We start from the raw sequence: 57,056 nt of genomic DNA, 5'->3' as shown, positions 1-57,056 counted from the left end.
GGGTCCGCAAGTTCCTCCATGGCGGAGCCGCTGCAGTTGGTGGCTGAGGCTGGCGAGGGGGGCGAGTACCCAGCGCAGTTGGACGGCGAGAAACAGCAGTAAAACGATGGCTAGGCCGGCTAAAGCAAGCCACAACACTTGGTTAAAGGCGGCAACTTCGCGGTCTATTTCGGCCACAGGGCCGCCCACCATCACATGAATCGGCTGTTCTAGCTGGGCGAGCAAATAATCTCGTTCAGACACGCGTAAGGCTTGCTGCTGTGGGCCAATGCCGGGGCGCAAGATCAAGTTATTCACAACGCCATCAACGCTCGGTTGCAAGCGTTGGTCCCACAGCGATCGCGACAGCGCGAGGGTTTGTTCGGCACTGCTGATCTGCCAATACCACCCCGAATAAATCTCATGAAAACGATGGTCACCTAACTTATCTTGAACTTCTAATTCGCCCATGGGGTTCACTTCTAAGGCAGCCACCAGCACGTTCTGCCAAGCGGTGAGGCGAGCATCAAACGAGGCGGTAACGGAGCGTTCGAAGGCATGACTGAGGGCCCATCCTGCGCTAGGCAGAGCTACCAAGAGCAACACCAGGCCAGCAATGATCGTGCGCTGACGTATGCTGATAGGTGGTACCGTGCGAGTCGCTTTTGCCATGTTAATCAACCGTCATGGCTTGCACCCGATAGCCTTGGCCACGAATGGTTTCGATAAAATCGCGGCCGAGTTTTTTGCGCAGCCGGGCAACTTGAACATCGATAACATTGGAGTCCGGCTCTTCGTCGCGGTCGTACACGTGGTCGTGTAACTCGGTGCGACTTACGATACGACCGCTGGCATGCATTAAGTAGCTGATCAGCTTGGTTTCTTGTGCGGTAAGCTTAACCGGCATGCCCTGTTTGCTGAGCTGATTGGTGAGGGTGTCGAAGACCACCTCGCCGACGGTTAAATGCGGGTGGGCTTGGCCGTAACTGCGGCGGATAAGCGCCTTAACGCGCATTAATAATTCAGCCACCGCAAAAGGTTTTACCAAGTAGTCATCAGCGCCAGCATTAAAACCGCTAGCCTTATCAGCCCACGTGCCGCGCGCGGTTAAAATAAGCGTGACGATACCAATGCCTGCTTGACGCCAGCGCTGCAACCAATCGCTGCCTTGGCCGTCGGGGAGGCCCAAATCTAAGATCAGCAAATCAAACACTTCGGTGCTTAACAAATAGTCAGCCGCGGCGCCGGTACCGGCATGGTCGACGTTATAGCCGGCCTCGGTCAGCACCTTGGTGAGGTTTTGCGCCAATTTGATATCGTCTTCAACAATCAAAATTTTCATGCAAGTTACTCATAACCGATGGTTCCGAGCCCATCATTCATGGCCGATAACTCATGGCTGTTTGCTCATGGCTTTTAACTGACGCCCTTCTACGCTCATTAGCTCGCCGGTACGGGCGGCAAATTCAAACTCGGCCCGTTGCCCTTGGGGGCCGATCATCTCTATTTCGTAGACGAGCATACCATCATCGTCTTCTAATTCTATCTCCACAATTTCGCCGTAATAGCGCTCGCGTAAATACGCCAAGATCACTTCTAACGACACCACCTCGCCCGCTTGCACTTGTTGGTACAAACGTTGCTGTTGCTTGTTGTCGGACCAGACGCCGGCGGGCGCAGCCAGAGCCGCTTGCAGGCCCCAACTAAGACTGGTGACAAAGATGAGATAAGATAACTTGTTCATGGTGTTAAGCTTACCCGAAAAACGGTTCACGAACATGAACCAAACATGAACGAGTGGTTCATACTAGGCTCATTGATAGGCTGATAAGATAGCTGCAACATCAACAAAGGAGTACCGACTATGTCAAACAAAAGCTTGGTAGTAAGTTTAGCAGCCGTATTACTAATGGGCACAACTGCCGTAGTTGCAGCTAACTCAGCGGTTACCGCCAACAGCCAAATGGAGCAGTTGCAAGCGCTTAAGAATTACGGCTATACCCATGTTAATGAGCTGGAGTGGGATGATCATCGCCCGCAACTGGAAGTGGAAGGTTGGCTAGCCGATAACTGGTTTGCCGAAGTGACGTTTCAGGGCGCAGGGGCCGCAGCTGAAGTGAAGCACGAGCGCAAAGAAAGCAAGATCGTACAGCCGTGGGGCCTGACCTTGACACAAGTTGAACAAGTGATGCAACAGGCGAATAGTCAAGGCATGGCGGTGTTTGAAGAGATCTCAATTGATGATAGCGGTCGTATTGAGATTGAAGGTGACAACGCCAACGGTCGTGAACTAGAGCTGCGTTTTCATATCCGCGAGCTGTAACTAACGCCCCCCCTCTGCAACGATAACAGCAACGATAACAAACGGGTGGCCACGTGCGTGTGGTCGCTCGTTTTTGTTGCAGTGGCTTGATCAGAGGCTTTACAAACTATGGCTGCAGGCGTAAAGTAACACCATCCAATACAGGCATCTAGACGTCTATTCGCAGGATGTCTTTTCGTTCTTTTGCGACGGAGTTTACAAGTTATGACGCAACAAATTACGTTAGGCGGCGGTTGTTTTTGGTGCCTTGAAGGCGCCTTCAAGCAAGTACGTGGGGTATTAAAAGTGCAATCGGGTTATGCCGGCGGCCATAAAGCCGAACCTACCTACGAAGAAGTCTGCAAGGGCGATACCGGCCACGCTGAGGTGGTGCAAATCACTTTTGAGCCGACCTCGCTAAGCGTGCGCGAGATTTTTGAGATCTTTTTTGCACTGCATGACCCCACTCAGGTCAACCGTCAAGGTAACGATATTGGCAGCCAGTATCGCACCTCGATTTTCTATCAAACCGATGAGCAGCAGCGTTTGGCGCAAGAAATCATTACGGAAATGGAGCGCGAGCAAACCTGGGATGCGCCTATTGTGACCACCGTTGAGCCACTGGAAAAATTCTGGTCGGCCGAAGAATATCACGACAACTACGTGGAGCGTAATCCTGAAAATGCCTACTGCCAAGCAGTGGTACATCCTAAGTTGGCGAAGTTTAAGCGGACTTTTGCTGAGAAACTTGACGGCTAATATTTGCGGTTAATATTTGCAGTTAATAAAAAAGGGCTTATCCGATGGGTAAGCCCTTTTTGCTTTCCAACCTATCTTCCTAGTTGTTTTCCAAGCCTTTATTTCTCAGTTACTTCAGCAAACGGCTTGGTTAAGCGCAACGGGTCTGGCGTCCAGCTTGAGCTGCGCTGATAGGCTGCGGTTGGCACATCAATCAAGCTAGCTGCATCAACCGGTACCGGCTCTTCACCGGTTTCGCTGGCTTTGTAATAAGTCATTCCACCTGCCATAAAGTACATTTTGCCTGGCTCAACGTAAATATTGTAAGGACCAGTACCGTACGGGAACTTGCTACTCGATAGCAGCGCCATCACACCATTATCGTAGCTCGCCACAAATCGACGGAAGCTACCACCACATTGGTCTTGATAGCAGCTCTTACCAACTAAAATACTATTGCCATCAACATCTTCCCAGTTCCCAGATGGTAAGCTACGTGGCTCGATGCTAGCCGAGAGGCAGTCGTCCCACATATCACCACCCGGTGCGACTTCATCACAATCAATATCGACGATATAATAGTTACCATCGCTGCTGTATCGATAGCCACCACCACCAATACGAGCGGTTAATGGCGTTAACTTACCCTCGCCATTAACGCCATCCCAGATGGTCTTATCGGCAATCACGTTGGCGGTATCCAAGCTGTGATCGATATTAGGCATATTGTTTGTATTCCAATTCTCGCCGCCGTTTTTAAGATGACGCTTGGTAAGCACAATTTGCGCATGCTCTTGGTCGTCTAACAGATACAAATCTTCAGCGTAGTAATTCATGTTCGGATCGTTATAGGTGAGCGTTAACTTCGTTTTGTCTGGGCTTAACTCGTAGCTACCACCTTCGATCACGTCGCGATCAAAAGTACCGCTAAATTCAGACGTGGGGTAAAAACTATAAGCCATGCGGGTAAAGTAATACACATCGTCGGGCAAACCATCAAACGTCAAGTTATTGTAAGCGTAAAACTCACCGTAGTAGGCATATTCCGTTGGCGCTGATAGATCAAACGTGAGATCTTTAATCAAACTTTCAGCTCGCGTGTAGGTGTTGGTGTATGCACTCCCTTCGGGTGATACCGCAGGTAGTTCTAATTGCTCACCTTCGTATTCAAACGGAATAGGTGCCAACTCGAGTTCATACGATTCATAGATAGTCAGACTCGCACCCACCACACTTAACGGCATCGCTTCTAGATAACTACTCACAGTTAATGGCACACTGCCAGCGGTGGTTGAGCCTTCTTGGCTGGCTACAAATTTTGCCAGTAAATCAGCATCATAAAGATGGCCATAATTATTCACAAAGGAGTTTAATGGGATGAATCGGGCTGTTGTTTGCAACGGACCAAGCCACTTACCATCAACAAAAGGCACATGCTCTGACTCACCATCATAAAAGCCCTGTCTAAAGAGCGCGCCGTCTTCATCGATAGAGTAGCTGACATAGTTTTGGTGAGCATTGTAACGGTGATAATCATAGAACAGCATGTAAGCACCAGCGAGCTCGGTTGGATCAATGGCAGGTACTAATTCACTATCGGCTGCGGTGGCAGCAATCATGGCTTGTAAATCACCAGCGGCATCGGCCTGTGCCAACAACGTATTGTAGGCATCGGCATCGTTTAAAAAGTCAGCGATGCTCGTGAAACCTTCCGGCAAACTATAATTTTCGTCATCGACTAACAGCTTAATCAGTGCTGCCATCTCCATGGTTAAGTAACCATCAAGTTGCATCAGCAACTCATTGAAATTAGCCGCTGTGATCGGAGCATCCTGCGCCAATACTTCTAATTGCTGGTTGATGGCAGTAGTGACGTGGGTGATCACCACGTTGCTTGATTCTTCCGCCGACAACACGCGGTCATCTCCCGCGAGCGCTAGGAGTTCAGCCACTGTGGTTAACCGCGAGTTCAAAGTGACGTACTCTTGCTCACCGGCGCCGGTGGCAGTGATTTTGAGGACGGCATCGCTGCTTAAATCCAATAGTTCTAAATCTAAGCTGAAATAACCATCGGCATCGGCGGTGGTGGTGAACGTTTGCTCACCCACGGTTAAGGTGATGGTGGCATTGGCAATCGGCGAGTCAATAGCGCGACCTGCAATGGCAACCGTTTGCGCAACAGTCACAGTAACGCTGCCGGTGCCTTCGGCCTCACCGTCGGTACCTGTGTAGGTGAAGGTATCGGTGCCAGCAAAACCTGCATCTGGGGTATAGACGATTTTGTTGTCGACAATTTCAGCGGTGCCATGCTCAGGCTCGGTCACGCTGGTGATTGCTAACGCCACGTCCAGTTCGCTGCTATCGTTTGCTAACACATCGATGGTAACGGCCGTATCGTTACTGGTGCTGGCACTATCATCGGCCGGGGTGTACAGCTCAAGATCTCGGCATTCGATGGTTAAGTCATCAATATCAGCGTTGGCGAAAGTAAAGCTGCTAGCTGAGGTAATGCTGCACGATTGCAAGGTAGGAATGGCGCTTAGCTCGACCGCTACTGTGTCACCACTATCGAATTCGTTGGTGAATTCGAAGCTTCCGTCGGCGCTTATGGTCAGGGTCTCATCAGCGGCGGTAACGCCTAGTTCGCCGTTAAGTCCACTCACGCTGCCGGCCAGAGTAAAGGGGCCTTGCTCTTCAAGAATGGGTGGATCGACATCATCGCTACTACTGCCGCCACAGGCGGTAAGCAGTGAGATACAGATAAGCGATAGTGCGAATTGATTGGTTTTTTTCATTTTGCATTCCTATTGCTGGATTAATAACTGTTGTTCGTTGCTTACTATGTAGCCATGTTAACAAGCTGTCAACTAATTAATTACAAATAATTATATACCGCGTAGTAAATCCAGTTTTGCTGCTAGTTATAGCGACATTTGCCATCTTCACTAAGTGATTGATTTTATCGAAGCTGATTAAAAAACAAGCAAACCTGTCGGTTTTCTCGAACTCTTCAATCGATCTTTTCATGAGCTTGAACACTTACATACATACACGAATGTATGTAAAATAGAGGCATTCTTAGTCCTTGCTGTCATTGTCTGTTATGAAGAATTTAACCTCATGAATAAAACAAGAAAAATTCTATATAGTCTACTTTTGTTGGCGGTCTTTGCCAGTACTATGATCCTTCCCAAAAGTTATGCCGATGAGCTACATGCGGCAGTCAGTTATTCAGCCAGCGATATTGATGGCTTACGTCTCGGTTACCGCTGGACTGATGCTTGGCAGCCGTTGCCAGCCAGCTGGTTAGCTGCGATAGGGTCGCCTCGGGTTCACTATGAGGCAGCCATCAACAGTTGGAAAAACACGCAAGAATCAAGCGAGCGCATCAATGCCCTCACCTTCAGCCCGGTATTGCAATGGCGATTAACCGATTGGAAACAGCCACTGTATCTAGAAGCTGGCATTGGCGTGTCGCTATTTGATGAGCAGCAGTTGGCGGGCCGTGAGCTTTCAATTTCATTCCAATTTGAAGATCGGATTGGTTTAAGTTGGGAATACAACCAAGAATCTAAAGCCCGGGTAAGTTTGGGCTACTCTCATTATTCGCAAGCGGATTTGGCGAAACCCAATGATGGCTTAGACTTATGGGTGTTCAGCTGGCACGTGCCGTTTTAGCTTGCTGGTGCTTGCAGCCCTACAAAGATAACGCCGCCCATGGTATCGAACCTATTCAAGCATACTATGAGCGGCGCTAGTGCCGTTACAGCCCATACTCCGCTGGGTCGACATACTTAAACAAGTGCAAACCAAAGGAATCATTCACCCGGGTGCCGAACGGCCGCACCGCAGGGCCATACGCCTCGGTACCAGCTGGGCTTTCGTCATGAAGATAGACCGCCACCAATTGTCGTTCGGGACTTACTCCGACTACTTGCCACAACCCACCACCGCAGCGGCCGTTAACACAATCGCCATTAAATAGCACCCGTGGCTGCAGTTCGGGTAACTCAGGATCTTGATAACTGTGCCAGGTATCGCCCATGTCACTTGGAACTAGCTCGGCTTTAGTACAGGTAAGATCGTCTGTTGCTTCGGCGCACATCACACTAATAGATGGCGCATGATTATCTGCTCCCAATAAATAGACCTCAAGAAAACTGGCTTGCTGCTCTAGAGGGGCTATATTTCCATCCTCATCTGTAACTAAAAAAGTATGTTTAAAGAGTAACTTGCCTTGCAGGGCTGCCACGCTATCAAGATTTTGCACCGCAGGCCAATAAACATCTACCGTAGGTTGCCAGATGGTGCCATCAGCCAGTTGCTGGGTTTCAGTAATAAAAACTTTCGGTAAGCTTGGGTCATCACTGATATACCTTAATTGGTAGCTCACCGCAGACACGCTTGGGTCATCAAATTGTAGCGAGAGGATGGTTTTATCGGCATTCAGTTGATAGGTCCCCGAGTCTAAATGGCGACGGGTAAAGCTACCTGCGAACTCTGTTTGTGGATGGAAGGTTGCCAATAATGGGGAATACAGCAGCTCGCCAGCATCTGCAAGGGGGTCTTCGTTATTGTTGTACTCCCAAAACACACCTGGTATGACAAACTGACTCCCCTCGCTGATGTCGAAAGTTCGCGCTGATGCAAACATCGCCGTTGCTACGCCGTGCTCGATATAGGTGGTAGGGGGATTTACGGTTAATCGTGGTAGTTCGTAAGACACCCCCTGATAAGTGAACGGAATAGGTTTGAATTCACTCAGTACCTCGAACACCGCATAGATATGCCCGTTCTGGTATGACACAGGGCGGATTTCAACTCGGTCATCATCGATATCCTCAAGTGGTGTTTGCGGATCTAAGCTTGCTACGCTCTGCACAAACAAGTCGAACAAGGCCGGATCGTACTGATGAGCATGGTCGTTGATAAAGTTGGCAATGGTTCGGCTTACGTCAAAGCCAGCATACCTGAGCGTCCAGCCATTGCTCGTCCAATCAGCAAACCAGCCATCTGTGGGGAAATAGGTAAGGCGCTGGTGTTCATCGATGAAATAATAGAAGCCATTAAAATCAAAACCTTCATCTTGGCTACTTGCCATACGTACGTAGGTATCAGCCAAGTGGTTGATCTTATCCATCGGGATGGTGGGTGCAGTCATTAAAGATGCAGTGAGGGCAGGACCAAAGTCATTGTATTGTTTCGCCTGGGTCAATACTTCCGTTAACGCCTCAGAATCCGTGAAATACATGTACCAGGATGAATATTCGGGTGGCAGCGGGTAGTCTGGATGGGTACATAATAAATAAATTAACCCGGCTAGCTCGCTTAGTTGAGTGATATCAGAGTTATTCAAGGCATTGGTGAGTTGCTGTAATGTATAGCTGCTAGAGAAATCACTGGCCTGATAATACTGCTTAACCTGCATGCTTAGTGCGGTGCTCAACGGCGTGATAGCGAGCCCCGGCAATAGCTCTTGATTCAAGGTCGCGCCGGTAATGCTAGCGGCAGAATCGGCAAGCGTAACCTTGCCGGTGACGGCTTGTTGAAAGAGTTCGCTGATGGGAGCCAGCCCGGAGGCTAACTGTAAGGTCTGTCCCGCTTGCTGGTCTGTGGCGAAGCTGGCAACCACTTCAACTATTTGTGTGGTCGCCAACTCGTGCGGCATCCCGCCGTCATTGGCATCTGCCGTGCTTGGCAGGTAACCAATCGATAACTGATAATTACCCTGGGCATCGGCATAGCTACTAAAGCGACGACCATCGATTATGCTGCTGACTTCAACCGATGCAGACCCAGCCGTAGCCAAATTAGCTGGGCTAACAGTACCGCTCAATTGCAGGCTATCGAGCAAGGTTAAGGTGACTTTGGCGCTTACTTGTTCAGTGCCATCGCTCACTTGGTACCAGATTTCTTCAACGCCAACAAAGTCGGCAGCTGGCGTGTAGTGTAACTGGCCATCGATAATCGCCACGGCACCCTGCAGCTGTTGCTCTGGTGCTGGGCCCGCTGCGACAAGGGTTAACTCGGCATCGCGTTTACTGCTGTCGTTAGCAAGCACATCTAACGATAACGGCTGTTGAAATAAAATGTCAGCGCTATCGCTGCTGGCATGGATAAGTTCACCACTGCCATCGCCGCTGTTACCGCTGCTGGTTTCATCTTCTGCACTACTGCAACCTGTCAAAATACCGACCCCGATTAAAATCGCCAGCAAGAATGTTGCTTTGTTCATTCGCCACTCCGTTTGTTTTAGTCTCTACTAGCTGAGCTAACTGCCGCTCCAACGGCGTTTGCGCTAAACCAGGCAAGCCCAAGGTTATGCTTAACTGAGATGGCAAGGTGCCAGCATCCTTGCTAGCTAGTGATTCTCGTCCTTGCTCTGCAGTTACCGCAACAGAAGCTGTACTTTTACTAACTTTGCTAAGGGGGTCAAAAGGATGTAAGCCATGCCGCGGTGCACCCATGAGTGCAGCGGCAATTGTTTAGGAGAGGTTCAGCAAGCTCATGGCAGCTGCCCATAAATAGCAGGTAGAGCTAGGCTTGGCTGAGGTTTGGCTACGACAGGTGCGGGATGAAGCGGCTGGCTAACGGACAAACGACGGGGACAAAAAAAAGCGCCATAACCAGCCGATAACGACCACCTATGTGCGCTTTTTCAGCAGCTGCTATCAGCCGCCAGTTCTTTGCAGCCAGCTATCCGCCGTCAGTTAATGATCTTCTTTGGCGTGGTTGATGCTGTATTTGGGGATCTCGACCACTAAGTCTTCGCCGTGCACTCGTGCTTGGCAGCTTAACCGCGACTCTGGCTCTAGGCCCCAGGCTTTGTCGAGCATGTCATCTTCGTTTTCTTCGATGTCATCTAACGAGTCGTAGCCTTCGCGCACGTACACGTGGCAGGTGGTGCAAGCACCGACTTTTTCGCAGGCATGTTCTATGCCGATACCATTGCGCAGCGCTACGTCTAACACGCTTTCGCCTTCGCTAGCTTCAACTGCAGCGCCTTCTGGACACAGCTCGTGGTGCGGTAAAAAAATAATTTTCGGCATACTGGTTAAACCTCAATTTCGTTATTAACTACTAGCTATTAGATATTAGCTATTAGAGACTCACAGCTCGGTGGCCTTTTTGCCCGAGAGCGCTTTGCGAATACTAGCATCCATACGACGGGCAGCAAATTCATCACTGGCTTTGTCGACCGCAGCAATGGCTTGTTCAATGGCCGCAGTGTCGGTGCCGTGGCGGGCTTCTCGTAAGACGGCCATGGCGCTATCCAAGGTGGCGCGTTCGCTAGCTTGGAGTAACTCGGCATCGGCGGCTAGCGCACTGCTAAGTGCTTCTAACACGCGGTCTGCTTCTACTTGTTGCTCGCGCAACATGCGCGCGGCCATGTCTTCTTTGGCGTTGCTCATCGAAGCCTGAATCATTTTAGTGATATCGTCATCGCCTAAACCGTACGAAGGTTTCACCTGAATCGATGCGCTGACGCCCGTGGATTTTTCCATTGCAGTAACGTTCAACAAACCATCAGCGTCCACTTGGAAAGTTACGCGTATGTGCGCAGCACCAGCGGCCATCGGCGGGATGTCGGTGAGCACAAAGCGGGCCAGGCTGCGACAATCATCAACCAGCTCGCGTTCGCCTTGCACCACATGAATCATCATCGCGGTTTGGCCGTCTTTAAAGGTGGTAAATTCTTGTGCTTTAGCGACCGGGATGGTGGTGTTACGGCTGATGACCTTCTCGACCAAGCCTCCCATGGTTTCTAGGCCAAGAGATAACGGAATCACATCCAACAGCAACATGTCAGAATCGGGCTTATTGCCGGCTAAAATATCTGCTTGAATAGCCGCACCGATAGCCACCACTTGGTCAGGATCGATGGAGGTGAGCGGCTCGCGGGCAAAATACTCACCTACGGCTGTGCGTATTCGTGGTACGCGGGTTGAACCACCTACCATCACCACTTCTTGGATCTCATCTGCACTTACGCCAGCGTCTTTCAGAGCGCGGCGACAGGTGGTCAAAGTTCGCCGCACCAGCGGCTCAATCAATTCGTTAAATTGGTCACGGGTTAGCGTTAGCTGTTGGCTCGCAGCGGCGCTGCCGGTGTCAGTTTCAGCTTGTACCTGCACGGTGCCGGCGGCTGGCGAATCGGCTTCGGCCTGCCACGTGAGCGTCACTTGTTGGTGCTCGGTAAGCTGTTCTTTCGCGGCTTTGGCGGCATTGATCAGCTCGCGCTCCGTGCGCGCATCTACCGCACTCGGCAATTGCCATTGCTGTTTTAACCACTGCACTAGCAACTGATCAAAATCATCGCCGCCTAAGGCGCTGTCACCATGGGTGGCCAACACTTCAAAGACGCCGCCTTGCAGACGTAAAATCGATAAATCGAAGGTACCACCGCCTAAATCGTACACAGCGATCAGGCCTTCGCGACCGGTATCTAAGCCATAAGCGACTGCGGCAGCGGTGGGTTCATTAAGCAAACGTAGCACGTTTAAGCCAGCCAGTTGCGCAGCATCTTTGGTGCTCTGGCGCTGGGCATCATCAAAGTAGGCTGGCACGGTAATCACCACACCGGTTAACTCTCCGCCAAGAGAAGCTTCAGCACGCGCAGCTAAGCTGCGTAAGATATCCGCTGATACCTCTACGGCGTTTTTCTCACCGGCGGCGGTGTGGAAAACCGGGACACCGTTGTCCGTTTCGCTCATGCGATAGGGTAAGTTACTGAAATTTTTCTGAACATCAGCGATGGTACGACCAATAAAGCGCTTCACCGAGACGATGGTGTTTTCAGTAGCGATGGCCTTGTCTTGGTGCTTGGCTATAGCGTCATAACCGGTAGCAATGGTGTCGGCGCCGTAATACACCACCGATGGTAAAATCGCACGCCCGTGCTCGTCGGTTAATACTTTAGCGGTGCCACTACGGACACTAGCCACCAATGAATTGGTGGTACCTAAATCGATACCAGCGGCGAGCCGATGCTGATGTGGCGCCGTGCTTTGGCCGGGTTCCGCAATTTGTAATAATGCCATGGGGCAACCTCAAATTCGTTTATCGTTATTCGCTTTTTTCTTCTAGCTCGTGTTCTAATTTTAACATGAACTTAAGCTTGCGAATGCTGTTGGCAGCGGCCTCATTCTCTTCGGCGTTAATCTGCTGCTCTAGCTCGGATTGTAAATCTCGACTTTCTACTGCTAAGTCGCGCAGGGCCGCGTCAATTTCTTCCCAATCGTTAAGCTCAGCGATACGCTCGCGCCATTCCATTTGCGCCATTAAAAACTCAGGATCTTGTAGGGTCGTTTGCTCGTGCGCTAGATCTAGCCCGCGCAGTTGCAGGATATACTCGGCCCGTAGCAGCGGGTTACGCAGGGTTTGATAGGCATCATTTAATTGTGCCGTGCGCTGCACCGCTAGCAATTTGTCACGTTGACTGCCATTGGCAAAGCGATCTGGATGCAGTGTTTGTTGCAACTTACGATAGCGCTGTTGCAAATCCGCCGCATCAAGATTGAATGCGGCGGGTAAATCAAATAGCTCAAAATGGTTCATGGTTACGCTTAACCTTTTACCGAACATGGGGGCAGCCACTAGCGGCTACCCGGCACTAAGGTGGGTTAGACGTTGAAGCTTTCGCCGCAACCACACTCACCTTTAGCATTGGGATTACGGAACTCGAAGCCTTCGTTGAGGCCTTCTTTAACGAAGTCGATTTCAGTGCCATCTAAGTACACTAAACTCTTGCCGTCAATAATGATATTCACGCCTTTATCTTCGATAACTGTGTCGCTGTCTTCTATCGAGTCAACGAATTCCATCACGTACGCGAGGCCAGAGCAGCCGGTGGTTTTAACGCCTAACCGGATGCCTACGCCTTTACCACGTTGTTCCAGAAACGCACGGGCGCGTTGCGCCGCCGCTTCGCTCATGCTAATTGCCATGCTTGAACCTACTTATTAATTTGCGTGTTTCTTTTTGTAATCTTCGATTGCCGCTTTAATGGCGTCTTCAGCCAAAATAGAACAATGGATTTTTACCGGTGGCAACGCTAACTCTTCAGCAATTTGGGTGTTCTTTAACTGGGCTGCTTCTTCAATTGATTTGCCTTTCACCCACTCAGTGACGAGCGAGCTAGAGGCAATGGCTGAGCCACAACCGTAGGTTTTGAACTTAGCATCTTCGATGATGCCGCTGTCGTTAATTTTTAACTGCAACTTCATCACGTCACCACACGCCGGAGCGCCGACCATGCCGGTCGCAATAGAGGGATCGTTTTTGTCAAACGCACCTACGTTGCGCGGATTTTCATAATGGTCGATTACTTTTTCACTGTATGCCATAACTTGTTACCTCTGTTAGTGTGCCGCCCATTCAACCGAGTTCAAATCAACTCCGTCTTTAAACATTTCCCAAAGGGGCGACATGTCGCGCAAGCGACCAATTGATTTACTAATTTGCTCAATGGCGTGGTCAACTTCTTCTTCAGTGGTAAAACGACCGAAGCTGAAACGAATTGAGCTGTGCGCTAATTCATCGTTACGACCTAACGCACGTAATACATACGACGGCTCTAAGCTGGCTGAGGTACAAGCTGAACCTGATGATACGGCCAGATCTTTGAGCGCCATGATCAAGCTTTCGCCTTCAACAAAGTTAAAGCTGATGTTGAAGATGTGTGGCACGCCCTGTTCTTGGCTACCGTTGATGTACACTTCTTCGATATCTTTCACGCCGTTCCATAACCGCTCGTGCAGTTGTTGGAAACGCTTATACTCAGCTGCCATTTCTTCTTTGGCAATGCGAGCTGCTTCACCAAAACCTACGATTTGGTGCGTTGGCAAGGTGCCTGAACGCATGCCGCGCTCGTGGCCGCCACCATGCATTTGTGCATTTAAACGAACCCGTGGCTTACGGCGCACATACAAGGCACCGATACCTTTCGGACCGTACATTTTGTGGGCCGAGAAGCTCATTAAATCGACCGGCAGACGCTCTAAATCGATATCGATTTTGCCAGCACTTTGGGCAGCATCGACATGGAAAATAGTTTTGTTCGCGCGGCACAAGTTACCGATGGTTTCGATGTCTTGAATTACGCCGGTTTCGTTGTTCACGTGCATCACGCTGACCAACACTGTGTCTTCGCGTAAGGCTGCTTTGAACACATCAAGGTCTAGCAATCCGTCTTCTTTAACGTCTAAATAGGTGACTTCAAAGCCTTCGCGCTCCATCTGACGCGCAGTGTCTAGCACAGCTTTATGTTCGGTTTTCACGGTGATGATGTGCTTACCTTTTTTGCTGTAGAACTCAGCAGCACCTTTAATGGCCAGGTTATCTGATTCAGTTGCACCTGAGGTGAACACGATCTCTCGTGGATCTGCGTTGACTAATTCAGCAATCTGATTACGCGCAATATCTACCGCTTCTTCAGCTTGCCAGCCGAACCGGTGCGAACGTGATGCAGGGTTACCAAACTGCCCGTCTGGCGTTAAAAACTGCATCATTTTCTCGGCTACCCGAGGGTCGACCGGGGTGGTTGCTGCGTAATCGAAATAAATCGGTAATCTCATCAGTGCTACTCCTTGGTTGCCATACAGCAAGCCGTTAAGGCTTATTGGCTTTGCAATGCAATGTTGTATTCGCGCTTTTTCTGCTCGCTCACCATCGCTGTTTGACGCTGAGCAACGCGGTTAATATCTTCTTGGGTGACCAGCTCGGCTAAGGTGATGTTGGTTAGAAAGTCTTCTATCCGTTCACTTAAGCCTGTCCAGAGCGAGTGGGTTAAGCAACGACTACCACTTTGGCAGCCCCCTTTCCCCTGACAGCGCGTGGCATCGATGCTTTCATCAACGGCTTGAATCACCGCACTGATGGAAATATTGCACGGCTCTTGGCCCAATCGATAGCCACCACCAGGCCCACGCACACTGCTGACTAAGCCTTGTTTACGCAAGCGCGAGAATAATTGTTCAAGATAGCTCAGAGAAATGCCTTGGCGCTCAGAAATATCTGCCAAAGACACAGGTCCGTGAGCTGTATGCAAAGCTACGTCGAGCATTGCGGTGACCGCGTAGCGGCCTTTTGAGGTTAAGCGCATAGCCTTTCTGCCTCCTGTTAATTCTGGAAGCAATTTTGTCATACCCGAGTATTTTAGTCAAGTATTCAACAGGCCATTATCGGCACCGCCAGCAGGGCCCCAATAACAGCCGTGGCGTTACTTCATCTTCTTGTCTACTGAGGTTAAAATGCCGCGCAAAATGTTTAGTTCGGCTGCCTCAGGACGAGCACGGGTAAACAGCCGCCGCAATTTGGCCATCACTTGGCCGGGATGCTGCTTAATGATAAAGCCGGTGGCTGAAAGGGTCTGTTCTAGGTGCGTATAAAAGCGATCTAGATCCTCAGCTAGCGGATATTCTGCAGCTTCTGCGGCAGGGTCCGTTGCTGCTTGCTGGCCTTCTAAAAACTGCATGCGAATTTCGTAGGCCAGGGTTTGCACGGCCATGGCCAAATTCAGTGAGCTGTAATCCGGATTAGAAGGAATATGCACATGGTGAGTACACTGCTGCAGCTCTTCGTTAGTTAAACCACTACTCTCGCGCCCAAACACCAGCGCAACAGGGTAGTTAGGCACTTCTTGCAGCACTTGCGTGGCAGTTTGGCGCGGGCCTAACAACGGCCAGTCGAGCGTACGGTTACGTGCGCTGGTACCTACCACTAGCCCACAATCGCTAATGGCTTCAGCTAAGCTGCCAACAATCTTGGCGTTAAACAGCACATCGGTAGCACCAGCGGCTAGCGCCGATGCTTGGCTATCCGGCGCTTGCACCGGATCAACCAACGTCAGCTGCGTAAGCCCCATAGTCTTCATGGCACGAGCAACCGAGCCGATGTTACCGGTGTGGCTGGTGTTGACTAACACAATCCGAATGTTATTTAGCATGGTTTTAAACCCCAACTTCGATATTAGCTATTAGCTGTTAGCTATTGGATATTAGCTCGCGCCGGAGTGGCGCTAATATCTAATGTCTAACAGCTAATATCGTCTTTGCTCTTCTTCCGAAGTGACTCAGGTAAATGCGGACGCGCTTTGGTCAGGAGGTGCTGCACCACTTTCGGGTTGCCAGCAACGGTATGACCGCTGGTCATAAAGCTATGGCCACCAGCAAAGTCGGCCACAAGACCACCCGCTTCACGCACAATCAGTTGTCCGGCGGCGATGTCCCATGGCTTCAAACTGAACTCCCAGAAGCCATCGATGCGGCCTGCGGCAACATAAGCCAAATCAAGGGCGGCGGCCCCATTGCGACGCATATCACCCACGTGCTCAAACAAGGCTGCGAATACCGCTAAGTATTCTTTGGTCATGTCTTTGCGTTTGAATGGGAAGCCGGTAGCTAACAAGGCACCGTTAAGGTCGCGCTGAGCTTTAACGCGTAACCGTTTGCCGTTTAGCTGTGCACCCGCACCTTTGGTGGCGGTAAAGAGTTCTTCGCGCAGCGGATCGTAAACCACGGCAACTTGTACCTGGCCTTTGTAGCTGTATGCGATAGAAATAGCGAAGTGAGGGATACCGCGCAAGTAATTGGTGGTGCCATCTAATGGATCAATAATCCATTGATGATCAGCATCTTTACCCATTAATTCTCCGCTTTCTTCAGCTAAGAATGAGTGATCTGGGTAGGCCTTTTGAATGGTGCGAATGATGGCACTTTCAGCGGCTTTGTCTAACTCAGTTACAAAGTCGTTCTGACTTTTAACTTCTACGTTGAGGTCAACTTCTACGCCGAAGTTTTTAACTAAGATTTTGCCGGCGGCACGCGCTGCGCGCACACCGATGTTTAACATGGGATGCATACCAAATTACCTGTGCTGTAAAAGAACGATTTGTGACCGCGGATTATACGTGGATTTGGGGTTTAAGACAAGAGCGCTGTTGGCTATTAGACGTTAGCTATTAGCTATTGGCTATTAGCTATTAGTAAAGGCGAGTGCGTGGACGCCACCAATATCTAATATCTAACAGCTAACGGCGCCTTTGCTTTTACCTGTTCACATTTCCAGCAAGTCGTGTTATAAAAATGCTGCGCTACAAGTACAAGAGTACGATTCTTGTGCAAATTATTAGAACAACAACCAACAGAAAAGCCGGAGTGTCCCATGGATCATTCACAAGAGCTACAGCAAGTTGAATCAAAGTCTAGTAAACGCAGTGCCCCTCGCAAATGGCGAGAAATTGAAATGTTGAAGGAGAAGTATCGGTTACGCGATGAGCTTCGTGACATTGATTTCGATTTCGACGCCGATCTCGATGAATTGTAAGTAAAAGCAAAGGCGCTATTGGTCATTAGTCATTGGATATTGGTGCCGCCCGTGCACCAGCCTTTGCTTTTGCCAATAGCTAATGTCTAACAGCTAATAGCGCTCTTGCCTTTGCTTTTACCAATAGCTAATGTCTAACAGCTAATAGCGCTCTTGCCTTTGCTTTTACCAATAGCTAATGTCTAACAGCTAACAGCGCTCTTGCTCTTACTCAAGCAAATAACTCGGCCCCGGAGCGGTTGAGGAGTTTTGCTGTGGTGGCAAAATGCCCTGCTGTGAAAAAACCTCGATGCGCTGATAACGGCGACGGATGAACGGTTTGCAGAATGGTGTGGCGCGAGTCATTTATGAGCGCAGCCTTCTTCTGTGCGTGGGCGCCCCACAACATGAATACTACTCCTTCGCGTTGCGCTGATACGGCCTGAATAGCGGCATCGGTGAAGTTTTCCCAGCCCCACTTGGCATGGGAGTGTGCTTTGCCATGCTCGACGGTGAGTACGGTATTTAGCAATAAGATTCCACGTTTGGCCCAGCCTTCTAAGTTGCCGCTGGTGGGTATTTGATAGTCGGCAAAATCATGTTTGATAGCTTTATAAATGTTACGTAGCGACGGTGGTATGGCGACGCCGTCGGCCACAGAAAAGGCTAAACCATGGGCTTGGCCAGGTCCGTGATACGGGTCTTGTCCGATAATGACCACTTGTACTTGGCTCAATGGCGTGAGCTCAAAAGCGCGCAACACTTGCGCTGCGGGCGGATAAACGAGGTTCTGTTGACGCGCTGCCTGTACCCGTTGTTGCAACGGAGGCCAATAGGCTTGCTGTTGTTGTTGCGCTAACCAAGGTTGCCAATCGTTGTCTAACGTAAGCTGCATAAGCCTTCCCTTTACTCTTTATTAGTAGTTATCGCACGTCATTATACGTAATTTAAATTGCAATTAACTGACTATTTTTCTTGTCTAACTGGCTATAATAAGGGCCACAGCAAGCCGAAGACTTATCGAATCACGACAACTAATGAGGACGCTATGACAGCTTCTGCACAACAGCAACCCAACTACCCGCCCTTAAGTGTCTTTGTAATAACCTTGAACGAGGCTGAACACTTAGACGAGGTTCTTAGCAGTGTGGCTGGGGCCGATGAGATTGTAGTGGTGGATTCCGGCTCGACCGATGCGACCTTAGAAATTGCCAAGCGTCACGGGGCGCGTATTGTCCACAATGATTGGCCTGGCTACTCCAAGCAAAAAGCTTTTGCTATTACCCAATGCAGCCACAACTGGATTTTGAACTTAGATGGCGATGAGGTGATGCCAGAGGGTGGCTTGCAGATGATTCGCGAACGGATTGCGCAGGGCGATATCAATGGCATTTGGATTCATCATGATGACATTTTTATGGGGCATAGTTTGAAAAAGGCGCGCCATCATAAGTATCGGCGGGTGTATCGTCGTGATAAGAGCAAGATGGATACCAGTGTGATTGTGCATGAGCACATTGAGGTAGAAGAGCCGACTGCCTATTTGCCGATTTATTTAAAGCATTACGGTTACGATACCGCGCACGGCTATATGGACAAGCTGAATAAATACTCGTTGCTAAAAGCCAAGCAACGGCTGGAGCAAGGCCGGCCCTGTAGTTTGCCGCGTTTGCTGCTGATTTTTCCGTTGATGTTTTTAAAGTTTTATCTAGGTCGACAAATGATTTGGTCGGGTTGGCGTGGCTTTATCAAAGCCAATATCGATGCCTTTCATTTTTTCTTAACCGAGGCCAAGCTCTACGAGATGGCGTACCGCGCGAAGCGTGAACAAAACCCAAAAAAGTAACAAACCGTTAGAGAAATAACCCTATGCAGCAGTCGTTATCCGCACAGATTTTAGTGATTAATCTTAAGCATTCTACCGATAGATGGTTGAACGTGAGTAAGCAACTTGACCAATTAGGCATGCCCTATACCCGCATCGATGCGGTATGGGGCAAAGAGCTTACTCAGGAGCAACTATCGGCCGTCATCGATACCTCACGTAGTCAGCGCGAGTTTCATTATCAGTTAACGGCTGGTGAAATTGCCTGTTATTTATCGCACCTCAAGGCTTGGCAATACATTGTTGACCATCAACTTGATTATGCCGTGGTGCTAGAAGACGATGTTTGTTTTAGTTCGGACTTCAAAGACATCCATGAGGCTATTGCAGCAGTGTCTGAGCCGTGGCACGTGTTAAAACTTGCCGCTCCGTTTAAGCAACAGCCCGCTATTACAACCCGTGCTATCAAGCAGTTTGATTTGGTGCGCTATCGTAAACCACCGATTGGTGCTTGTGCACAAGTCATCAGCTTGGCCGGAGCCAAACGGCTATTAGCCCAACGCCCACCTTTATTTCGCCCAATTGATGTAGATATACAGTGGCAGCATGAACTGGGGTTACAGGTTTATGGATTATTACCGTACACGGTAGACAATACTCACACCCATGGCAGCGATATTAAGTCTGTAGCCGATCGGCGTCAGGTGAAACGTCACCCATGGCGACGATTAAAACATCAGCTGCTGCTTTACTTAGATGGTCGTAAAGCAACAGCCGAGTTTGAGCACACTAATTAGCGCTTGGCTGGTGTTGCTCGAACCAATGCAGGATGTACGCTACTTTGGCCATTAGATTCGAGGGTCTGGCGTAGATGCCGTGAGGAGCATCTGGCACCCGCACCATGGCAGTTTCGACACCGGCTAATTTCAGCGCTTGGTAATATTGCTCAGATTCTGAAATCGGGGTGCGATGGTCGGCTTCACCGGTTAGCAACATGGTAGGCGTGGTCACGTTACCGACATAGCTGATAGGTGAATACTTCATGTAGTGCTCTTGGTGCTCCCAGGGCTTACCAGGGAACCAATACTTGCTGAAATAGTTATACATATCAGCAGTTAACACAAAGCTGTACCAGTTGATAACAGGTTTAGCTACTACTGCCGCAGCAAAGCGATCCGTATGCCCGACAATCCATGCGGTGAGCACTCCGCCACCGCTACCACCGGTAACGTATAAACGTTGCTCATCGATAAAGCCTTTGCTGATCAGTGCATCCACACCATCCATGAGATCGTTATAATCATGGCTTGGGTAATTGTGGTGAATTTCTTGGGCAAACTTTTCGCCATAGCTGGTGCTACCGCGCGGGTTGGTATAAAGCACCACGTAACCTTGCGCCGCCATTAACTGAATTTCTGCGGCAAAAGACCCTGCATAAGCTGTATGTGGGCCGCCATGAATTTCCAGAATCAGCGGGTATTTCTTGGTTGGGTCAAAATTTGGCGGATAGGCAATCCAACCTTGGATTTTATTATCATCGACGCTGCTGTCGTACCAAATTTCTTCGATACGCGCCAAGGTTTTATGGTTCAATAAGTCATCGTTGAGCGCCGTCAGTTTACGAGTGATTTTACTGGTTTGTAGCACTAAATCGGCAGGCCGATTGGCGCTCGCTAGGGTATAGACTAAATCACCGCTGCTGCTGACATCGAATTGACCGCCGCTATAGGGCCGTGAATAGCTTAAGCCTCCCATGCTATCACTGAGCACGCGGCGTTTGCCGTTGAGATTCTGATAGGCAATATGGCCCTTACCTTCGCGATCGTAGGCAAAATACAAGCCACGGCTATCATCGGCCCACTTCACCTGCCCTACGCTATAATCAAAATCTTGAGTTAACAGCTTAGGTGACTGGCCAGAAAGGTCCATCACGTATAGATGAGTGAGCTGATAGCTCTTGTAGGTATCATCGTAGCCTAACCAAGCTAACTTTTTGCCATCGGGGCTTATCACCGGTGAATGATCGGGCCCTTGACGATCGGTCAGTTGTTGAATATCACCGGTTGCTAGGGTGAGCTGATAGAGCTCAGAGTTATTGGGTTGCTCGAACGCATCAGCATGAGAATTAGCGGAAAAGATCAACTGCTTGGCATCGGCGCTCCACGCCAACGCGCCACCATGGTTGTAATCACCAAAGGTTAACTGTCGAGGTGACCCTCCGGTAGTAGGTACCACATAAATTTGGCTGTAACCATCTGGAGTGTAGCCAGCTCCGTCGGCGCGATAATTATCTTTATCGATGTAACGCGGTGGCTCAGCCCAATTAGCGCCTTGCGGCTTGCCCGGTAGGCTTACCGGCGCAGCTTTGTGCTGCGGCGTGAACATAGTAAAGGCCAACCATTTACCATCCGGTGACCAAGATAGGTTACTAGGGCTGCTGGTTAGGCGGGTAATAGGTGCATGCTCGCGAGTATCGGTCCAGTACAAGTGAATTTGATTGCTGCCTGAGCGATTTGACACAAACGCTAATTGCTTGCCATCGGGAGACCAAGTGGGCGAATGGTCTTGCGCATCACCACCCGTTAGTGGTCGTAATTCGCCTTTGTTGTTCACCCTCCATAGGTTTCCTTGTTTACGATCTGCCATGATATTCATGAAGTTACGCACAAAGACTGTGTAGTCGCCCGACGGATGAATAGCTGGATTGCTGGCGTATTCTAATTGAAAGACATCTTCAAGTTGGAGCAACTGCTGTTTACTCTGCGCCTCACTATTGGCGGCTTGCGCTGGTGCGTAAACCAGAGCGCTGGCAACCAGGGCAAGGGCTGTTGTCATTATCGTTTTCATTGTTCATCGACCCTAACTGTTGGACTTTTATTGAGCTAAAGACTACTTAGAAAAAAACCCGCCAAGGCGGGTTTTTGATTCATGTTGCTGTAACCCGCTTGCTTAGAAGCTGTAGCTGAAGCTAATGGCTGCGAAATCACGGTCAGAAGCTGGCTCGTAATCACCGCCGGTATTGATGTTGTAACCAATACCAATTTTATAGTCGCTTAAGTAGCTGAAATCAACACTCAAACCGATGGTTTTACGACCTTCGATAAAGTTTGAGTTAGCTGAATAGCCTTTCACGTCGTGGCCTAGCGCCAACGTTGGTTGCATGTTCCAACCCGCAAACACGTTGTTGTAGTCACCGACGATACGAGCGCGATAGCCCCACGAGGTGCTGGTGACAAAGCCTTCACAGTTGATATCGCCCGCTGGAGCCGGGTTACCCAACTGCATTTGGTCAGCTACGCTCAAGCATTTGCCGTACACTGGGTTACGGCCGTAACGCTGTTCATCTAAGCCGGCTAAACCGTGCACCTTACTGATCGCAACTTCACCGATGAAGGTAACGCGGCTGGCACCTAACACGTTGTCTAGGAAGCGAATACCTGACATCTGCCACTGCGAGACATCGTATTCATCGTAACCGTGTTGCAGTTCGCCTAGGTTAGTAATCAGACCGTTTTCATCGCGTTGAATACGGTTGCTGAAAGTACTAGGAACACCTGCACGTAAACCGGTCGACAAAATCTCAGTGGTGTTGATTTGCACTGGCATATCGATGCGATAGCTCATTTCACCACCAACAGACCAGTCGCCTACGGTAGTTGCTACGCTGGCACCGAAGATTTTGGTGTCTTCAGGGAACTCAAGCACGTAATCAGGACCAGCAATTGGAATACCATCTGGGTGACTTAGCGCCGGAGTTGGCTGCTTGGTCCAGTTGTATGCTGAGATGATTGGCGTTTGTGTATGAATGTTCATGAAGTACAAGCCAAACTCAACGTCAATGTCGGTAGCATAGTGACGCATCGCGAAACCGTACTGGCCGCCATCGTCTGGCTCGATATCTGGCGCCCGCTCTAAGTAGGTACCGTACTGTACTGACTCAAGATCGCTTAGGTTAGAGTCTGGGTCACCAGGCACTAATTGCGGGTTCAGGGTCACTTTGTTACAGCCTGGGCCACCTAAAATATCAATGGTAGAGAAGAAAGTACCACAACCATCTAGTTTGTAGTCATCCCACTCATACTGATAAAACATATCTAAGCTGGTTTCGTCAGTTAAACCTATGTTTAGGTTCACCATGCCTACTGGCAACAAGGCTTCTTTAATTTCCACTCCTGGTCGACGAATTGCGTTCACGTCTACCGGATTAATGGCGTTAATACCATTGAAGATAAAGGTACTTTCACCCCAGCTCAATACCTGACGGCCAACCCGCAAGTTAGCTGGCATATCACCGATATCAAAATAGGCGTATGCGAACGCATCTAACAACTTAAAACCGGAACCCGTTGAGTAGTCATCTAATGCATCGTTGTTCAGAGTAACATCTGGGAAATAGTTGGTACCCGTATGACCCTGAGCTACGTTATTGTTCTTGATAACATCGTCATACCAGTATTTGAAACGGAAGAAAGCGCCGTAATCGCCGCCATCAATACTTAAATCGTGAACGCCCTTGAAAACTGACGACACCATGTCGCCTTTGTCGTAGTTCAAGTTACCGTCGTCGGCGACGCCAGATTGGCCTAAACCACCGGCCATATTACCCGGGTGGATAACGCGCATATCGCGCTCTTCCATACGCCAAGCGGCGCCGTAAGAAATGATTGAATCGAATTTGACTTTAACGTCACCAACATCGAATTCTGCTGCTTGTACGCCTGCTGTTCCTGCTAGTGCGAGCGTAATTGCGGTCGCGAGAGGTAGTTTTTTTAGCATAGTTGTTCTTCTTTTCATGTTAGCCACCTAATCCTATTAGGATGTTATGCAGTCAATCATGTCCGATGAGTTAGAAATATGCAAGTGCTTCGTTAAAAAAGTAGCTGGATAAGAGCAAGGGCGCTGTTAGACATTAGCTATTGGATATTGGAGCGAGGCGCTGTTGGGTGGTGGTTATGTTTTGCAACAAAAAACCTCCGGATGGTTGCCCACCCGAAGGCCCTCTCTTTTCGTCTTTCGTCTTTCGTCTTTCGTCTTTCGTCTTTCGTCTTTCACGAAGCACGAACCACGAACCACGAAGCACGAATCACGTCTCTTCTACAACGCTTGTTCTAACTGCGGCAATACATCAAACAAATCAGCGACCAAGCCGTAATCGGCTACTTGGAAGATCGGTGCTTCTTCGTCTTTGTTGATGGCGACGATGACTTTTGAGTCTTTCATGCCTGCTAAGTGCTGGATAGCACCGCTGATACCAACAGCGATATACAGGTCTGGGGCAACGATTTTACCGGTTTGACCCACTTGCATATCGTTTGGTACGAAGCCGGCATCTACGGCTGCACGAGATGCGCCCACTGCTGCACCTAGTTTGTCTGCTACTTTTTCGAGTAACTGGAAGTTTTCGCCGTTTTGCATGCCGCGGCCACCTGAAATAACCACGCTGGCGGCGGTTAGGTCTGGGCGTTCAGATTGAGCTAGTTCTTCGCCAACAAACTCAGCTTTATCTGAGTTAAAGACGGCGTCGATGGCTTCTACGCTGGCACTGCCGCCTTCGGCTGCTACCGCATCAAAGGCAGTACCGCGCACGGTGATGACTTTGATGGCATCAGTAGCCTGTACGGTGGCGATGGCGTTACCTGCGTAGATCGGACGCTTGAAGGTATCGGCGCTTTCTACGCTAATGATGTCTGATACTTGGGCTACATCTAGCAAAGCGGCAACGCGCGGCATGAAGTTTTTGCCGGTGGTGGTTGCAGCAGCCAGAATATGGCTGTAGTTCTTACCTAAATCAGCTACTAAATCGCCTAAGTTTTCAGCTAAGAAATGACCATAAGCGGCATTATCTGCGAGCAATACTTTGCTCACGCCAGCAGCTTGTGCAGCTTGTTCTGCGACCGCTTGGCAGCCTGCGCCAGCAACTAGCACGTGAATGTCGCCACCGATTTGTTGGGCTGCGGCTAGGGTTTTTAGCGTAGCTGCGTTTAAGCTAGCGTTATCGTGTTCGGCAATGAGAAGAATGCTCATATCACTTTTGCCTCATTTTTTAATTTTTCAACTAACTCAGCAACGTCGGCCACTTTGATACCGGCACTACGTTCTGCTGGGGCTTCAACTTTTAATAAGTTTACGGTACGGGCTACGTTGACGCCTAAATCGGCGGCGCTCATCACATCTAGCGGCTTCTTCTTCGCTTTCATGATGTTTGGCAAAGATGCGTAGCGCGGCTCATTTAAACGTAGGTCGGTGGTGACGATAGCTGGCAATTGCAGCTTCACCGTTTGTAAGCCACCGTCGATTTCACGAGTGACCTGCACGCTACCTTCAGCAACGTTCACTTTTGAGGCAAAGGTACCTTGTGGCATACCGGTTAAGGCGCCAAGCATTTGCCCGGTTTGGTTGTTGTCTGAATCGATAGCTTGTTTGCCCAGAATCACCAGCTGTGGTTCTTCTTTGGCAACCACGGCTTGCAATAACTTAGCTACCGCAAGTGAGTCTGGTAGTTCATCAGTTTCAACTTGAATAGCACGGTCGGCGCCTAGCGCTAAGGCGGTACGCAGTTGCTCTTGCACTGCTTTAGGACCAATACTGACCACCACAACTTCGGTGGCATGGCCTTGCTCTTTAAGACGAACAGCTTCTTCTACCGCAATTTCACAGAACGGGTTAAGAGCCATTTTGACATTGGCTAGATCAACGTCTGATTGGTCCGCTTTGACGCGAACTTTAACGTTGTAATCAATGACGCGTTTCACCGCCACTAATACTTTCATGGTGTCGTTCCTGTTGTGTTATTTTCAGTTCAAAAATGGATTTAGACTCTGCAAGATTAACATTTTTCGCAGCAAAAATGGTACTCTTACCGCCATATTTCTTAGCAAGGTTTGTTTCATATCATGTACGGCATCCTCTCTGAATCCGATCTCAAGCAACTGGCGACGAGTTTTGTGAAGCCCGATCAGCGGCTGCGCGAATTGGTGCTGTTAGCTAAGCAGACGCCCCTTACATCGGCCTTGCAGCAACCGCAATTTGAGGTGTTTGGCTGCGAAGCTAAGGTATGGTTGCAATGCCAATGGCTGGCGAGCACCAGCGGCCCCGCCACTCCAACCGCTGCACCGCAGACTGCGTCCTTACAGCTTGAGCTTGGTAGTGAATCGCGCACCATTCATGGTCTGTTACAGCTGATCAAGCAAGCGTTGCAAGGCGCCAGCCCCACGCAACTAGAAGCGTTTGATTTGGCGGCCTATCTGCAGGCGTTACATTTAGATGACTACATCAGTGAGTCGCGACGCGATGGTTTGCAGGCTGTGGTGGCTGCAATCAAGGGTAAAGCTTAGGTAAAGTCATCATCTGTTGGTTGTATTAAAGCGTAGATCAGTTCGTAATGATTGCATTGTAAAGACCCTAGTAACTAGCTGGTTTGCTTGAAGAAGCAATTTTTTAAGAAGCAGCTAGACTGAGTTGAGCAAGTATTCTGACTCGATAACCTGATGGAGCTGATATGACCGATCAGATGTTCCAATACATTCCAACCATGCTGCTGCTGATGTTAGGGCTATGGCTGACGTTGGTAGTGCTGCTTGCCTTTGAAGCACTCAGCCACCGGTGGACGCTACGTTCTATTCCCATCCGCATTCATGTGAATGGCACCCGTGGCAAAACTTCTGTCACTCGTCTAATTGCCGCCGGTTTGCGTGGTGGTGGTATTCGTACCTGTGCCAAAACCACAGGTTCAGCCGCAGCGATGACCGACCCTGATGGCCGTGAGTTTCCGATTTATCGGATTGCTGGAGCCAATATTCTAGAGCAGATGCGCTTATTAAAGCGGATGGCGGCACTCAAGCCCCAAGCCGTGGTCATTGAGTGCATGGCCCTGCAGCCTCATTATCAATCGCTAACCGAGCTGAAAATGGTGCGCTCTAATATAGGCGTGATCACCAATGCGCGGCCGGACCATTTGGACGTGATGGGCCCGAACGAAACGGATGTTGCTTTGGCGTTAGCCGGCAGTACCAGTGTGCGCGGTGATATGTTTACTGCCGAACGCGATTTGCTCTCTATTCTTAGCGATGCCGCGGCGGATAGACGCAGCACCATGCACGCGGTGAGCTTAGCAGAGGTAGAGGCGATTGATGCCGACACCATGAGCCAATTTAAGTATCGCGAGCATGCCGAAAACGTCGCTTTGGCACTGAAGATTTGTGAGTTTGTTGGGGTCGACCGGCAACAAGCGCTGCAAGGTATGCTGGCCCTTGAGCCCGAAGCCGGCGCCATGCAAATCTTAAAAATCAACTACTTTAATCGTCACTTGATGTTCGTCAATGCCTTTGCTGCTAACGACCCGGAATCTACCGGTTCGATTTGGGAGAATATCCTGAAGCTCCATGCGCCAGCACAAACAGAAGATGGCGAACCGCGCAAACGTATCGCACTGATTAACTGTCGGGCCGATCGCCCCCATCGTAGTCAGCAAATGGCCGAAGCTGCAGCCGAATGGACGCCAGCCGATAAATACTTACTGATTGGTAGCGGTACTTTGTTGTTTGTGCGGACGGCGCTGAAGCACGGGATCCCGCCGGAGCGGTTATTGGTGTTAGAAAACGCACCTGTGACCGAAGTTATTGAACATATTTTAGAGCAATCTGGGCAGCATGCGGTGATTGTAGGCATGTGTAATATTCACGGTGGCGGCGAACAAATCGCACGCTTTTTCCATAACCGTGCAGTTGAAGAGGTTCACGTATGATAGCACTCAACATTTTGGCCGTTGCCATTGGTATCGGTTTATTCTTTGCGTTGTTTTTAAGCCAAATGCTGGGGTTAGCAGCAGGTGGCTTGGTGGTACCGGGCTATATGGCGCTGCAACTCACCAATCCGATGAGCATAGCGTTAACCTTATTTGCCGCCCTACTCACCTATTTGATTGTGCGCACCGTGGCTAGTTTTGCGGTGATTTATGGGCGTCGGCAAACCATCATCATGATTTTAACCGGTTACTTAATTGCCGGCCTGTTTGATGTGTTTTTAGCTAATTTGGTCACTTGGGTTGATCTCGACATGGTGGGCAGCACCTCAGGCGAAGGCGAAGCGCAAGTCGCGATGCTGGAATCAAATCTACTGATGTCGGTGATGGAGACTAATTTAATTGGTTACATCATTCCGGGCTTGATTGCCATTTGGTTTGACCGCCAAGGCGTACTGCAAACCCTCTGCGGTCTTGCAGTGACCGCAGTGCTGGTACGTTTAAGTTTGATTATTTTAATGCCCGATCAACTGGCCGCTTATGAAGCCAGCCAAGCCTTTCAGATGCCAGGTTGGTAAGGAGTAACAGATGGCGAAATATACGAAAATTTATTGGCGCTCGAGTGGTGTACCTACCTGGGGTTTAGTGTTTCTGACGATTGCCGCTTTGTCTGCCTTTTTGCTGGCAGAAAAGCTACAACAGCGCGACCCCGTGGTAGAAGAAAACTACACCACCATGGTTACTGCAGCTCGCATCATGCGTGATGCCATGGATACCTTGCAACCGATTCGGGCCCAGCGTGAACCGATTAATCCGGAATTTGATCCGCAGCGCTCTGGCTTGATTGGGGTATCGACCAGCCCGGTAACCACTACTCGTGGTGGCCGTGAAAGCAAACAAACCACCATTAACCCGAACTGGGCGGCAGTGGCGGTGAAGTTGATGAAGCAAGCCGGCGTTGAACCAGGCGACAAGGTGGCGGTGACCGTATCTGGCTCGTTTCCGGCCATGAACCTTGCGGTGTATTCAGCTATCGAAGCGATTGGTGCCGAGCCGGTCATCATTGCTTCGGCTTCGTCTTCACAATGGGGCGCGAACGTGCCGGGCTTGCTCTGGATTGATATGGAACGCGAGCTACGCCAACGCGGCAAGCTCTCGTTAAAACCTATTGCAGTATCTATCGGTGGCGTAGAGGACCGTGGTGTGGATCTGTCGGCAGAGGGGATTGCGCTGATCAAACAAAGTATCGATCGCGCTGATATTCCGTTATTAGAACCACAAGATTACCAAGAAGCCGTTGCTGAACGCGTTGCCCTGTTTCGTGAATACGCTGAAGGTGAGAAGTACAAAGCCTTTATTAACGTTGGTGGTGGTGCCACCATTGTGGGCCCGCCAGGGATTGATGATCAGTTTAAATCAGGGCTGATTTACGATGCTCCAGCGCGCGCTTTTGCGGTAGAAACCGTGATGGGACACTTTATTCGCGAAGGCACGCCGGGTATCCATATGATTGGTATCAAAGGCTTAGCCGAGCGCTATAACTTACCGTTGGCGCCACTCGAGCCCGTCGCTGTGGGTAATGGCGGGGTCTATAATGCCACCACTTATCGGCGTTGGTTGGCGGCTGTGTTAGGCCTTGGTTTGTTTGGCTTAACTTGGCTGATTGTCCGCAGCGCACGGATCAACAGCGTGTTCCAGCGTACCGGTGAAGATGGTAAGAGTGTGCGTCCTATGGTGTAAACTGACTGGTCTTCGTGTTAGCCGCCTTAAGCATTCGCTTTGGCGGCTAATTTATTGAGCAGTAAAGCGACTGCATGCATCGCAAAGGTGCAGGTCACTGGCATGGCGGCGCCAAAGCCGGTACTGCAATCCATGCGCATACTGCCAGCGCCAGGTTTAGCATGCGACCATTCTTGGCTGCCATCCGCAAGGATGGTGGGATAGCGTAGCTGCTCGGTGGAATAGACCGCAGTCACACCAAAACTGCGTTTAGGATTCTTCGAGAAGTTGTAATTACGGCGCAACATAGAGCGCACCTTGGCGAGCAAGGGATCTTGCGTGGCTTTCGCCACATCAGCGGACGTTACTTGGCTCGGATCCACTTGGCCACCGGCGCCACCGCAAGTCACCAGAGGCAATTTGCGCCGCTTACACCAAGCAATCATGGCCGCCTTGACGGTCACACTGTCAATAGCATCCAGCACGCCGGTCACGCTACCACCCAAGCATGTTTCAAGATTGTCAGCAGTTAAAAAATCATCGATGATATGCACTTGGCAGTCAGGATTAATCTCCCGTACCCGGGCTGCTAACACTTCCGTTTTGAGCTGCCCGACGGTACTGGTAAGCGCCGGCAATTGGCGATTGATATTGGTGATACAAACATCGTCCAAATCAATCAGGGTTAACTGCCCTACGCCACTGCGAGCTAAGGCTTCAACCGCCCACGAGCCGACTCCGCCCAGCCCAACCACAGCGATATGTTGCTCACTGAAGTGGTTAGTAGCCTGCTGGCCATACACCCGCTGAATTCCTGAAAATCGTTGCTTACTCAATGCTGATCTCCTGTGACAAGCAAATGGCGTGTTAGCTATTAGCTATTAGCCAAGACCGACGTTGCCGGCCTTAGACGCTGAATGGATACTGGATGGGGGGATGACATTGATAGCCTTCGACGGCGAAATCATCCAGGGTGACCCAGGTTTCGAGATCTTCAAGGCTTTTGATGTCTGGGTTAATGCGCAGTTGCGGCGAGGCAAAAGGTTCGCGCTTGAGTTGCACATCGCGCATCAGTTGCAGCTGGTCTTCGTAAATGTGTGCGTTCACAATTTTATGGTAAGCAATACCCGGTTTATGGCCGGTAATTTGCGCCATAAGAGCCAGCAACGTAAACACCTGTACTTGGTTAAAGTTTAGCCCCAGTGGCACATCGCACGAGCGCTGATAGCTAGTGAGATACAGGGTGTCGCCTAACAGCGAAAAATTGTGGGTGTGCATGCATGGGCGCAGGCAACCGTAGTCAAATTCACCGGGGTTATAAAAACTGATAATTTCGCCGCGATCATCTAAGCCCTTGCTGAGGTTATCCACCACTTTACGCAGTTGGTCCACCGTGCCCCCATCGGGCTTCATCCACGCTCGGCCTTGTACCCCATACACTCGCCCCATGTCGTCGGTACCACGACGATGAGGGTTGTCGAGCCACGCTTGGTTTTCATTCGCGTTGGCATCCCAAGTTGGTGCACCTAAGGCGCGAAAATCAGCGGCACTGGAATACCCGCGCAAATAGCCTAGTAGCTCCGCAATCGCCGCTTTCCAATAGCTTTTGCGGGTGGTAATTAAGGGTAACTGATTCAGATCAACGCGATAGTTTAAATCCGCATTGATGACCGTGAGGCAGCGTTTGCCGGTACGCTCGTTGGTGACCCAGACGCCCTCATCGACAATACGTTGGCACAAATCGAGGTATTGTCTCATCGGTTTGCTCCTTTGCTCTTGCTAGCACTGGCACTGGTACCTGCACCCGCACGATAGGCATAGATCATTAAGCCGACGCCGGCCAGCACCATAGGCGCGCTTAGCCATTGTCCCATCGACCAACCAAAGGCGAGGTAGCCAAGATGCTCATCGGGTTGGCGGGCATATTCCACCACGAAGCGGGCTAACCCGTACCCCACTAAAAAGAGGCCACCAATGGCACCGGTAGGGCGTGGTTTGCGGCTGAACAGCGCCAGCACCAAAAACAGCAACAGGCCTTCGAGAGCGGCTTGGTACAGCTGCGACGGATGTCGTGGTAAGTCACCGGCGCCGCGAAATACCATAGCCCAAGGCACATCACTGACGCGCCCCCAGAGCTCGCCATTAATAAAGTTACCGATGCGTCCTGCCCCCAACCCAACGGGCACCAGCGGCGCAACAAAGTCACCAATAGCCAACAGGCTCTGCTGACTGCGTTTGGCGAAAATCCACAAGACCGTAATCACCCCCAGTAAACCGCCATGGAACGACATGCCGCCACTGGTGATATCAAATAAATACAGGGGGTTATCAACAAAGTAGGCCCACTGATAGAAAATCACATAGCCCACTCGGCCACCGATAATCACGCCCATGAAGCCCCAAAACAGTAAATCACTGAAGCGCTGTTCGGTCCAACCTTGGGCGGCATAATGAGACATTCTGCATTGGCGATTGCCCCACCACCAAGCAAACAAAAAGCCCACTAAGTACATCAGCCCGTACCAACGCAAATCTAAAGGCCCAACACTAACAATGATGGGGTCGATGTAAGGGTGGTGCAAAACTTCGGATGACATGAATTATCCTATAACTAATTTTAACGAGATAATAACTAAGAAAATGGCGAACCCGCGCTGCAGATGTTTGACCGGCAGCTTTTGGGTTAGATGCGCGCCCAGCGGGGCGCACAGCATCGAGGTAATCGATATTGCCAGCCACGCCTGCACATGCACATACCCTAGCAAGCCATGGGCATTGTCTAGCTGTTGCCCCAAAATAATAAACGCTAGTGCGGCACTCACGCCGATGCTTAAACTACCCACCGATGATACAGCGATGGCTTGTCGAATAGGCACTCGTAAACGTTGTAACAGCGGCACAGTAAGCGAGCCACCGCCGATACCAACCAGCGCCGATAAGGTGCCCATTGCAGCAGCAATCACCGCCATCAAGCGCTTAGATACGTCAGTAAGAGACTCTCCGCCACGCTGTGGAATCAGCATGCGGATGGAAAGCAGCATCAGCACCACCGCAAATATACGTTGCAGCCATTCGGGTTTCAGCAAGGTGGCTAACCAAGCTCCGATCACCGCGCCTACCATCAACCCCGGAATTAAGCGCCGTACCCAAAACCAGCTAACTTGGCCATGCTTGAGATGCGAGCGGGCTGAACTGGAGGTGGTCATGACGATGGTGGCGAGCGAGGTTGCCACCGCCATTTGCACCACTAAATCAGGGGCAACGCCGAGTAACGGCAGCAAATAAATCAGTAAAGGAACTATCACCAGGCCGCCGCCAATACCCAGCATGCCGGCTAATAAGCCTGCCACCATGCCTCCGGCTAAACACCATAACCAGCCTGTTAGTAACACTCGTGCTCCTTAGTTTTCAACTTGAACTTGCGCGTTACGCACCAGCGCGAACAAAGCCGCCTAAGCCAGCATTTTCTAGGGCTAAGATAACCCGTTGCCGCACCTGTTGGGGGCTGCGAGCGGCCAGCACTTGGTGCAACAACTCGGGCAAATCGGCCGCAGCTATGTGCCTTATTATCCAGCGAATGCGATCAATGTTGTAGCTATTCATGCTTAAATTGCGATAGCCCATGGCTAATAGCAAGATGGCGCCACCTGGCTCGCCAGCAAATTCACCACACACAGATAGCGGTTTATTCAGCTCTTGGCAGCGTAGAGCAATTTGCTGCAGCGCATGCAGTACCGCCGGATGATAGGTATCGTATAAATCTGCTACCCGCGAATTATTGCGATCCACCGCCAGCATGTACTGCGTTAAATCATTGGTGCCGACCGAGAAAAAGTCCACTTTGTCAGCCACTAAATGCAACTGATAAATCATCGCTGGCACTTCTATCATTACCCCAATTTGCGGCTGATAGAGTTGTTCGTCCACACTGCATTCTAGCTCTTCTGCCACTTCGTGGTAAGCCTGATGAATCATTCGCACGGCTTCATCGACTTCGTCGGCGCTGGTGATCATCGGCAATAAAATACGTAAGTTGTTGCGCCCTACGGAGGCTCTCAGCATGGCCCTGATTTGCACCAAGAAAATATCAGGGTGGTCTAAGGTCATACGGATGCCGCGCCAGCCCAAGAACGGGTTCTCTTCGCTCATAGGCAAGTACGGCAGGGGTTTGTCGCCGCCCACATCAAGGGTGCGCATCACTACCGGGGCACCACGAAATTGTTCGAGTACCTGTCCGTACAAAGCCACTTGTTCATGTTCTGTGGGCAGGCGCTCTTGCATCATAAAAGGAATTTCCGTGCGGTACAGGCCCACCCCTTGCACGTTCAGCTCACTGAGCCAATCCCGCTCGGTGTTCAGGCCGACATTCAGTTGCAATTGTACCCGTACGCCATCGGTGGTTTCAGCCGGCAAATGGCGGCCTTGCATCACTTTTTGCCGCAACGCCAGCTCTTCGTCGGCCAGCAATTGATATTCCTGCTCCACCTGCAAAGGTGGATTAACAAATACATCGCCGTTGTAGCCATCTACGATCAGGGTTTGTCCGCCTAGCTCACTGATGTCTAAATCGGCTAAGCCTAAGACTGCCGGGATGCCCATGCTACGCGCCATGATGGCGGCATGGGAGTTGCCTGAACCGCGTACCCCAACCATGGCAATAATGTCGCTATGAGGAAGTTCGGCCAGCATAGTGGCGGTAACATCATCGGCCACCAAGATGCATTTGGCTGGGGTTTCAAGATGGCGGCGACTGCGATCTTGCAGGTGCGACAAAATACGCTGACCCAGATCACGAACATCGCTGGCTCGTTCACGAATGTAGTCGTCATCGAGGTTTTCAAACTGTTCTACGAGCTGCTCAACGACTTTTTTTAGCGCCGTTTGCGCACGCCAACCTTCGTTGATGGTTTGCTCAACTTCTTGTCCCAGCGAGGCCGAATCGAGCATGGCGTGATAGACCTCAAAAATCGCCAAAGATTCTTCGGCGACTTGATGCTTCATGCGTTCGCTGAGTTCGTTGAGCTCTTGCCGGGTACGGGCTACGGCCGAGCGAAAGCGCCGTACTTCGTGCTCCGGCATATCGGTACGCTTGGGCGTGACTTCACTTAAGCGAGCCAGCGGCGTCACCACATAGGCTTCACCCATGGCTACCCCGGGCGCGGCCGGATGGCCTTTAAAGGTTTCTAGCCAGGGCGATTGTTTAAACTGATGCAACAAACCTTTGGCTTCAGCATGGGCAATAACCGCCGCTAGCTGGGCCGCCAAGGTCACCACAAAGGCTTCTTCATCGCTGGTAAAGGCGCGCGCTTGATGTTGTTGCACCACCACCACACCTAGCACCCGACGCCGATGAATCACAGGCGCAGCCAACATGGCTTTGTATTGGGATTCAATCACTTCGGGGATGTGAATAAAAGCTGGATGGCTGCTCGCATCGGCAAAGTTGAGCGGCTCTTCGCGCCGGGCAGCCAAGCTGATCACACCTTCGCCAAAGGCAATTTTAATGGGGGTTTCGGAGCGGATTTCGAGCCCATCCGTGGCCGCCATCACAAACATTTGTTGGTCGTGATCAGCCACATAGACGGTGCAAGAATCCGTATCCAGCGCCGCTTTGATTTGGCGCACCATGGTACGTAGCGCCAGCTCAAAGTCTGGCGCTTGATTCACAGCTTCAACAATACGTTGTAAATCACGCAACATGGTTGGCATAAGCGGCCTTCATACTTGTTTCGGAGCAGCCGACGCCTACCGACGGCGGCGCGCTGGCCGAGGTTTCTTGGCTGACGGAGCCAAGGCAAATGGGGCAAACTCTTTCATCACGCGGCGGTAAACATCGCGCTTAAAAGACACCACTTGTCGCACTGGGTACCAATAACTCACCCACCGCCAACCATCAAATTCTGGATGCGACGATTGCATCACATCAACATCTTTATCCTGACATTTTAACCGCAGTAAAAACCATTTCTGCTTTTGCCCAATACAGGTTGGCCGCTGCTCTTTACGAACCAATCGTTTAGGTAAACGATAACGGAACCAATGGCGACTGGTGTAGACAATCTCTACTTGTTCGGGTTTTAATCCGACTTCTTCCCAGAGTTCACGGTACATAGCTTGTTCAGCATTTTCGCCGTCATCTATTCCACCTTGCGGAAACTGCCAACTATGCTGGCCCAACCGCCGTGCCCAAAACACCTGACCGTGCTCATTACAGATGATGATTCCCACGTTGGCGCGAAATCCTTCAGCGTCTATCACGCGAGCGCCCTCATAAATTCGACTTATGGAATAGATTTTTCCATAATCAAGCTAATATTAAAAGAAATAAGGTACCGCATACGCGCCATGGCAACAACAATGGATTTAAAACAACTCTTCGAAAAGGCCAGTGCTTTGGCCGGATATAGCTTTGCCGAAGTGGCTGCAGCGCATGGTTTGACGGTGCCGGCCGACTTACGCCGTAACAAGGGTTGGGTCGGACAATTATTAGAGGCGGCCTTAGGTGCAAGCGCCGGTTCACAGGCGTTACAAGACTTTCCGGAGCTAGGCGTGGAGCTTAAAACCATCCCGCTTAATGCTGCTGGCAAGCCACTCGAGACCACCTTTGTGTGCACCACACCGCTAACTCAGGTGACAGGATTAACTTGGGCCGACAGTAATGTGCGCAATAAATTACAATGCGTGCTGTGGATTCCGATTGATGGCCGACGCGAGATCCCGCTAGCGCAACGCTGCATTGGTACAGCTTTTTTGTGGCAGCCTACTGCTGCAGAAGAACACTTGTTGCAACAAGATTGGCAGGAACACATGGACCGCATTGCCCTAGGCCAAGTGGAAACCATTACTGCTCACCAAGGGCAAGTGCTGCAGTTACGACCGAAAGCCGCTAATAGCCGGGTGTTAACGGATGCGATTGGTCCTGGAGGCGAGCTCATTCAGACGTTACCGAGGGGCTTTTATTTAAAAACCCAATTTACTGAGCAGATCATTCAACGCACTTTTGCACTTTAATTCTATGCGTTAATTAGCAAACAATTTAGCAAACAATGATAAACTGCTGAGTATATGCAGCAGCAGAGAAGGAAATTTTCATGGATACACTCGGTTGGCGAGAGTGGGGAGCACTGCCGGAGCTGGGCATTGGTGCCATAAAAATGAAAGTAGACACAGGCGCACGGACGTCTTGTTTGCATGCGTTTAAGTTAGAGCCTTTCAGCAATCAAGGCGAAGAGTGGCTGCGAATTTGGTTGCACCCCGAGCAGCACAGCGACCGTGAATTGGTTTGTGAAGCCAAAATTCATGACCAACGCGAAGTCACAGATTCTGGTGGTCATACCGAGATGCGCTATGTTATTTTAACGCGCCTGCACGTGGGCAACTTCGATGCCCCGGTAGAATTAACCCTAACCAATCGCGACACCATGAAGTTTAGAATGCTATTAGGCCGCCAAGCCATGCGCGGCCATTTTGTTGTCGACCCTGATAAATCTTATTTACTTGGCCAGCCTGGAGCCACCGCATGAGAATTGCCATACTATCGCGTAACGCCAAATTATATTCAACGCGCCGCCTCATTGAAGCCGCCGAACTGCGCGGCCACACTGTGGATGTGCTCGACCCCCTGCGCTGTTACATGAACATCAACGCACGCGAGTCGTCAATTCACATGAAGGGTAAAGATTTACCGACCTACGATGCGGTGATTCCGCGCATCGGGGCCTCGATTACTTTCTTTGGTACTGCGGTACTGCGTCAGTTTGAAATGATTGGCACGTACCCGCTTAACGAAAGCGTGGCGATTTCTCGTAGCCGCGACAAACTGCGCTCGTTACAGCTGTTAAGCCGTAAAGGCATTGGCTTGCCAACCACCGGCTTTGCTAGTCAGCCGCAAGATATTCCTGATTTAATTGACATGGTGGGTGGCGCCCCGCTGGTGATTAAGTTACTGGAAGGCACCCAAGGTATTGGCGTGGTATTAGCTGAAACCCGGCAAGCGGCTGAGAGCGTGATTGAAGCCTTTATGGGCTTGGAATCGCACATTATGGTGCAAGAGTACATTAAAGAAGCAGGTGGTGCGGATATTCGCTGTTTTGTGATTGGCGATAAAGTAATTGCCGCCATGAAGCGCCAAGCCAAAGCCGGTGAGTTTCGTTCTAACTTACACCGAGGTGGTACCGCCAGCTTAGTTAAATTAACTCCTGCTGAACGTGCTACTGCGGTTAAAGCAGCTAAAACCATGGGCTTAAATGTCGCGGGTGTGGATATTTTACGCTCTAACCATGGTCCGTTGGTGATGGAAGTTAACTCGTCGCCTGGGCTAGAAGGGATTGAAGCGGCCACTGGCAAAGATGTTGCTGACCAGATTATTTCGTTTATTGAAAAAAACGCAGCAGTCAATAAAACTCGTACCAAGGGGCGCGGCTAAGTCCGCTCCCGCCTTTTGACTTAGGGTTTCTGCATGAAACAACGCTCGTTTGAATTAGCTGGCAAAAAAATAGCTCCAGGCTCGCGCCATAGCGTCAAAATCCCAGCCGCTCGGCTCTACAACGATACCCCGATGGATTTGCATGCTGAGGTGTTTCATGGCGTTAAGCCGGGCCCTTGTTTGTTGGTCTGTGCCGCCATTCATGGCGATGAGCTGAATGGCATTGAAGTATGCCGACGCTTGATGGGCATTTTAGATGCTAAAGAATTAGCCGGCACCGTGATTATTGTGCCGGTGGTGAATGTATTTGGTTTTATTCAGCAGTCACGTTACCTGCCTGATAGACGCGACTTGAATCGCTGTTTTCCAGGCTCTGAGCGGGGGGCTTTAGGTAGTCGGCTAGCCTTCTTGTTTAACGAAATGCTGGTACAAAACGCCACCCATATTATTGATTTGCATACCGGCGCCATTCACCGTAGCAACTTGCCACAAATTCGCGTCGATACCGATAACGCTGAAGCGCTAGATATGGCTGAGGCCTTTGGTACGCCGGTGATCTTGCACTCAAAAGAACGCGATGGTTCGTTGCGCTCTCTGGCCACAGAACTTGGTATTCCGCTGATTTTATACGAAGCCGGTGAGGCTCTGCGGTTTGACTATGCAGCCATAAAAGCCGGGGTAACCGGCGTGCAGAACGTGATGAAGTCGTTAAAGATGCTAAAAGGTCGGCGCAGTCGTAAAAAAGTGCGGCCGGTGGTGGCCCATCGCAGTGGCTGGGTGCGCAACGAATACGATGGCTTGGTGATCCCTAAAATTGAATTGGGCCAAACCATTACCAAGGGCCAAGTGATTGCGCAAACTGTAAACCCCCACGGCGAAGAGCTGCATGCGATTAAAAGCCCCTATCATGGCATCGTGATTGGTATTAGTAACATCCCGGTGGCTAATGAAGGCGAGGCGCTGTTTAATGTGGCGCAATTTGATAGTGAAGTGATTGAGCATGCCAGCGAAAACGTCGATGTTTTTGCTGAAGCCTATGCGCAGAAGCCCATTTAACCGCGAGTAAGAAACTTATGCAGGCATTGCAGCCACCCTCACAACTTGTTCTGCGCCAACAGCAGCAGTTTGGCCAGCAGCCGTTGTTACTTGTTAATGCGCCCGATGCCGGTGTGGTGAGCGAGCTTAACGTGGCAGGGGTATGGCATTTACATGCTGGTTATGCAGCGCAATGGCAGGCCCAGCAACCGCACGTGGCTCAGCATTTTGGCGCGCAACCACCGTCGTTGACGGACGTGCCAGCTGCCGCAGCTGCGTTGGTTTGGTTACCTAAAGAAAAGGCCCTAACGCTGTTTCTGCTCGATGCGCTGCGAGCTTTGTTGCCAGTCGGCACTGATATTTGGTTGGTTGGTGAAAATCGTGGTGGTATCAAGAGTATTCATAAGAATTTACCCTCCTCGGTTACAGCAGCGCATAAAGTTGCTATTGGTAACCACTCGCTGTTGCTACATTGTCAAATCAGCGAGCCTTTAGCCCAGTTTGACCTAGCTGATTATCTTGTTTACACGACTTATCAGGGCGCGGCTGAGCAAGCGCCATTAACTTTAGCTAGTTTACCTGGGGTGTTTGCGTTTCCGAGCATTGATGAAGGTAGCGCCATGCTGCTGCAGCATTTGCCCCGCATCAGTCACGGCCGGGTGCTTGACTTTGCCTGTGGTCATGGCGTGTTAGGAGCTGTGCTGCAACAAGCACAACCGCAGTTAGAGGTGAGCTATTTGGATGTCAGTGCAATGGCCTTGGCCGCCTGTGCTGAAACCCTGCGTAGCAACCAGCTGAAGGGCCATTTGATTGCCGCTGATAGCTTAATGGCAGCGAGCAAAGAGCCCAGTTTTAAGCATGGCTTTAACTACGTGGTAAGCCATCCGCCTTTTCACACGGGCACAGCCACGGATTACAGCATTGGCCAACAGTTTTTACAGCAGGTGAATCAGCATTTGTGTCAAGGCGGTGAGTTGTGGGTGGTGGCGAACCGCTTCTTACCTTGGCCGGAGCTGATAGAGCAAGCTTTTGGCCATTGCGAACGGGTTGCCCAAGATAATAAATTTGCCGTCTACAAGGCGATTAAATCGGTGCGCCGCGCCAGTCCCAGCAAGCCCAAATCAGCGCCAGCAGCTAGCCGTCAGCGCAAGCCACGCCAGCGGCAGTGGCAATAGCGGTTAGTTTATGATGGTCAATTATCAGATCGGCTCCATCAAACGCAGCGTCACGCAACTGGTGATTCTCATCACCACCTTGTTGGTGGCGGTTGCTAGTGTAACCCTTAGTTTGATGTATGTTCGTGATATTGACCAAAACCTTCGCCAAGACACGCGTAATTTGGTGGCTTATGTGGAGCGTAATGTTACCCCGGCGCTGGTTTTTGCGCAGGCGGAACAAGCCGATACTTGGCTAACCAGCCTCACCTATCTGCCTTTGGTGCAGCATGTACATGTCTATAAATTTGAGCCTATCAGCGAAAGTTTGACGTTTTTTGCGAGCTTTTACGCCGAGCAAAGCAGTCCGATCCCGGTGCGTTATGACCGCGCCCAAGAGCTGTCACAGCCGGTACGAAGCGAGCGTTATTATGAATTTGCTAAGCCCATCATGCTGGATGGCAAGTTACTCGGTTACGTTTATTTACGCAGTTCGCGCAGTGAGCTAGATCATGCCATAGCACTGAGCACCGGGCTCACTCTAGCGGCTATCTCAGCGGGCTTTGCCCTGAGCTGGACCTTAAGCCTGTGGTTGCGCCGCCGTATTACCCAGCCCTTGGATAGCATGGTAGCTGATATCAACGCCATTGCCCGTAATCGCGACTACAGCTCTAAGTTAGCCGAAGTGCAGTTGGCGGAATTAGACCAAGTGAGCCACGCTTTTAACTCGCTGTTAGAGCGCATTCAGCAGCATATCGAAAAACAAGATATTGCCGAGCAGCGCGCTAGCGAACTCAATAAAGAGCTTGAACGCCAGGTTGAGGTACGCACGCAACAGCTGCGCGCGGCCAACCAAGATCTAACCGATGTGGTAGATGAGCTGCATCAGTATCAGCATGAGATTGTTGAGGCACGCAAAATGCAATCGCTTGGTCGCCTGATTTCAGGGATCTCCCACGAGATGAACACACCGGTGGGTTTGGCGGTGACGTCTAGTTCTATTTTGCAAGACAAGCTGGAGGCCCTTGCAACTAAGTTCAACGAGAAAAAGCTGACGAGCGACGACATGCAGCACTTTTTAACCTCGTTTACGGAAAACTTAGAATTGGTAACTCGCAACCTCGGTCGTACCGCTGATATTGTGAATGCCTTCCAGCAGTTAGGGCTAGAGCAGTACAGTGATTCAGAGCGGGCGATTACCCTAGGTAGCTTCAGCCAAGACATTTTGCAGCAGTTGCATAGCCGCTATCCAGAATTAGACCGGGTGCACATTGTGATTGACGTGTCAGCGCAACTTACCGTGCGTTGTTTAGCCGGCCCGCTGGCCTCGGTGATTTCGCAGCTGTTTCAAAACTCTGCACAGCATGCTTTTCATACAGTTGAAAATCCACACATTCATCTCCATTTCAGTTTTGTATCGGATAACAGCAGCAGCAACCATAGTGGCCGGTTACTGATCCACTATCGTGATAATGGCGAGGGAATTCCTGAGTCTATTAGTGGTCATATCTTTGAGCCGTTTGTAACCAGTAAACGTGGCCAAGGTGCGACCGGCTTAGGCATGCATTTGGTGTATAATCTGGTGCATCAGGTTTTAAAAGGGACCATAGAAATCGACCCGATTGCCAATCACGGTGCGGCTTTTAGAATTTCCATACCGGTTGAGCTAGTGGCTAATTAAACACTTTTGGCTAGCGCCGACTAGGCCCGATAAAAATTTCGATTGGCATTATCGAACAGCTGTACGAAAAAAATTGGGCGATATGTTAATTTACATGCTACACTATTTTCCTATTACCAAATTTCAACACATGTTAACAGAATTCCTGGACCGACATTATGAGCGCAAGACTACTGATTGTTGAAGACGAAGTTGTCACCCGAAACACTCTTACCCGCTTGTTCCAACAAGAGGGCTACGATGTATTTGATGCTGCCGATGGCATGCAAATGCAGCGTATTATGGCGCGTCAGGCAATCGATTTGGTGATCATGGACGTGAACCTACCAGGCAAGAGCGGTATCGAGCTTGCTGAAAAGTTACGTGAAAACGATAACATCGGGTTAGTGTTCTTAACTGGCCGTGATGCTGAAGAAGATCGCCTGCTGGCGTTAGAGCTAGGTGCTGATGACTACCTCATCAAGCCATACAACCCCAAAGAATTGATTATTCGCGTACGCAACTTGTACCGTCGTATTGAAGCCTTGAAAAGCCAACAGAAAGCTGTTGGTCACGACAGTATTGTGTACGACTTTAATGGCTGGCGCCTTGAAAGCGATAGCCGCTGCTTGTTCTCACCGGATGGTAAAATGTTCCGGTTACCGAAGAGCGAGTACCGCGCGATGGAATTATTCCTGACCAACCCAGGTAAAATTTTAGACCGCGAAACCTTAGTTAAGAAGATGCTTGATCGTGAATTACGTCCGAATGACCGCACCGTTGATGTTGCCATTCGTCGTATTCGTCGTCACTTTGAAAGTGATACGACCTCGCCAAACTTAATCACCACCATTCATGGTGAGGGTTACCGTTTTGTCGGCGACGTCAATATCAAACATTTAGAACAACCGTCACTCAATTCCCCGAGCCTTTAACCAGTGACGTAGTTGATGTTGGTGCAGTGGTAATTCTAAAACCCACTGTGCCAACATGTCATCCACTTGATCCCAGTGCCACTCTTCGCGTTCCAGCCATTCCATGTGTGCCGCCAATTGGCGTAAACCAAGCGTACGACACGCGCCTTTAACTTTGTGCGCCTGCGAGCGGGTTTGCTCTTCATCACGGGCTTTGATCAGCCGGGTGAGGTAATCGACATAACCGCCAATATTGCTGGCAAAGGCTTCGTACATTTCTTGCACGCCTTCGTTGCCAAGTAGCTCGTGATACTGCGTGAGTAATTTTTCGTCTAACATCTTGTCCGCTTCCTTGTGTTATGGGATGGGATTTTCGATATCCCCAATCGATAAAGTTTAACCTAAAAAATGAACCAAGTATGGCAAACTACCGTAATCAGCTTGAATCTAGTATAATACCGACCCTTTTTGGGTACATCAGCTAATTTGTAACGTTTGGAGCCGTACAGCATGCCAACAGCAACCCCTACTATGATGCCAGATATCGCCAATCAAACCCGCGCGCAAACCGAGGGTAAGCTTGATTGGGTTGGCATGAGCAACATCGAGATGCCGCTGGTAGTCGGTGCCGCCAACGAGCCAGAGCGCCCAGTCAGCGCTCGCGTTGATGCCTTTGTGAATCTGACCGATCCGAAAGCGAAAGGCATTCACATGTCTCGTTTATACCTGTTACTGGAAGATTTATCCAATAACGATGTGTTAAGCCATCAATCGTTGCGCACATTATTGCACGATTTTATTGATAGTCACGAAGGTTTGGCCGATCAAGCCTATGTAAAATTTAGTTTTGACTATCATTTACGCCGCAAGTCGTTGATCAGCAAAAAGCAAGGTTGGAAAGCCTATCCTGTGACTGTAGTTGGTCGCTACGATAATGGCAACCTGCAGCTTGAGCTTAGCGTTGAAGTGCCCTACTCGTCTACCTGCCCATGTTCGGCAGCGTTGGCGCGGCAATTAATTCAAGAAGCTTTTGCCGAGCAGTTTGGCACCGAGCAAGAGGTTGATGCCGAGTTAGTACATCGCTGGTTAGGCACCACCCAAGGTATCGTGGCAACCCCACATAGCCAGCGCTCAATCGCCCAAGTGAAAGTAGCTTTAGCGGAGCAAGCCAACGAGTTGCCGATTATCATGTTGATCGATGCCATTGAAGATGCCTTGAAAACTCCGGTTCAAGCAGCGGTTAAACGCGAAGATGAGCAAGAGTTTGCCCGCCTCAATGGCCAAAACCTGATGTTCTGTGAAGATGCCGCACGGCGCTTACAACATGAATTGCATCAGCACGCTGGGTTTGCCGACTTCTGGATTCGGGTAAACCACTACGAATCATTGCATGCGCATGATGCGGTAAGTATTACCACCAAAGGTATCCCAGGCGGCTTTAAAGCTTAAGCCAAAATATCGACCTACCAATCCGGCTGCGGTATACTGTGCGGCCGGATTTTTTTGTTTTAGAACCTTACATGACTGCCCGATTGAGGACAAGATGGAACCTATTGATATCGTTGGTATCGGCAACGCGCTCGTCGATCAAGAATTTGAAGTAACCGATGAGTTTTTGCAGCAGCATCAGATCGAAAAAGGCATGATGACGCTGATTGAAGACGCCGACCAAGAACGTTTAATCGCTGAACTAGCTAACCGCGGCGAATTAAAGAAACAATCGGGTGGTGGCTCTGCTGCTAACTCTTTAGTGGGCTTTGCCCAATTTGGTGGCAAAGCCTTTTATTGCTGCAAAGTAGCCGACGACGAAGCCGGTAAGTTCTATTGCGAAGACTTAGAAGCCGTAGGTATCACCACCAACACCGGCAGCCAGAAGCACCAAGGCAAAACCGGTCGTTGTTTAGTGATGGTCACGCCTGATGCCGAGCGCACCATGCGTACCTACCTAGGTATCACTGCCGACTTATCCGTAGCTGAATTAGACGAAGCGGCCATTGCCCGTGCCGAGTACCTTTATATTGAAGGTTATTTGGTGACGTCGCCGATTGCTCTAGAAGCCATTGCCCGGGCGAAAGAAATCGCGCGCGCTAACGGTACCAAGATTGCCATGACCTGCTCCGATCCTGCCATGGTGAAATACTTTGGTGACGGCATCGAAGCCATTCTTGATGGTGGCGTAGACGTGATGTTCTGCAATCAGGAAGAAGCACGGATCCTAACTGGTACTGATGACGTACAAGAAGCCATGCAGCTATTGCAGCAGCGCGCTCATTTAGTGGCTATTACCTTAGGTAAAGACGGTGCCCTACTCGGCGACGGTACCCGCCAAGTAGCGGTGCCTGGCGTGAAGGTTAAAGCAGTCGACACCAACGGTGCTGGCGATATGTTTGCCGGCGCTATGATGTACGGCATCACCCGCGGCTATAGCCTAGCCGCTTGCGGACTATTGGCAAGCCATGCCGCAGCTGAGGTCGTTTCTAATTTTGGCCCACGCCTGAGCCCCGATCGCCAGCAACAGCTGCTGATCCGATTACAGCATCAACCAGAATTCGCTGGGTAAAGGCAACAACGCCGTGAGCTTTGGGCTTGCGGTTTTAACGAGGTTTTACATGCAAGATTACAAAGTAGCAGATATTAATTTGGCCGCTTGGGGCCGCAAAGAAATTGCCATTGCTGAGACAGAGATGCCAGCTTTGATGACCATTCGTCGCAAATACGCGGATAGCAAGCCACTGGCTGGTGCGCGTATTATTGGTTGTATCCATATGACCATTCAAACAGCTGTGTTAATTGAGACCCTGATTGAATTAGGCGCACAAGTGCGCTGGTCGTCGTGCAATATCTTTTCTACCCAAGACCACGCTGCGGCAGCTATGGCAGCAGCTGGGGTGCCAGTATTTGCATGGAAAGGCGAAACCGAAGAAGAATACGAGTGGTGTTTAGAGCAAACTTGCCATGAGAACGGCGAATTGTGGGATGCCAACATGATCCTTGATGACGGCGGCGATTTAACCTTGCTGATCCATCAAAAATACCCACAAATGCTAGACAAGATTCATGGTATTACCGAAGAAACCACTACCGGTGTGCATCGCTTGTTAGAAATGTTGAAGCATGGTGAGCTGAAAGTACCTGCGATTAACGTCAACGACTCTGTCACCAAGTCTAAGAACGATAACAAATACGGCTGCCGCCATTCCTTAAACGATGCCATTAAGCGCGCTACTGATCACTTGTTGGCTGGTAAAAAAGCGTTAGTTATTGGCTACGGAGATGTGGGTAAAGGTTCTGCAGCTAGCCTCCGTCAAGAAGGCATGATTGTTAAAGTGACTGAAGTAGACCCGATTTGTGCGATGCAAGCCTGTATGGATGGCTACGAAGTGGTGTCGCCTTACCTGAACGGTGTTAACACTGGCAGCGCTGATGGCATTAACCGCGATTTGTTACAAAACACCGATTTGCTAGTCACCACCACGGGTAACGTGAATGTGTGCGACAAGCACATGTTAGCGGCGCTTAAATCAACTGCTGTGGTCTGTAACATTGGTCACTTTGATAATGAAATTGATACCAAGTTTATGCGTGACAACTGGCGCTGGGATGAAGTGAAGCCACAGGTTCACAAAATCTATCGTAGCGATGATGCTAGTGACCACTTACTCTTGTTGTCTGAAGGACGTTTGGTGAATTTAGGTAATGCCACAGGCCACCCAAGCCGAATCATGGATGGCAGCTTTGCTAACCAAGTATTGGCGCAAATGCATTTGTTCAGCGAGAAATTTGCTGACTTGCCAGCTGCCGATAAAGCGGCTCAATTGCGGGTAGAAGTGTTGCCTAAACAGTTAGATGAAGAAGTAGCGCGTTACATGGTGCAGGGTTTTGGTGGGGTTATGACCAAACTTACCCAGCAGCAAGCAGACTACATTCATGTGACGGTTGAAGGGCCATTCAAATCTGACGATTACCGTTACTAAGCAAGTTAAAGCTTATTTGTTGCAGGCTGCCGTTCAGGTTCTGGACGGCAGCCTTTTTTATCGAGCGATTGGGCGTAGGTAAAAAAACAATGATAAACTAGCGCGCTAAACTGCAGTTTACATTTACTTGCTTAGCAAGGTAGCTATTTATGGTTTCATATAAACAACTTACCGCGGCTGATTTCGACGCCGTGATAGAACTTGGCAACAAGGTTCATGGTGATAATTATCTTACCGATGAATCATTGGCCGATTATGCCGAGCGTGGCATCAAAGATGGGATTAACCTCAATTGGTTGGCGTTTGTGGATGGCCAATTAGCGGGCATCCGATTGACCTTTGCGCCGGGTAACTGGGAGTTAGATGACCACTGTACACCGGCAGAGTGGCCGGTGGCCCCTGAGCAGATGTGCTACTTTAAATGCGTGGCGGTGGATCCTGATATTCGCGGCGCTGGGATTGGTCGCGGCATGCTAGAGCGCAGCATTAACGAAGCGAAGAAGCTTGGCTGTCGTGCCGGCTTGGCGCACATTTGGATGCAAAGCCCAGATAACGCTGCCTTTGAATACTTTACTCGTTGCGGCGGTGAGCTTATCGAAGAGCATGGTAAGCGTTGGTACGATTTATCCGTCAACGATGGCTATCACTGCCCGGTATGTGACGGTATTTGTTACTGTAGCGCCGGCGAGATGATCTTGAGATTTAAATAATGATGTACGACCCGCTTCATGATTCGTGTCCGGGTCCGCAGCAGCCCCCTGCGCCAAGCTATTGGCAAGATCACAGTCACACCAGCTGGCCCGCAACCGCGGGTCCGTTACCAAACTACGCCGATGTGGTGATTATCGGTGGCGGTTACACCGGGCTCAATGCCGCGTTAGAATTGGCCGAGCGCTATCAGCAGCAGGTGGTGGTGTTAGAAGCCAACCAACTGGGCTGGGGGTGCTCTAGCCGTAATGCCGGCTTTGCCATGCCGGGTACCGGCCGCTTAGGTTATGCGACGTGGGCAAAACGCTTTGGCGAAACCCGCTATTACTCGCCGCTAGCGTTGCCCGTCAGGCCGACCAGGCCGGCGCCCAACTATGCAGCCATACTCCGGTGCAACACTGGCATACCGATCCGCAGCAACAGCATCATCTCACCACGCCAGCGGGCACCATTCGCTGCGCCAAAGTGATTATTGCTAGCAATGGCTACAGCGCCCAGAACTTACATCCAAGTGTTCAGGGGCGCACCCTGCCGGTGTTATCGAGTGTGGTGGTGACGCGGCCGCTAACCCCAACCGAGCTAGCCACCATCAAACTGACGAGTCAACGCTTGGTAATGGATACCCGAGCGCTGAAATATTATTTTAGATTGCTGCCAGATCAGCGTCTCTTGTTTGGCGGACGTGGTGCCATTACCGGCAAAGATGCGGATAAACCGCGCTATCGTGAGCACTTACTAGCCGCCTTGGCCGATACCTTCAGTTGTTTGCGTGGTATTCAAGCCGAGTACTTTTGGAGTGGTTGGGTGAGTGTGGCCTTGGATGACTACCCGCGGATTTATTCACCAAGCACGGGGGTTTTTACCAGCATGGGTTACTGTGGGGCGGGCGTGACTTTTACTCAGTTGGCGGGGCAGCGGGTAGCTCAGCTGGCCATGGGCGCTGAGCTACCGGCACTACCGTTTTATCAATCGGCGTTACCGCGCTTTCCATTCGCGCGGTTTCGCCGACTGGGCCAACGGTTTTATTACTATGTTCATCGTTAATTATTAAAGCCCGAACACCACTTTTTCGCTGGCAAGCATTTTGCCAATCAAGCGCATCAATATCCAAGATACCACCAGTGTCGCTAAGGCACTTAAACCCAATGGCAGCCACTGTAATGACTCACCTTTGATTAAATCTAACAGGGCTTGATGCTGTCCGGTAACTGGTAGGTAATAAAGTGCTGGGCTTTTTAAGCGCGCAAACTCTACCCCAAACACTGCAATCATCGGCACCATCAATAGTAGCGAGATGTAGGTTTGGGCTTCTTTGAAGCTCTTGGCGCGGAAACTCACAAACAATTGCAGTGCCGTAGCCAGTAATGCTAAGGGGGCTAACAGGGCAATGATGAGCAGTAGATCAGCGGCCGACAAGGACACGCTCATGCCGATTTCGTGGAGCGGCAAAAATTGAAACACTAAAGGCGTTAACAACACGCATAACACGCCCCCGAACATCGCAAAGCAACTAGCTGCCAGCGCTTTACCGTACACCAATTGGTGACTACTTAACGGCTGCGCTAGCAGTAGTTCCAGGGAATTGCGCTCGCGTTCGCCAGCACTAATATCTATCGCTACGTTCATGCCGGAGAAAAACACTGACATCAAGAAGAAAATCAGCACACTCCCCATCAACAATGCTGCACGCGAGCCTTGAGTAGCAGTGTCATGCTTTATTAAAGTAATCGGATTAGCGACATTTGGATCAATTCCGCGCATTTGTAATCGCATAAAAGCAATTTGGTTGCCGTAAGCCGAGATGGCTTTTTCCAGACGACGCAAATCTGTGGTCTGCTTCTGCGCACTGAAATCCGCGGTAATGATCACTTCAACGGGGATACCTTTGCCGATTTGCTCGCCCCAGTTGGCGGGAATCTCCAGCTCAATAGGAGTAGTACCGGCAGGCCAAGGTTTGTCGCGTTGGACGATACCCTGTTGATTCAGGTGTTCGACCAGCGCCGGTGCGTGATCCGTGCCACTGATATCAATTTCGACATCACTGGGATCGGTTAATTGGCTGATAAGAAAATAAAAGGCCACGGCCATGAACAGCGGACCAAAAAAGGCATAAGACATCGCCGCCATTACCGAGCGTTTATCACGCAGGGCATCTTTCAGTTCTTTACGCCATACAGTTGCAATGGGGTTGCTCATGCCGCAATGCCCTCGTCAGTTCCGATAATTTTAACAAAGGCTTCTTCTAAAGCCGTTTCACCCGTGAGTTCGCATAATTGCTCGGTGGTGCCTTGCGCTGCTACTTTACCGGCAGCTATCACCACCACTTGGTCGCACAGTGCGGCGACTTCTTGCATCACATGGCTAGAGAACAGGATACTGGTGCCCTGGGCTCTTAAATCACGCAGCAGATCACGCAAAATACGTGTGCTCATCACATCTAAGCCGCGGCTTGGTTCGTCTAAAATCAGGTGCTTGGGCTGATGCACAATAGCCTGTGCCAGCGCGACTTTCATTCGCTGACCCTGCGAAAAGCCTTGGGCTTTACGGTCGGCGATGGCGCTCATATCTAGGCGGTCAATCGCGGTTTGGGTTGCTTGTTCAAGCTGGCCACCACTAAACCCGTGCAAGGCTGCGAAATAAGCGATTTGCTCGCGCGCGGTGAGCCGCTCATAGAGCCCGAATTTATCCGGGAAGATGCCAATATTGCGACGCGCTTCAAGGGGTTGCTTACTGGTATCTATGCCATCAATAAGGGCATGTCCACTATCGGCCTTAAGCAAGCCGTAAATGGTACGCAGACAAGTGGTTTTGCCGGCACCATTAGGGCCTAGCAAGCCGGTGATTTGCCCCTCCGGGGCCACAAAGCTTAAGCCATTGAGGGCATTCACCTTACCGAAGCTTTTCCGTAGTTCAGATACTTCAATCATGCTAGCCCCCTATAAGCCTTTGCCGTTGCTGTTTAAAATAAAAGGCACGGCCTTTTTCGTTTCAATACAGCTGGTGTCTAACCCGGCTGGGTCAGCAGTTTCCAAGAACTTGGCTACTAATTGGTTAGCACAGGTGTGGCTAACAATAGTGTGTGAACCATGCTCAGCAATCACGTGACGGCTGTTGGTTAAGGTCTGCGCCGCTAAGGCACCCCAGGTAGGTGGCGTGACCGGATCTAAGCGGCCAGACAAGAGTAACGTTGGAATATCGCTTGCAACTGGGACGAACCATTCGCTCGGCCGCTCGGCCTGTGGCCAAACGGAACACATTTGTACAAAAGCATCACCGGTGCGACTGCCGATAAAATCATTATCGCCGTCGGCAGCAAGCAGCTCTGGGGTTGCGCGGGCTAGATCTTCGCTACAAAGCACGGACAGCATCAGGCCCATGTAAATTTCTGCCTGGGCAGTAGTGGTGCCTAACAAGCCCACTAACGGGGTGTAATTAGCTTTGGCGGTTTGATCAATCACGTACGGCAACATTTGGCGGGTGGTGGGATGATACAAACCCACCCGCATGACGCTACTAAAACGCCCGGCAGTGACCATGATCTCTAACGGCTCATTAGTGAGCGGGTCTTTAATGCTAATCAGTTGCGGCTGTTGCTCTAACTGCTTTAACACCTGCACGTAAGTGTCGCCCAAGTTAGGGAAGGTATCCGCACAGGCACTACTCGCGCGGCATTGCTCTAATAATTTATTGAAGGCGTCAGCACCATGACGACCGAACGGCCCGACAATCACCTCAGGTGGTGCCACGGCATCGAGTACAGCAGTACGCACAGATTGCGGAAATTCACGCAGGTAGATTAAGCCGGCGCGGCTACCGTAAGAGCCGCCATAGAGGTTAACGTGTTGATAACCCAAATGTTGGCGTACTTGCTCAAAATCTTTAATCGCATGCAAGCTATGGAACTGGGTGAGATCGTATTGTTCAAACTGCGCCAAACACTCACGCGCCATCTCATCTAGTTTTACATCATCATCGGTTTTTACCAATTCTTGCTCGTGACTCAGGCTACAGCTCAGTGGCTCGGATTGACCGGTACCGCGCTGGTCGATAAGCAAAATATCGCGACGTTTGCGCACGTCAGCGAAGATGCGATTAATCATGGGCGCCAACTCAACCGCTGCTTGGCCGGGGCCACCAGCTAAAATCAATAAGGGGTCGGGACGTTTACTTTCGCTGACGGCTGGTAACACTGCGTAGTTAATGGTCAGTTGTTTAGCGTCTGGCGCCGCATAATCTTGCGGTACCGATAAACTTCCGCATTGTACCTGCTCGCTGATCCCTTTGAGGTAGCAGCCGGTTAATTTGCTGGTGGGGGTGCTGCTAGTAGCAGCTGTGCTGTCAACTTCAGGTGCGGTTTGCGCAACGGCGGGCAACAGCAAGCTCATCAATAAGCTAGACGCCACTGCTAGTTTGGTCAGCAGCATGGTGGACATTCCGTTCGTTCTCATAGGTTGTTATCCGATTGTAACAAGTTGCCTAAGTGTAACGAGAAGCACAGAGCCTGGGAAGCGTTAAACTGTAAATGATTATTTAAGCTGGATGGTTATTCTTGGGAATAGTCAGCGATGCGCTGCCGTAACAGTTCAATGACATTACCGTTAGCCAAACTGCTGGTAGGTTTTTCTACGCTGCTGCTATGTTGGCGCACCCAATCGACATCGCCATTGGCGGCTAAATCTCGTGGGCTAAGGCTTAACACCAAAAGGCGGCCGATGTCATCGGCACGATGTTCGATTGCGAATTGGATCATGGTGTTATGGTTACAACGCACGTCACTATAGATATCGCGGATACGGAGACGGTAGTCTCGCAGCTTGTCGCGAAAACCTATGCTATCGTTGGCGCGCACATAACTGCATAGGCTAAGAACGAGGTTTTCGTCGTAAGGTTGCAACAGCGGTTTGGCCTGCGCCGGGCGCACAGCCACAAGTGTCGTTAGCACCACGGCTAACATGACTGTCACTTGAACTGCATAATAACTAGAACGCTGCACCGCAACCCTACCCTTCACATCTTCAGTAAAACTTTTAGCTGATCTTAGCTATCAACTGTTTCAATCATATTACTGAGCGTGGCCAGGGCTTGCAACGGAATAAAATGTTAACTAATGCGGAGCTCTTTACAGAATGATTACACTTTAAAGGCGCTGCGTTCCGATCTCGCCGTTAACTCTTGCGTAGGTAAACTTCTGTTACAAATGCGTGCGGGTTACTGGCATCGGCGGGGTGTTCAACGGCTTCGATGAGGTCCCAATCTGCCACAGCTTGGTAATCAGGGAAATAGGTATCGCCAGCGGTGTCTAAATCGATTTTGGTAAGGTAGAGTTTGTCGGCGCGAGGTAAAAACTCAGCATACACATGGCCGCCGCCGATAACCATCAGTTCATCGGCATGGCCGGCAGCTTGCACCGCATAATGCGGGCTATTCACCCAAATCACGCCTAGTTCATCGGTATAAGGCTGCTGATGTTTACGGCTTAAAACAATGTTGGTGCGCCCTGGTAATGGGCGCCCAATAGATTCATAGGTGGTACGGCCCATCACCACAGGCTTGCCCAAGGTTACTTGCTTAAAGTGTTTCAGTTCAGCTGGCAAATGCCATGGCATATCGCCATCTTTACCGATCACACGATTGGCTGCCATCGCAGCAACAAGAGCAATTAACATGGGCTTTCCATCCTATTTCTGGTAAACGACCTCGACATCATAATCATCGTCGTCAAAATCGTCATCATCGTCTTCGTCATCGTAGTCATCTTCATAAGCTTCTAATTGCTGCTTATGATAGTCATCCCACTTAAACTCAACGTTAGCTTTGGCCTCGGCTTCCATTTCTTCTGGAGTTGGCTTGGGCAGTGCTTCTAAGTAATTCACGATCTCTTTACACAGAGCGTCCGTGTTCACATGAGCTAAGCCGGAAATCTGATAAACTGGGCCGTCCCATTGCAAAGCTTCTTTCACTCGAGCAATGCCTTCAGCTATTTCTTCTTCAGACAGCAAGTCTACTTTGTTCACCACCAACCAACGCGGTTTAGCAGCCAACTCAGGGCTGTATTTCTCTAACTCTTGCACGATAGTTACTGCTTGCTCAGCTGGATCTGTCTCATCATAGGGAGCCAAATCAACAAGATGTAATAACAAACGGCAGCGCTCAAGATGCTTTAAGAAACGAATACCTAAGCCAGCACCTTCAGCAGCACCTTCAATCAAGCCTGGAATGTCTGCGATCACAAAGCTCGCATGTGGCACCGGACGTACCACGCCTAAGTTAGGCACCAAGGTGGTAAACGGATAATCCGCTACTTTAGGTTTTGCCGCCGATACCGAACGAATAAAAGTAGATTTACCAGCATTTGGCATGCCCAGCAAACCGACGTCAGCCAACAGCATTAATTCTAACTTCAGGTTACGAATTTCGCCCGGCGTACCCATGGTTTTTTGCCGAGGGGCGCGGTTGGTTGAGCTCTTAAAACGAGCGTTACCAAGGCCGTGAAAGCCGCCCTTAGCGACCATTCTACGTAACCCATGGCGAGTTAAATCGCCCAGTACTTCACCGGTTTCGATATCGGTGGCGCGGGTACCTACAGGCACCTTCAGCACCAAATCTTCGCCACGCTTACCAGTACAGTTTTTGCCTGAACCGTTTTCACCGCGCTGAGCCCGATGAAAGCGCTCAAACTGATAATCAATTAAGGTATTGATATTTTCATCAGCTTCTAGATAAACGTCACCGCCATCGCCGCCATCACCCCCATCAGGTCCCCCTTTTGGGATGTATTTTTCACGGCGAAAGCCTACCACGCCGTTACCGCCGTCGCCTGCTTCTACGCGAATTTGAACTTCATCTACAAACTTCATGATTACCTACCTGCTTACATGAAAAAACCCCGCCACATCGGACGGGGTTTCTTATTTCTTTCGTGAGCTCGTTTAAACTGAAATTATTCAGTAACGATGCTTACGTATTTGCGGTTTTTAGGACCTTTTTCCGCAAAAGAAACTTTGCCGTCCGCTAACGCGAACAAAGTATGGTCACGACCGATACCTACGTTGTCACCAGCGTGGAACTTAGTACCACGTTGACGAACGATGATGCTGCCAGCTAATACTGATTCACCACCAAAGCGTTTCACACCCAGACGTTTACTTTCTGAGTCACGACCGTTACGAGTTGAGCCTGCGGCTTTCTTGTGTGCCATTTGTCGTTACTCCTTAATTAACCGTTAATACCAGTGATTTTCACTTCGGTGAACCACTGACGATGACCTTGGCGTTTCATGTGGTGCTTACGACGACGGAACTTGATAATGTTCACTTTGTCTGCACGACCATGATTGATAACTTCCGCCTTGATAGATCCACCAGAAACAAAAGGTGCGCCGATTTTAACGTCGTCACCGTTCGATAGCATTAATACTTGATCGAACTCAACCACATCACCGGTGGCTGCTTCCAGCTTTTCCAGGCGGACGATTTGGCCTTCAGTTACACGGTGTTGCTTACCGCCACTTTGGAATACTGCGTACATAGATTTTCTCCGATTGATCCTCACCGAGGTGGTGAGGGTTTCTTTATTTAAATCTGGGCGCGAATTGTACATAAACTCGCGAGGCGAGTAAAGTGCGTTTTTCGGTATTCGTCCGCTGCGCTGTTCGAGCGCTTTGCTGTTCGTGCGCTACGCGATCCGGTCCACGGCGATGGCGGCGAGAGCGTGCAGTGCGTCGCGATAAGGCGATGGCGGTAGCTGTTGTAATTGTTGTTGGGCTAATTCGGCTTCGGCCACGGCGCGGTTACGGGTGTATTCTAGTGCGCCGGTGCGCTGCATGGCAGCTAGTACTGCGGTTAAATGCTGGCGGCCATTGCCCTGCTCGATGGCTTGGCGAATCAGGTTAGCTTCGCTATCGTTGCCGTGCCACATGGCGTACAACAGTGGCAGCGTTGGCTTACCTTCGGCCAGGTCATCACCGGCTTGTTTACCCATAGTGTCGCTATCGGCGGTGTAATCTAACAAGTCATCGACCAGTTGGAAGGCGGTGCCAAGGTGGCGGCCGTAGGCTGCTAAGGCAGCTTCGACGGGTTCCGGCTGAGCCGCCAGTACCGCGCCTAACTGGGTGGCCGCTTCAAACAGTTTGCCGGTTTTGCCGTAAATCACCTCAAAGTAGCTGGTTTCTGTAGTGTCCGGGTCGTTACAGTTCATCAACTGCAGCACTTCGCCTTCAGAAATAATATTGGTGGCGTCAGCTAGGATTTTCATCACCTTCATGGAGTTTAAGGTGACCATTAATTGAAAGGCGCGCGTGTATAAAAAGTCGCCGACGAGTACGCTGGCTTCGTTGCCAAATACGGCGTTGGCGGTTTTTTCGCCGCGGCGTAATTCAGAAGCATCAACCACATCGTCATGTAACAAGGTAGCCGTGTGGATAAACTCGACGATGGTGGCTAACGTGAGATGGCCATGGCCTTGGTAACCCACGGCACGTGCGGCAGTTACTGCTAACAGTGGGCGCAAGCGTTTGCCGCCACTATTCACAATGTATAAGCCGAGTTGGTTAATCAGTGCTACATCTGACTGTAATTCGCTGCCAATTAATTGGTTGACGCCGGCCATGTCTTCGGCCATTAACGCATTGATCTGTTTTAGGTTCATTGCTTAGTGCTGCTTAGCTGCCATAAGTAAAATCATGGCGCAGATTGTACACTATTTTTTGCTTGGGAGCAGCGAAAAACCACCAGCGCTAGCACAAATCCACTGACGATACCGCCACTATGGGCGTACAGAGCTATGCCTTCAACCAAGCTAGGAAAGCTAAAATCAAGCAGGCTTTTGATCAGGATACCTAGCACGATAGCTGCGCCGATCCATTGTTTAGCCAACGCATCTTGCAACGCGGCGTAGGCGAATAAGCCATACAAGGCGCCAGAAAAGCCGGCATAGATTTCGTGGCCTGGGGCAAACCAGAGTTGGCTCAGGCTACTTACAATGGCTACTGGGAGCAGGATCCACCAATCTTGATTTCGTTGCAATTGGGCCGGAAATAACAGCCAAGCAATCCAAATGCCAGCGACATTAAACCACAAATGGGCTTGGTCATGATGCATCAGGTTGGCGGTGAGGGGTTGCCACCAAGCGCCTGCGTAAACTTGCGCGGTGACCATAAACCAGGCGGAATGCCAAGGTGTTAGCAGGTAATAACAGATAACAAGCAGAGCGCTAAGTGCACTAGGTACCATTAGGCTCTGCTTGAACGTCTTCAATGGGTTAGCTTACTTAACGAAGTCTAAACCAATTTGGATGTCGTTTTTCAAACCGTCTAACATGTCGGCTTTGGCTTTTTCTTCGTAAGCGCTTAATTCGCCGTAAGACAGGATTTCTTCAACACCGTTAGCGCCAAGGCGAACTGGGTGAGCGAAGAACAAGGCATCGTTACCGTCGGTTTCAACGTAAGTGCACTCTACGACGCTGTTGTCGCCTTGCAGTGCCTTCACCAGTGACAAGCAGAAGCGCGCTGCTGCTTGGCCCATAGATAAGGTAGCAGAGCCGCCGCCAGCTTTAGCTTCAACCACTTCAGTACCCGCATTT

Annotated in this window: 59 protein-coding genes and 1 pseudogene (2 of these 60 cut by a window edge); 23 read left to right on the top strand and 37 right to left on the bottom strand. The window is 50.3% G+C overall.

Going from position 1 to position 57,056, the window contains the following annotated elements:
* The 3 genes in view from ACQ661_RS05100 to ACQ661_RS05090 are tightly spaced (at most 51 nt apart) and all read right to left on the bottom strand, a layout consistent with a single transcriptional unit that may run on beyond the window.
* Positions 1–651 carry the 5' portion of an ATP-binding protein gene (locus ACQ661_RS05100; RefSeq protein WP_431667802.1) on the bottom strand. 768 nt of this gene lie to the left of the window's left edge, so the window shows 651 of its 1,419 coding nt (coding positions 1–651); its start codon is at positions 649–651; its stop codon lies beyond the left edge, outside the window.
* A gap of 1 nt (position 652) precedes the next feature.
* Complete coding sequence (locus tag ACQ661_RS05095) at positions 653–1,321, bottom strand: winged helix-turn-helix domain-containing protein (RefSeq protein ID WP_431667801.1); 669 nt, start codon at positions 1,319–1,321, stop codon at positions 653–655.
* Between the two features lie 51 nt (positions 1,322–1,372).
* Complete coding sequence (locus ACQ661_RS05090; protein ID WP_431667800.1) at positions 1,373–1,723, bottom strand: PepSY domain-containing protein; 351 nt, start codon at positions 1,721–1,723, stop codon at positions 1,373–1,375.
* Between the two features lie 120 nt (positions 1,724–1,843).
* On the opposite strand from ACQ661_RS05090, the gene ACQ661_RS05085 reads away from it, so the two are divergent.
* Both ACQ661_RS05085 and msrA read left to right on the top strand, forming a co-directional pair.
* Positions 1,844–2,302 carry a hypothetical protein gene (locus ACQ661_RS05085; protein WP_431667798.1) on the top strand — a complete coding sequence of 153 codons (459 nt, stop codon included), beginning with the start codon at positions 1,844–1,846 and terminating at the stop codon, positions 2,300–2,302.
* Between the two features lie 204 nt (positions 2,303–2,506).
* Positions 2,507–3,040 (top strand): peptide-methionine (S)-S-oxide reductase MsrA, encoded by a 534-nt coding sequence (gene msrA / locus ACQ661_RS05080; protein ID WP_431667797.1) that lies wholly within the window; start codon positions 2,507–2,509, stop codon positions 3,038–3,040.
* A 98-nt stretch (positions 3,041–3,138) separates the two neighbouring features.
* On the opposite strand, the gene ACQ661_RS05075 is transcribed toward msrA, so the two are convergent.
* Positions 3,139–5,814 (bottom strand): Ig-like domain-containing protein, encoded by a 2,676-nt coding sequence (locus ACQ661_RS05075; protein ID WP_431667796.1) that lies wholly within the window; start codon positions 5,812–5,814, stop codon positions 3,139–3,141.
* Between the two features lie 325 nt (positions 5,815–6,139).
* On the opposite strand from ACQ661_RS05075, the gene ACQ661_RS05070 reads away from it, so the two are divergent.
* Complete coding sequence (locus ACQ661_RS05070; protein WP_228759539.1) at positions 6,140–6,697, top strand: acyloxyacyl hydrolase; 558 nt, start codon at positions 6,140–6,142, stop codon at positions 6,695–6,697.
* Between the two features lie 85 nt (positions 6,698–6,782).
* On the opposite strand, the gene ACQ661_RS05065 is transcribed toward ACQ661_RS05070, so the two are convergent.
* The 10 genes from ACQ661_RS05065 to suhB all read right to left on the bottom strand — a co-directional run bounded on the left by ACQ661_RS05065 (position 6,783) and on the right by suhB (position 16,879).
* Positions 6,783–9,254 carry an Ig-like domain-containing protein gene (locus ACQ661_RS05065; RefSeq protein ID WP_431667795.1) on the bottom strand — a complete coding sequence of 824 codons (2,472 nt, stop codon included), beginning with the start codon at positions 9,252–9,254 and terminating at the stop codon, positions 6,783–6,785.
* Positions 9,255–9,729: 475 nt separating this feature from the next.
* A complete protein-coding gene (gene fdx / locus ACQ661_RS05060) occupies positions 9,730–10,068 on the bottom strand; it encodes an ISC system 2Fe-2S type ferredoxin (RefSeq protein ID WP_110076500.1) in 339 nt (112 codons plus the stop codon).
* Between the two features lie 60 nt (positions 10,069–10,128).
* Positions 10,129–12,060: a Fe-S protein assembly chaperone HscA gene (hscA, locus tag ACQ661_RS05055; protein WP_431667794.1), complete on the bottom strand. Its 1,932-nt coding sequence runs from the start codon at positions 12,058–12,060 to the stop codon at positions 10,129–10,131.
* Positions 12,061–12,085: 25 nt separating this feature from the next.
* Entirely contained in the window at positions 12,086–12,577 is a 492-nt protein-coding gene (gene hscB / locus ACQ661_RS05050; RefSeq protein ID WP_431667793.1) for a co-chaperone HscB, read from the bottom strand.
* Positions 12,578–12,642: 65 nt separating this feature from the next.
* Entirely contained in the window at positions 12,643–12,966 is a 324-nt protein-coding gene (gene iscA, locus ACQ661_RS05045; protein WP_369743319.1) for an iron-sulfur cluster assembly protein IscA, read from the bottom strand.
* 15 nt (positions 12,967–12,981) lie between these two features.
* Positions 12,982–13,365 (bottom strand): Fe-S cluster assembly scaffold IscU, encoded by a 384-nt coding sequence (iscU, locus tag ACQ661_RS05040; RefSeq protein ID WP_369743318.1) that lies wholly within the window; start codon positions 13,363–13,365, stop codon positions 12,982–12,984.
* Positions 13,366–13,380: 15 nt separating this feature from the next.
* The gene (locus ACQ661_RS05035; RefSeq protein ID WP_153826868.1) at positions 13,381–14,595 is read right to left on the bottom strand and encodes an IscS subfamily cysteine desulfurase; all 1,215 of its coding nucleotides are present in this window, start codon (positions 14,593–14,595) and stop codon (positions 13,381–13,383) included.
* Positions 14,596–14,636: 41 nt separating this feature from the next.
* Positions 14,637–15,122, bottom strand: coding sequence for a Fe-S cluster assembly transcriptional regulator IscR (gene iscR, locus ACQ661_RS05030; RefSeq protein WP_431667791.1), 486 nt, complete (start codon positions 15,120–15,122; stop codon positions 14,637–14,639).
* Positions 15,123–15,239: 117 nt separating this feature from the next.
* The gene (gene trmJ, locus ACQ661_RS05025; RefSeq protein ID WP_431667790.1) at positions 15,240–15,965 is read right to left on the bottom strand and encodes a tRNA (cytosine(32)/uridine(32)-2'-O)-methyltransferase TrmJ; all 726 of its coding nucleotides are present in this window, start codon (positions 15,963–15,965) and stop codon (positions 15,240–15,242) included.
* A gap of 86 nt (positions 15,966–16,051) precedes the next feature.
* Entirely contained in the window at positions 16,052–16,879 is an 828-nt protein-coding gene (gene suhB / locus ACQ661_RS05020; RefSeq protein ID WP_431667789.1) for an inositol-1-monophosphatase, read from the bottom strand.
* Positions 16,880–17,182: 303 nt separating this feature from the next.
* Here suhB and ACQ661_RS05015 point away from each other — a divergent pair, with 303 nt between their 5' ends.
* Entirely contained in the window at positions 17,183–17,344 is a 162-nt protein-coding gene (locus ACQ661_RS05015) for a DUF3545 family protein (RefSeq protein ID WP_369743315.1), read from the top strand.
* Between the two features lie 211 nt (positions 17,345–17,555).
* On the opposite strand, the gene ung is transcribed toward ACQ661_RS05015, so the two are convergent.
* Complete coding sequence (gene ung / locus ACQ661_RS05010) at positions 17,556–18,218, bottom strand: uracil-DNA glycosylase (RefSeq protein ID WP_431667788.1); 663 nt, start codon at positions 18,216–18,218, stop codon at positions 17,556–17,558.
* 153 nt (positions 18,219–18,371) lie between these two features.
* Between ung and ACQ661_RS05005 the strand changes: the two genes are divergently transcribed.
* Both ACQ661_RS05005 and ACQ661_RS05000 read left to right on the top strand, forming a co-directional pair.
* Positions 18,372–19,169, top strand: a complete 798-nt coding sequence (locus ACQ661_RS05005; protein ID WP_313932994.1) for a glycosyltransferase family 2 protein — start codon at positions 18,372–18,374, stop codon at positions 19,167–19,169.
* Positions 19,170–19,192: 23 nt separating this feature from the next.
* Positions 19,193–19,945, top strand: a complete 753-nt coding sequence (locus ACQ661_RS05000; RefSeq protein ID WP_313932993.1) for a glycosyltransferase family 25 protein — start codon at positions 19,193–19,195, stop codon at positions 19,943–19,945.
* Here ACQ661_RS05000 and ACQ661_RS04995 read toward each other — a convergent pair.
* From ACQ661_RS04995 to ACQ661_RS04980, 4 genes are all read right to left on the bottom strand, one after another.
* On the bottom strand, positions 19,938–21,995 hold the full coding sequence (locus ACQ661_RS04995; protein ID WP_110076671.1) for a S9 family peptidase: 2,058 nt from the start codon (positions 21,993–21,995) through the stop codon (positions 19,938–19,940). The two genes, ACQ661_RS05000 and ACQ661_RS04995, sit on opposite strands and share 8 nt — an antisense overlap.
* A 102-nt stretch (positions 21,996–22,097) precedes the next feature.
* The gene (locus ACQ661_RS04990; RefSeq protein WP_431667787.1) at positions 22,098–23,942 is read right to left on the bottom strand and encodes a DUF1302 domain-containing protein; all 1,845 of its coding nucleotides are present in this window, start codon (positions 23,940–23,942) and stop codon (positions 22,098–22,100) included.
* A gap of 300 nt (positions 23,943–24,242) precedes the next feature.
* Complete coding sequence (locus tag ACQ661_RS04985) at positions 24,243–25,172, bottom strand: electron transfer flavoprotein subunit alpha/FixB family protein (RefSeq protein WP_110076673.1); 930 nt, start codon at positions 25,170–25,172, stop codon at positions 24,243–24,245.
* Positions 25,169–25,918, bottom strand: coding sequence for an electron transfer flavoprotein subunit beta/FixA family protein (locus ACQ661_RS04980; protein ID WP_110076674.1), 750 nt, complete (start codon positions 25,916–25,918; stop codon positions 25,169–25,171). Before ACQ661_RS04980 ends, ACQ661_RS04985 begins: the two co-directional genes overlap by 4 nt.
* Positions 25,919–26,041: 123 nt before the next feature.
* Here ACQ661_RS04980 and ACQ661_RS04975 point away from each other — a divergent pair, with 123 nt between their 5' ends.
* From ACQ661_RS04975 to pgsW, 4 genes are all read left to right on the top strand, one after another.
* Entirely contained in the window at positions 26,042–26,482 is a 441-nt protein-coding gene (locus ACQ661_RS04975) for a SufE family protein (protein WP_431667786.1), read from the top strand.
* A 164-nt stretch (positions 26,483–26,646) separates the two neighbouring features.
* Positions 26,647–27,891, top strand: coding sequence for a poly-gamma-glutamate synthase PgsB (gene pgsB, locus ACQ661_RS04970; protein ID WP_431667785.1), 1,245 nt, complete (start codon positions 26,647–26,649; stop codon positions 27,889–27,891).
* Positions 27,888–28,466, top strand: a complete 579-nt coding sequence (gene pgsC, locus ACQ661_RS04965) for a poly-gamma-glutamate biosynthesis protein PgsC (protein WP_110076676.1) — start codon at positions 27,888–27,890, stop codon at positions 28,464–28,466. Before pgsB ends, pgsC begins: the two co-directional genes overlap by 4 nt.
* Before the next feature lie 10 nt (positions 28,467–28,476).
* Positions 28,477–29,628 carry a poly-gamma-glutamate system protein gene (pgsW, locus tag ACQ661_RS04960; protein ID WP_431667784.1) on the top strand — a complete coding sequence of 384 codons (1,152 nt, stop codon included), beginning with the start codon at positions 28,477–28,479 and terminating at the stop codon, positions 29,626–29,628.
* A 26-nt stretch (positions 29,629–29,654) separates the two neighbouring features.
* On the opposite strand, the gene tcdA is transcribed toward pgsW, so the two are convergent.
* The 6 genes from tcdA to rppH form a co-directional block, all read right to left on the bottom strand.
* Positions 29,655–30,443 carry a tRNA cyclic N6-threonylcarbamoyladenosine(37) synthase TcdA gene (gene tcdA, locus ACQ661_RS04955; RefSeq protein ID WP_431667783.1) on the bottom strand — a complete coding sequence of 263 codons (789 nt, stop codon included), beginning with the start codon at positions 30,441–30,443 and terminating at the stop codon, positions 29,655–29,657.
* 70 nt (positions 30,444–30,513) lie between these two features.
* The gene (locus tag ACQ661_RS04950) at positions 30,514–31,365 is read right to left on the bottom strand and encodes a thymidylate synthase (protein WP_431667782.1); all 852 of its coding nucleotides are present in this window, start codon (positions 31,363–31,365) and stop codon (positions 30,514–30,516) included.
* Entirely contained in the window at positions 31,362–32,204 is an 843-nt protein-coding gene (lgt, locus tag ACQ661_RS04945; RefSeq protein WP_431667781.1) for a prolipoprotein diacylglyceryl transferase, read from the bottom strand. Before lgt ends, ACQ661_RS04950 begins: the two co-directional genes overlap by 4 nt.
* A gap of 3 nt (positions 32,205–32,207) precedes the next feature.
* On the bottom strand, positions 32,208–32,999 hold the full coding sequence (locus ACQ661_RS04940) for a sulfite exporter TauE/SafE family protein (protein ID WP_431667780.1): 792 nt from the start codon (positions 32,997–32,999) through the stop codon (positions 32,208–32,210).
* A 34-nt stretch (positions 33,000–33,033) separates the two neighbouring features.
* Positions 33,034–35,307: a phosphoenolpyruvate--protein phosphotransferase gene (gene ptsP / locus ACQ661_RS04935; protein WP_153826488.1), complete on the bottom strand. Its 2,274-nt coding sequence runs from the start codon at positions 35,305–35,307 to the stop codon at positions 33,034–33,036.
* A 45-nt stretch (positions 35,308–35,352) separates the two neighbouring features.
* Positions 35,353–35,865 (bottom strand): RNA pyrophosphohydrolase, encoded by a 513-nt coding sequence (rppH, locus tag ACQ661_RS04930; RefSeq protein WP_110076682.1) that lies wholly within the window; start codon positions 35,863–35,865, stop codon positions 35,353–35,355.
* Between the two features lie 87 nt (positions 35,866–35,952).
* On the opposite strand from rppH, the gene mutH reads away from it, so the two are divergent.
* The 7 genes from mutH to arcA all read left to right on the top strand — a co-directional run bounded on the left by mutH (position 35,953) and on the right by arcA (position 42,816).
* Positions 35,953–36,618 carry a DNA mismatch repair endonuclease MutH gene (gene mutH / locus ACQ661_RS04925; protein ID WP_153826379.1) on the top strand — a complete coding sequence of 222 codons (666 nt, stop codon included), beginning with the start codon at positions 35,953–35,955 and terminating at the stop codon, positions 36,616–36,618.
* An 80-nt stretch (positions 36,619–36,698) separates the two neighbouring features.
* Positions 36,699–37,130, top strand: a complete 432-nt coding sequence (locus ACQ661_RS04920) for an ATP-dependent zinc protease family protein (protein ID WP_153826380.1) — start codon at positions 36,699–36,701, stop codon at positions 37,128–37,130.
* Positions 37,127–38,032, top strand: a complete 906-nt coding sequence (gene rimK, locus ACQ661_RS04915; RefSeq protein ID WP_110076685.1) for a 30S ribosomal protein S6--L-glutamate ligase — start codon at positions 37,127–37,129, stop codon at positions 38,030–38,032. The genes ACQ661_RS04920 and rimK overlap by 4 nt, the downstream gene beginning before the upstream one ends.
* A 33-nt stretch (positions 38,033–38,065) precedes the next feature.
* Positions 38,066–39,088, top strand: coding sequence for a succinylglutamate desuccinylase/aspartoacylase family protein (locus ACQ661_RS04910; protein WP_110076686.1), 1,023 nt, complete (start codon positions 38,066–38,068; stop codon positions 39,086–39,088).
* A 17-nt stretch (positions 39,089–39,105) separates the two neighbouring features.
* Positions 39,106–40,242: a methyltransferase gene (locus ACQ661_RS04905; protein WP_431667778.1), complete on the top strand. Its 1,137-nt coding sequence runs from the start codon at positions 39,106–39,108 to the stop codon at positions 40,240–40,242.
* A gap of 10 nt (positions 40,243–40,252) precedes the next feature.
* Positions 40,253–41,902, top strand: a complete 1,650-nt coding sequence (locus ACQ661_RS04900) for an ATP-binding protein (protein ID WP_431667776.1) — start codon at positions 40,253–40,255, stop codon at positions 41,900–41,902.
* A gap of 155 nt (positions 41,903–42,057) precedes the next feature.
* Positions 42,058–42,816 carry a two-component system response regulator ArcA gene (gene arcA / locus ACQ661_RS04895; protein WP_110076689.1) on the top strand — a complete coding sequence of 253 codons (759 nt, stop codon included), beginning with the start codon at positions 42,058–42,060 and terminating at the stop codon, positions 42,814–42,816.
* Here arcA and ACQ661_RS04890 read toward each other — a convergent pair.
* Positions 42,793–43,134, bottom strand: coding sequence for an Hpt domain-containing protein (locus ACQ661_RS04890; protein ID WP_313932979.1), 342 nt, complete (start codon positions 43,132–43,134; stop codon positions 42,793–42,795). The genes arcA and ACQ661_RS04890 overlap by 24 nt on opposite strands.
* A gap of 171 nt (positions 43,135–43,305) precedes the next feature.
* On the opposite strand from ACQ661_RS04890, the gene folE2 reads away from it, so the two are divergent.
* The 6 genes and pseudogenes from folE2 to ACQ661_RS04860 all read left to right on the top strand — a co-directional run bounded on the left by folE2 (position 43,306) and on the right by ACQ661_RS04860 (position 48,521).
* Positions 43,306–44,244 carry a GTP cyclohydrolase FolE2 gene (gene folE2, locus ACQ661_RS04885; RefSeq protein ID WP_228759493.1) on the top strand — a complete coding sequence of 313 codons (939 nt, stop codon included), beginning with the start codon at positions 43,306–43,308 and terminating at the stop codon, positions 44,242–44,244.
* Positions 44,245–44,338: 94 nt separating this feature from the next.
* Positions 44,339–45,355 carry an adenosine kinase gene (locus ACQ661_RS04880; RefSeq protein WP_431667775.1) on the top strand — a complete coding sequence of 339 codons (1,017 nt, stop codon included), beginning with the start codon at positions 44,339–44,341 and terminating at the stop codon, positions 45,353–45,355.
* Between the two features lie 49 nt (positions 45,356–45,404).
* Positions 45,405–46,769, top strand: coding sequence for an adenosylhomocysteinase (ahcY, locus tag ACQ661_RS04875; protein WP_110076692.1), 1,365 nt, complete (start codon positions 45,405–45,407; stop codon positions 46,767–46,769).
* 149 nt (positions 46,770–46,918) lie between these two features.
* Positions 46,919–47,479, top strand: coding sequence for a GNAT family N-acetyltransferase (locus ACQ661_RS04870; protein WP_153826387.1), 561 nt, complete (start codon positions 46,919–46,921; stop codon positions 47,477–47,479).
* Positions 47,479–47,718, top strand: a pseudogene (locus tag ACQ661_RS04865) (FAD-dependent oxidoreductase); the annotation flags it as partial. The gene ACQ661_RS04870 and the pseudogene ACQ661_RS04865, both read left to right, overlap by 1 nt.
* A 53-nt stretch (positions 47,719–47,771) precedes the next feature.
* The gene (locus tag ACQ661_RS04860) at positions 47,772–48,521 is read left to right on the top strand and encodes an NAD(P)/FAD-dependent oxidoreductase (RefSeq protein WP_431667774.1); all 750 of its coding nucleotides are present in this window, start codon (positions 47,772–47,774) and stop codon (positions 48,519–48,521) included.
* Positions 48,522–48,524: 3 nt separating this feature from the next.
* On the opposite strand, the gene ACQ661_RS04855 is transcribed toward ACQ661_RS04860, so the two are convergent.
* From ACQ661_RS04855 to mdh, 11 genes are all read right to left on the bottom strand, one after another.
* Positions 48,525–49,673, bottom strand: a complete 1,149-nt coding sequence (locus tag ACQ661_RS04855; RefSeq protein WP_110076695.1) for an ABC transporter permease — start codon at positions 49,671–49,673, stop codon at positions 48,525–48,527.
* The gene (locus tag ACQ661_RS04850) at positions 49,670–50,404 is read right to left on the bottom strand and encodes an ABC transporter ATP-binding protein (RefSeq protein WP_110076696.1); all 735 of its coding nucleotides are present in this window, start codon (positions 50,402–50,404) and stop codon (positions 49,670–49,672) included. Before ACQ661_RS04850 ends, ACQ661_RS04855 begins: the two co-directional genes overlap by 4 nt.
* A gap of 9 nt (positions 50,405–50,413) precedes the next feature.
* Entirely contained in the window at positions 50,414–51,901 is a 1,488-nt protein-coding gene (locus tag ACQ661_RS04845) for an alpha/beta hydrolase (protein ID WP_431667773.1), read from the bottom strand.
* Positions 51,902–52,020: 119 nt separating this feature from the next.
* Complete coding sequence (locus ACQ661_RS04840; protein WP_146204100.1) at positions 52,021–52,470, bottom strand: DUF3718 domain-containing protein; 450 nt, start codon at positions 52,468–52,470, stop codon at positions 52,021–52,023.
* Between the two features lie 172 nt (positions 52,471–52,642).
* Positions 52,643–53,143 carry a type 3 dihydrofolate reductase gene (gene folA, locus ACQ661_RS04835; protein ID WP_110076699.1) on the bottom strand — a complete coding sequence of 167 codons (501 nt, stop codon included), beginning with the start codon at positions 53,141–53,143 and terminating at the stop codon, positions 52,643–52,645.
* A 12-nt stretch (positions 53,144–53,155) separates the two neighbouring features.
* A complete protein-coding gene (cgtA, locus tag ACQ661_RS04830) occupies positions 53,156–54,334 on the bottom strand; it encodes an Obg family GTPase CgtA (protein WP_313932971.1) in 1,179 nt (392 codons plus the stop codon).
* An 83-nt stretch (positions 54,335–54,417) separates the two neighbouring features.
* The gene (gene rpmA / locus ACQ661_RS04825) at positions 54,418–54,675 is read right to left on the bottom strand and encodes a 50S ribosomal protein L27 (RefSeq protein ID WP_055439238.1); all 258 of its coding nucleotides are present in this window, start codon (positions 54,673–54,675) and stop codon (positions 54,418–54,420) included.
* A 17-nt stretch (positions 54,676–54,692) separates the two neighbouring features.
* The gene (gene rplU / locus ACQ661_RS04820; RefSeq protein WP_055439239.1) at positions 54,693–55,004 is read right to left on the bottom strand and encodes a 50S ribosomal protein L21; all 312 of its coding nucleotides are present in this window, start codon (positions 55,002–55,004) and stop codon (positions 54,693–54,695) included.
* A 147-nt stretch (positions 55,005–55,151) separates the two neighbouring features.
* Positions 55,152–56,123: an octaprenyl diphosphate synthase gene (gene ispB, locus ACQ661_RS04815; RefSeq protein WP_431667772.1), complete on the bottom strand. Its 972-nt coding sequence runs from the start codon at positions 56,121–56,123 to the stop codon at positions 55,152–55,154.
* Between the two features lie 32 nt (positions 56,124–56,155).
* Positions 56,156–56,707, bottom strand: coding sequence for a rhomboid family intramembrane serine protease (locus ACQ661_RS04810; RefSeq protein WP_431667771.1), 552 nt, complete (start codon positions 56,705–56,707; stop codon positions 56,156–56,158).
* Positions 56,708–56,740: 33 nt separating this feature from the next.
* A protein-coding gene (mdh, locus tag ACQ661_RS04805) for a malate dehydrogenase (protein WP_153826392.1) crosses the window boundary here: on the bottom strand, positions 56,741–57,056 show its 3' portion. 617 nt of this gene lie beyond the right edge of the window; only the last 316 of its 933 coding nucleotides appear in the window; its start codon lies off the right edge, out of view; its stop codon occupies positions 56,741–56,743.

The sequence above is a fragment of the Pseudidiomarina sp. WS423 genome, from assembly GCF_050750165.1.
Classification (GTDB): Bacteria; Pseudomonadota; Gammaproteobacteria; order Enterobacterales; family Alteromonadaceae; genus Pseudidiomarina; species Pseudidiomarina fusca.
The sequence above is the reverse complement of the archived record's forward strand: the minus strand, read 5'-3'. Positions and strand labels throughout refer to the sequence as shown.

Coding starts and splice junctions, on each gene's coding strand:
- ptsP (WP_153826488.1), bottom strand. CDS start 35,307: ATGTTGCGTGATTTACAACGTATTGTTGAAGCTGTGAATCAAGCGCCA.
- ACQ661_RS04845 (WP_431667773.1), bottom strand. CDS start 51,901: ATGCTGCTGACCAAACTAGCAGTGGCGTCTAGCTTATTGATGAGCTTG.
- pgsC (WP_110076676.1), top strand. CDS start 27,888: ATGATAGCACTCAACATTTTGGCCGTTGCCATTGGTATCGGTTTATTC.
- ACQ661_RS04870 (WP_153826387.1), top strand. CDS start 46,919: ATGGTTTCATATAAACAACTTACCGCGGCTGATTTCGACGCCGTGATA.
- iscU (WP_369743318.1), bottom strand. CDS start 13,365: ATGGCATACAGTGAAAAAGTAATCGACCATTATGAAAATCCGCGCAAC.
- folE2 (WP_228759493.1), top strand. CDS start 43,306: ATGCCAACAGCAACCCCTACTATGATGCCAGATATCGCCAATCAAACC.
- ACQ661_RS05095 (WP_431667801.1), bottom strand. CDS start 1,321: ATGAAAATTTTGATTGTTGAAGACGATATCAAATTGGCGCAAAACCTC.
- ACQ661_RS04810 (WP_431667771.1), bottom strand. CDS start 56,707: ATGGTACCTAGTGCACTTAGCGCTCTGCTTGTTATCTGTTATTACCTG.
- ACQ661_RS05000 (WP_313932993.1), top strand. CDS start 19,193: ATGCAGCAGTCGTTATCCGCACAGATTTTAGTGATTAATCTTAAGCAT.
- ACQ661_RS04880 (WP_431667775.1), top strand. CDS start 44,339: ATGGAACCTATTGATATCGTTGGTATCGGCAACGCGCTCGTCGATCAA.
- ispB (WP_431667772.1), bottom strand. CDS start 56,123: ATGAACCTAAAACAGATCAATGCGTTAATGGCCGAAGACATGGCCGGC.
- ACQ661_RS04985 (WP_110076673.1), bottom strand. CDS start 25,172: ATGAGCATTCTTCTCATTGCCGAACACGATAACGCTAGCTTAAACGCA.
- suhB (WP_431667789.1), bottom strand. CDS start 16,879: ATGCATCCCATGTTAAACATCGGTGTGCGCGCAGCGCGTGCCGCCGGC.
- rplU (WP_055439239.1), bottom strand. CDS start 55,004: ATGTACGCAGTATTCCAAAGTGGCGGTAAGCAACACCGTGTAACTGAA.
- ACQ661_RS05090 (WP_431667800.1), bottom strand. CDS start 1,723: ATGAACAAGTTATCTTATCTCATCTTTGTCACCAGTCTTAGTTGGGGC.
- fdx (WP_110076500.1), bottom strand. CDS start 10,068: ATGCCGAAAATTATTTTTTTACCGCACCACGAGCTGTGTCCAGAAGGC.
- ACQ661_RS04920 (WP_153826380.1), top strand. CDS start 36,699: ATGGATACACTCGGTTGGCGAGAGTGGGGAGCACTGCCGGAGCTGGGC.
- pgsB (WP_431667785.1), top strand. CDS start 26,647: ATGACCGATCAGATGTTCCAATACATTCCAACCATGCTGCTGCTGATG.
- iscA (WP_369743319.1), bottom strand. CDS start 12,966: ATGGCAATTAGCATGAGCGAAGCGGCGGCGCAACGCGCCCGTGCGTTT.
- ACQ661_RS05070 (WP_228759539.1), top strand. CDS start 6,140: ATGAATAAAACAAGAAAAATTCTATATAGTCTACTTTTGTTGGCGGTC.
- ACQ661_RS04950 (WP_431667782.1), bottom strand. CDS start 31,365: ATGAGACAATACCTCGATTTGTGCCAACGTATTGTCGATGAGGGCGTC.
- folA (WP_110076699.1), bottom strand. CDS start 53,143: ATGTTAATTGCTCTTGTTGCTGCGATGGCAGCCAATCGTGTGATCGGT.
- ACQ661_RS04975 (WP_431667786.1), top strand. CDS start 26,042: ATGTACGGCATCCTCTCTGAATCCGATCTCAAGCAACTGGCGACGAGT.
- ACQ661_RS05085 (WP_431667798.1), top strand. CDS start 1,844: ATGTCAAACAAAAGCTTGGTAGTAAGTTTAGCAGCCGTATTACTAATG.
- ahcY (WP_110076692.1), top strand. CDS start 45,405: ATGCAAGATTACAAAGTAGCAGATATTAATTTGGCCGCTTGGGGCCGC.
- ACQ661_RS05075 (WP_431667796.1), bottom strand. CDS start 5,814: ATGAAAAAAACCAATCAATTCGCACTATCGCTTATCTGTATCTCACTG.
- ACQ661_RS04995 (WP_110076671.1), bottom strand. CDS start 21,995: ATGAAAACGATAATGACAACAGCCCTTGCCCTGGTTGCCAGCGCTCTG.
- ACQ661_RS04990 (WP_431667787.1), bottom strand. CDS start 23,942: ATGAAAAGAAGAACAACTATGCTAAAAAAACTACCTCTCGCGACCGCA.
- cgtA (WP_313932971.1), bottom strand. CDS start 54,334: ATGAAGTTTGTAGATGAAGTTCAAATTCGCGTAGAAGCAGGCGACGGC.
- ACQ661_RS04855 (WP_110076695.1), bottom strand. CDS start 49,673: ATGAGCAACCCCATTGCAACTGTATGGCGTAAAGAACTGAAAGATGCC.
- ACQ661_RS05035 (WP_153826868.1), bottom strand. CDS start 14,595: ATGAGATTACCGATTTATTTCGATTACGCAGCAACCACCCCGGTCGAC.
- hscB (WP_431667793.1), bottom strand. CDS start 12,577: ATGAACCATTTTGAGCTATTTGATTTACCCGCCGCATTCAATCTTGAT.
- ACQ661_RS04980 (WP_110076674.1), bottom strand. CDS start 25,918: ATGAAAGTATTAGTGGCGGTGAAACGCGTCATTGATTACAACGTTAAA.
- pgsW (WP_431667784.1), top strand. CDS start 28,477: ATGGCGAAATATACGAAAATTTATTGGCGCTCGAGTGGTGTACCTACC.
- ACQ661_RS05015 (WP_369743315.1), top strand. CDS start 17,183: ATGGATCATTCACAAGAGCTACAGCAAGTTGAATCAAAGTCTAGTAAA.
- ACQ661_RS05065 (WP_431667795.1), bottom strand. CDS start 9,254: ATGAACAAAGCAACATTCTTGCTGGCGATTTTAATCGGGGTCGGTATT.
- rpmA (WP_055439238.1), bottom strand. CDS start 54,675: ATGGCACACAAGAAAGCCGCAGGCTCAACTCGTAACGGTCGTGACTCA.
- ung (WP_431667788.1), bottom strand. CDS start 18,218: ATGCAGCTTACGTTAGACAACGATTGGCAACCTTGGTTAGCGCAACAA.
- msrA (WP_431667797.1), top strand. CDS start 2,507: ATGACGCAACAAATTACGTTAGGCGGCGGTTGTTTTTGGTGCCTTGAA.
- iscR (WP_431667791.1), bottom strand. CDS start 15,122: ATGCGCTTAACCTCAAAAGGCCGCTACGCGGTCACCGCAATGCTCGAC.
- rimK (WP_110076685.1), top strand. CDS start 37,127: ATGAGAATTGCCATACTATCGCGTAACGCCAAATTATATTCAACGCGC.
- ACQ661_RS04910 (WP_110076686.1), top strand. CDS start 38,066: ATGAAACAACGCTCGTTTGAATTAGCTGGCAAAAAAATAGCTCCAGGC.
- lgt (WP_431667781.1), bottom strand. CDS start 32,204: ATGTCATCCGAAGTTTTGCACCACCCTTACATCGACCCCATCATTGTT.
- trmJ (WP_431667790.1), bottom strand. CDS start 15,965: ATGCTAAATAACATTCGGATTGTGTTAGTCAACACCAGCCACACCGGT.
- ACQ661_RS04850 (WP_110076696.1), bottom strand. CDS start 50,404: ATGATTGAAGTATCTGAACTACGGAAAAGCTTCGGTAAGGTGAATGCC.
- hscA (WP_431667794.1), bottom strand. CDS start 12,060: ATGGCATTATTACAAATTGCGGAACCCGGCCAAAGCACGGCGCCACAT.
- ACQ661_RS04890 (WP_313932979.1), bottom strand. CDS start 43,134: ATGTTAGACGAAAAATTACTCACGCAGTATCACGAGCTACTTGGCAAC.
- ACQ661_RS05005 (WP_313932994.1), top strand. CDS start 18,372: ATGACAGCTTCTGCACAACAGCAACCCAACTACCCGCCCTTAAGTGTC.
- mutH (WP_153826379.1), top strand. CDS start 35,953: ATGGCAACAACAATGGATTTAAAACAACTCTTCGAAAAGGCCAGTGCT.
- ACQ661_RS04900 (WP_431667776.1), top strand. CDS start 40,253: ATGATGGTCAATTATCAGATCGGCTCCATCAAACGCAGCGTCACGCAA.
- ACQ661_RS04905 (WP_431667778.1), top strand. CDS start 39,106: ATGCAGGCATTGCAGCCACCCTCACAACTTGTTCTGCGCCAACAGCAG.